The following is a 56737-nucleotide window of genomic DNA, read 5'->3' on the forward strand; positions in this document are numbered from 1 at the left end:
ATTGGGGGAGATTTTAAGGTAATGGAGCAGTTTTTTAAAGATCCATCAATTTATACTCTTGTAAGAGGACCTCTTGTATGGCTTGCCTTTTTTGTATTTTTTTTAGGGATGTTCTACCGTATCTGGATTACTTTAAAACTTGCAAAGAAGGAAAGGGTGATATTTCCCTATCTTAGCTTGAAATATACTCTCAGGTCTCTCATACACTGGCTAACACCCTATGGAAGTATAAGTATGAGAAAGCATCCATGGTTTACTCTGATTACATTCATTTTTCATGTATGCGTAATTCTAACTCCTATTTTCATATCAGGACATATTGAACTTTGGTATGATTCATGGAAAATTAGCTGGTGGAGTCTGCCCCAGGATTTAGCTGATGCAATGACATTAATTGTAGTATTTTGTTTAATTTTGCTTGTGATTAGAAGAATTGTTCAAGCTGATGTAAGATTTTTAACTGAAAAAGGTGATTATTTAGCAATTGCCTTAGTGGCAGCACCCTTTATAACTGGATTTTTAGCTCATTATGAGCTTTTGCTTGATTATAAATTAATGCTTACTATTCACATGATTACAGGTGAGATTATGCTAATTTCGATTCCTTTTACAAGACTAAGTCACATGTTTTTCTTTTGGTTAATAAGGGCACATACTGGAAGTGAATTTGGTGCAGTAAGACATTCAAAGGATTATTAGGATGACAGAATTTAAAAGAAAACCTGTTACAGACATAGGAATTGACAAAACCTTAGAAAGTATCGATGAAGATAGAATAAAAAAAGCTATTGATAGAGTTTTAAAAGGAGAAGCCTCTGCAAGGCTTAAAACCTTTGTTACAACTTGTGCAAGATGCGGAATGTGTTCTGCTTCTTGTCATCATTATCTATCCCATAACAATGACCCAACCTATGCACCTGCTGCAAAGGTTAAGCAAACAATATGGGATATGCTCAAAAAAGATGGAAAAGTAAGCAAAGATGACATTAAAAAGTATGCAAGAATTGTCTTTTCAGAGTGTAATTTGTGCAGAAGATGCGTTCAGTTCTGTCCCTTTGGGATTGATATTGCTTATTTAATTGGACTTGTAAGAAGGATATGTTGTTTGATTGGTGCTGTGCCGCAGTATATTCAGGATCAGGTTTTAAGTCACATGCAGACTACCAATATGTTATGGTTCAGACAGGATGAATGGCTTGATACAGTTCAGTGGCTTGAAGATGAACTTAGAGCAGAGATAAAAAATGCAAGAATTCCTCTTGGTAAAAAAAATGCTGAAATACTTTATCTTGCCCATGGACTTGAAGCTAAGTATATGACAGGACTTCTTACAAACATGGCAAAAATAATGATTGTTGCAGGTGTTAACTGGACAATGCCTGATTGCGATGGCTGGGATTATACAAATAAGTCATTTTATGCTCAGGATACAGAGACAATGGGTATGGTAGTAAGAAGGCATTATGAAGTGGCTTTCAAACTGAATGTAAAAAGGATTGTGATGGGTGAATGTGGGCATGCTTTCAGAACAGGAGTTTACGAGGGAGCGAGATTGCTTGGTTGGAAAGAAGAACCAATACCATATATTCATGGTGTTCAGTTTTTCTATGAATTGATAAAAGAGCGAAAAATTAAAATTTCAAAGAAAATTGAAGAGCCTGTTACAGTTCAAGACCCTTGTAACATTGTAAGATATAGAGGTATGGGAGATATGATTAGATATATCATTAATGCAACCTGTGAAAATTTTATTGATATAAACCCTAATTATGAGTACAACTACTGTTGTTCAGCAGGTGGCGGAATGATAGATGCAGGGCCACCTTGGAAAATGGCAAGAATTGAAGGTGGCAAAGTTAAAGCTGAACAGATAAAAGATACAGGAGCCAAAATAGTCATTGCACCTTGTCATACCTGTCATAAAGGAATTGAGGATTTGAATGATTATTACAAGCTTGGTGTGCATGTTAAATTTTTAACTGATATTATTGCAGATGCAATAGAAATTCCAGAAGAAATGCGAGCATGAAAAAATCTGGTTTAATATTAATTTTATTAATTTTGGCATTTTTGGTGATTGTTATTTACAGTTCAGATAAGTCCTTAAGTGACTTTTCTAATCAGAAAACAGATGTTGTAACCATTGCCCATAAAGAAGTATTTGGCAGGCTTCAGTATGGTGCGGTTTTATTTGAACATCAAAAACATGTTGAATCTATTGCAAAGGCTTTAAAAAAATCTGAGGAGCAGACCTGTCAAGAATGTCACAATAAGAATAAATTTGATGAGTTTTCCTTTGATTTTCCAAAGAATGTTAACAGGAAAAATCCTGAGGAATTAAAAAATGCCTATCATGAAAACTGTTTAAGATGCCATCAAGCCTTTAGCTTTGAAAATAAAAAAACAGGTCCTGTGATACTTTCCTGTAGAGAATGTCATAAAAGAGAGTATGAAAATAAAGAAATAAAATATCCAGTTTTTGAGTTTGACTTTGCCCTTCATGATAAACATGTTAAAAAACACCAAAATGACTGTAGTCTTTGCCATCATACCTATGACATTGAAGAGAAAAATAAAGAGATTGCTTTAGTCTATGAGAGTGGTACAGAGCAGTCCTGCTATTACTGCCATGACTTTAGTAAAAAAAGAGGTCCTGAGCTTTCAAAAATTGTAAAAGTAGCAAAAGAAAAAGAATTAAATATAAAAAAAGCCTTTCATAGTCTCTGTTTGAACTGCCATTTACAAAATAAATTAGAAGCAAAAGAATCAGGACCAGTTCAATGTTCAAAGTGTCATACCGGAAAATATAAAACATTGGAGGAACTTAAAAGTATTCCAAGACCTGAAAGAGATCAACCCAAAAAAGCTTTTATCAGTATTGAAGGGGCAAAAATGAAGGGAGTTCCCTTTAATCATGAGTTCCACGAAAAAAATAATAAAACCTGCAGGGTCTGTCACCATGAAACTTTAAAAAGTTGCAAGGAATGTCATGACTTAAAGGGTAAGCAGGAAGGTGGATTTGTAAATATAGTTACTGCCTATCATGGACAGACTTCTCAAATGAGTTGTCAGGGATGTCACAGAAGTTTGATTAACAGAAAAGAGTGTATGGGTTGTCATTATTTTATTGCTCCAGTTAAAACAGATGTAGGCAATAAAGAAATATGTAATCTTTGCCATAGCGGTAAAAGGGAGGTTGAAAAAGTTTCTCCTTTCAATGTTTCACCAAAAACATTGAAGGAAGAAGTTACAATAAAACACTTAGAAAAGGAGTTTGAACCAGTTAAGATGCCCCATTACAAAATGATTAAAAAACTTACAGATATATCAAATCAAAGTATGCTTGCCACATTTTTTCATAGAGATGTTAAAACAATATGTAAAGGGTGTCATCATAAAAGTAAGGAAGAAGCTGAATCAAAGAAGGAAAATCCTCCAATTTGTATAAGCTGTCATGGTGCATCCTTTGATTCACAGGCATTGGGAAGACCGAGACTGCAGTCTGCCTATCACACAATGTGTATAAAATGTCATGAAAATATGGAGATTGATAAACCAAAAAAATGCACTGACTGCCATGAAAGAAAAGCAGAAGGTTTAGGAAATGTATATAATTGAGCAACTTTTTTCACATCATGGGGCTGAATATGCTATTGCTGTACTTTCAATATTTGCCTTTATTATTATTTGGGGAATGCTTAGAGAAAAGAAAAAGTATTAAAATTTTGAGGTAAAAATGGATAGAAGAGAGTTTCTTAAGAAAACATTAACAATAGCTGGAATGACTTTAATTGGTGTATATGGGGATTCTTCGGCTTCGCCTCAGAATGACAAAATAAAAGAGCAGAATGACAGAATAAGGGAGCAGAATGACAGAATAATTCAGGATTCTACAAAGTCAACAGGAAATATTGCAAATAGAAGAAATTGGGGAAAATATGAAAAAGTGAAGGAATTCCCAAAGGAACCCTATGCTGTACTTGTTGACCTTACAAAATGTATAGGATGCAGAAGGTGTGAATGGGCATGTAATGAATGGAATAAGAATCCTAATAGACCCCTTAAAGAATTTGAAGAATCAAAGGATAGGAGTCCTTCAGTTTTTGATAGAATTCGGAGAACCCATGCTGGAGAGTTTACTGTTGTAAACAGATTTTACAATGGAGGAACACCCGTTTATGTTAAAAAACAATGTATGCATTGTGCTGAGCCAGCCTGCCTTAATGCTTGCTTTGTAGATGCCTTTAAGAAAACCTCTCATGGAGCAGTACTTTATAATCCTTCTTTGTGTGTCGGTTGTCGTTACTGTATGATTGCCTGCCCCTTTGATATACCAGCCTATGAATACTATGATCCAATTACTCCACAAATAACAAAATGCACAATGTGTTTTGACAGAATCACTGAAGATAAGATTCCTGCTTGTGTGGAAGTATGTACTGCTGATGTGATGAGGTTTGGTCCAAGAAGTGAAATGTTAAAGCTTGCCTATGAAAAAATAAATAATAATCCTCAAAAATATATAAATCATGTTTATGGAGAACATGAAGTAGGTGGAACAAACTGGCTATATATTTCGGGAGTTCCCTTTGAAAAACTTGGTTTCCCAAAACTTGATAAAACTCCGATTCCAAATTACAGTAAAAATTTTCTTTTTACTGTGAAAGTCCTTGAAATTGTTGCTGCTGCGCCATTGGTTTGGGCTGCCTATTATATGATTTCAAAAAATAAAGAGAAAAAAGGAGGGGATTCTTCGGGCTAAAGCCCTCAGAATGACACTTTTATCTGTCACCCTGAGGCAAAGCCGAAGGGTCTCATTCTATAAGGAAAAAAGATGACAGAAAACAAAAACAGAATGACAAAATAGGAAATAAAATAGCTAAGAAGGGAGAAGATGGGAAGTAATAGCTGGTTTAAAGAAAAAATACTTCTTGGAATGACTTTTAAGGATTATATTTCAAGACACGCTACACTGCCATTTTTCATTGCCCTTTTAATTCTTGCTTTTTCTTTTTATTCAATGATTTACAGACTTCTTTATGGACTTGGTCCTGCTACAAACTTGTCTGATACATATCCTTGGGGATTGTGGATTAGCTTTGACATACTTGCAGGAATTGCCCTTGCAGCACCAGGACTTACAGTGGGAACAGTTGTGTATCTTTTTGGAGCAAAGGATTATAAAAAATTTGCCCGTCCAGCAATTCTATCAAGTCTGCTTGGTTATATCTTTGCTGTTTTTGCATTAATGTTTGATCTTGGTAGATATTATCGTATTGGTTATGTAATTTTTTGGTCATGGGGATTAAATTCCATACTTTTTCTTATTGCATGGCATTTCTTCTTGTATATTATAATTTGTCTGATTGAATGGTCTCCTGCATTCTTTGAATGGCTTGGGAAAGACAAGCTCAGGGATTTCTTTTCAAAACTTGGAATCTGGGCAACTGTATTTGGAGTAATAATAGCAGGTGGTCATCAGGCTGCATTAGGAGGACTCTTTTTAGTAGCACCTACAAAAATTCATCCACTTTGGTATTCTTCTATGCTTCCTTTGTTCTTTCTCATTTCTGCCTTATTTGCTGGAATTTCTATGGTTATCATTGAAAGTACAATATCTCATAGAGTTTTCAAGGAACATCTGAAAGATTTTGAGCCTAAAGAATTTGACAGAAAAACAATAGGGCTTGCAAAGGCTCTGATAGTTATCCTTTTTGTATATTTAATACTTAAACTTTTTGACCTTGCCCATTATGATAACTGGCATTACTTAAAAAGTAACTATGGATACTGGTATCTCTTAGAAATTGTTGGATTTGTATTAGCTCCAACTTTGATTTTAATAAATGCAGTAAAGACAAATAACGCAAAATTAGTGAGAATTACTGCTTTTGTTGTTGCCTTTGGAGTAATACTTAACAGATTCAATGTTAGCCTTATTGCTTATAATTGGTATATACCTCTTACAGAAAAATATTATCCCACATGGATGGAAGTCTCACTTTCCTTGGGAGTTGTAACTTTGATAATTTTATTTTACAGATTTATTGTAAGAAGAATGGCTATTTTAGAGTGATTTTGATTGTTCTGAATTTTTTCTTCTGTCAATGGCATACTTTGAATATTGATTTTTTTTCGCAACTGATTTCATCTCCGATGCAGCTTCAGCCATTTCGCTAAAATGGTTAAACTTTCTGTATTTATTAGATGTTATGCCTACAGAAAGAGTCATAATTGGAAAAATCTGTTTTTCTCCCTGCCTGTTAACTGATTCTATGTATCCTTTTTTAAGATCTTCAATATCATAAAAATTTCTTACAAGATTGTTGAATATTTCGATTATTCTGATTGTTGTAGATTCAATTAACTCAGGTTTCATTATATAGACAAAGTCATCTCCACCAATGTGTCCTATAAAATTTCCATGGGGTTGTTCAGTCCTTACAATGTTCATTATTATTCGACCTAACATTTTTATTATCTCATCACCCCTTGAAAAACCATATTTATCATTGAAGGGTTTAAAATTATCTAAATCTGCATAGGCAAGAGCAAAAATTTCTCCCCTGTCAAGTCTGCTTTGAATTTCTTTCTGAATGACAAGATTCCCTGGTAGCCTTGTCAAAGGATTAGTAGCGATCATACGTTCAACTCTTTCAAAGGAGAGTTCAACTCTCATTTTTAGTTCTTTAACCAAACTTCCAATCCTTATATAATCATCAATTAAATTATTTTTCCAATTATCACATGTAAAGTCATCGGCTACAATAAAGATTATTATCATTGATATAAAAATTGGATCATATTTGAGATTATTGATTAAGAATATCTCCGAAACCTGAGCATTTATGGTATCAATAAGAATTAAATTTGGAATTTCTTGGCAAATAATTTCAAGAGCTTTCTTAAAATCACTGTAGTAAGAAATTTCGTAATTATTATATTCCAAAGTATTGCTTATTAACTGCTTAATTTTTTCATTTTTACTAATTGCAATTATTTTTTTACTCATCAGATGCAAAAATTTCTTGAGATGAAGTGATAGGATCTTCAGCTTCTCTGAAAATATCTTTGATATCTTCGTATTTAAAGTCTAAAACATTCCAAACAGAAACATTAACTGGATTTACAAATATATCCCCAGAATAACCAATTCCTCTTGAAAGAGAAAGTATATTTGAAAAATGAACAATAGCAGTTTCTAATTCAAAATTTTTGCTTAACTGGGGTCTATGGTGATTCATTATTGGTTCAGTAAGTTTCAGAGGAAAATTCCATTTTTTAGCAACAAATCCACCAACTTCAGCATGGGTTATCCCAAAATATTCCTTTTCAAGTTCGTGAAGGAATCCTTCTTTAGCCATTACTGATTGAATAATTTTTTCATAATCTTCTTTAAAGGCAATAAGAAGAATTACCTTCCCAATATCATGAAGTAGTGCTGCTACTGAAATTTCCTCTGGAGAAGAAAGATTTTTTCTTGTGGCTATAATTCTTGCATAAATTGCAGATGACAAAGAATGTTCCCAAAGTCCTACCATATTTTTTTTCATTACTTCAAAAACAGATACTCCAATAAGCAAACCCTTTACAGCATTCAAACCTAAGATTACCATTGCATGGCTTACAGAAGATATTCTTCCAGGGAAACCATAAACAGGTGAATTAACCATTTTTAGTATTCTTGCAGTTAGAGTAGGGTCTGAAGCAACAAAGTCTGATATCTTTTGGAGGGATACTTTAGGGTCTTCAATAATACCAAGTATTTTCCTTAAAATTGAAGGTATAGTTGGAAGATTTTCAATCTTTTCAATCTTTTCAAGAACAACTTGTGCATTCACTGATACATTTCCTCAAAATGTTCCTTCAAAGCTTGTTTTATTAAAAGAGTCTGGGGATCATTAATTTTTTTAAATCTTTCTTCAAGTCCCTTTAATACTTCTTCCTTTGGAGGTAACTCTCTTTTTCCTTCTATATACAAAACATCAATATTCATTCTTGCAAGTTTATCTATGAGAGAATGGGTAAGTTCAATACCTGCAGGAACAATAATCATTCCTGCATCATTTATAATTTCCTGTGCAAGCTTCATCCCCGGCTTTGCTTTGTCTAAGGAAATTTTTATCATTTTTTAAATTATATACTAAATATCAAGTTTTATGTGTAATTCCTTTAACTGTTTTAAATCAACTTCAGAGGGAGCTTCACTTAATGGACAGTATGCTTTTTGAGTTTTAGGAAAGGCAATTACATCTCTTAGAGAGTCGGCTCCTGTCATTAACATAACAAGTCTGTCAAGTCCTAAAGCAATTCCACCATGAGGAGGTGCTCCGTATTTCAAAGCTTCAACAAAAAATCCAAAACGTTTTTTTATTTCATCTTCTGTAATTCCTAAAATTTTAAATATTTTTTCTTGAATGTCTGCCTGATGAATTCTAATGCTTCCACCACCTAATTCATAGCCATTTAAGACAATATCATAAGCTTTTGCTTTTACAGTTTTTAAAGGACTTTCATAATTTTTAAAAGCTTCCTGAGAAATATTAAGAAGAGTGTTTAAATCTTTCTCCTGAGGAGATGTAAAAGGATGATGCATACTAACAAATCTTTTCTCCTCTTCATCCCATTCAAAGAGAGGAAAATCAACTATCCAAACAAATTCAAAACCTTCTCGTTTTACTTCTGCTATGTTAGCTATCTCAAGGCGCAATCTTCCCATAACTTCATTTACAACAGAGGCTTTATCTGCAATAAAAAGAATCATGTCTCCATCTTCAACATTCACTTTATTAGCAATTTCTCTTACAATTTGTTCAGGGAAAAACTTTAATATGGGAGATTCAAAACCTCCTTTAACCTTTATCCATGCCAACCCTTTAGCTCCAAAACTTTGAGCTTTTTGAATTAGTTTGTCAATTTCGCTTCTTGAAAAAGAAGCAAATCCTTTCCCTGCAATTGCTTTCACTACTCCGCCCTTGTCTATTGTGTCAAGAAATACTTTAAATTGGGAGTTTTTTACTATATCTGTAACATCTTCTATTTCAAGCCCAAATCTAAGGTCAGGCTTATCACTGCCATATTTATTCATGGCTTCATCATATGTAAGTCTTTTGAAAGGAATTTTTAGTTCTACCCCAAGGATATTAATAAAACAGTCATATAACATTTCTTCAATAACTTTTATAATGTCTTCGGCTTCTACAAAAGACATTTCCAAATCAATTTGAGTAAACTCTGGCTGTCGGTCTGCTCTTAGGTCTTCATCTCTAAAACAACGTACTATCTGAAAATATCTATCAAAACCTGATATCATTAGTATTTGTTTAAATAGTTGTGGTGATTGAGGCAGTGCATAAAATAGACCAGGATTAAGTCTGCTTGGTACAAGAAAGTCTCTTGCGCCCTCTGGAGTTGATTTTGTTAACATGGGAGTTTCAATTTCTAAGAATCCCTTTTTACTGAGAAAATTTCTAATAGAAAGAGTTACTTGATGCCTGATTATAAAATTTTTTTGCATTTTTGGTCTGCGCAGATCAAGATAACGATGTTTTAACCTTAAAATCTCACTAATTTCTTCTGATTCATCTATCTGAAAAGGAAGAGTTTTACATAGGCTTAATATATTTAACTCTTCTGCCCAAAGTTCTACTGTCCCCGTTGAAAGTTCTGGATTTTCTGTACCTTCTGGTCTTCGCCTTAGTGTGCCTTTAACAGCTATTACATATTCAGTTCTTATTTCGTGGGCTTTTTTATGAGTTTCAGCAGAAATTTCAGGGCTGAATACAACTTGAATTATTCCGCTTCGGTCTCGGAGGTCAATGAATATAAGTCCACCGTGGTCTCTTCTTCTGTAAACCCATCCACAAAGCTTAAGTTTTTTTCCTATTTCCTCTTCATTTACTTCTGCACAGTATTTATCTCTAAACATTTCTCCTCCAATTAAATTAAGGTTAACAAATTTTTATTATATCACATTAAATATTGAATCAGCGAAGACTGGGGTATTTTTCAATAAAATTCTAAAATTGTTATAATATGGCTATGCTTCAATCGATCAAGTGGGAAAATAATGTTATATATATTCTTGACCAGAGGCTTTTACCAGAAAAAATTGAATATATCAAATGCACTCAATATGAAGAAGTTGCTAAAGCAATTGAAAATCTTTCAATAAGAGGTGCTCCTGCAATTGGAATTGCAACAGCTATGGGAATTGCAATCGCAACATTAAAATTAAAAACAAAAACAACAAAAAATTTTTTAGAAAATTTAAAGCCTGTTTTTTTGAGATTCATAAACACTCGACCAACTGCAGTAAATATAAAATGGGCTGTTGAAAGAATTGAAAAATTGATAAACAATAATTTTCACAAATCCGTATCAGAGCTAAAAGAATTAATAATTAATGAAGCACTGAGGATTTATCAAGAGGACATAGAAATAAATAAAAGTATAGGGGAAAATGCCTTACCACTTTTTAAGGATGGATGTACTGTTATGACTTACTGTAATGCAGGTTCATTAGCAACAGGAGGATTTGGCACAGCAACTGCACCAATGTATCTTGCAAAGGAAAGGGGGATTAAATTTAAAGTAATTGCCTGTGAAACTCGTCCTGTTTTGCAAGGGGCACGAATTACATCCTTTGAACTCATGCATGCAGGTATAGATGTTACTCTTATCTCAGACAATACAGCAGGAGCATTACTTAAAAGAGGATTCATTGATTTTGTTATTGTAGGGACGGACAGAACAGTAAGAAATGGAGATGTAGCAAATAAGATTGGCACATATTCTCTTGCAGTACTATGTAAAGAAAATTCCACTCCCTTTTATGTAGCAGCTCCACTGTCAAGTATTGATTTAAAAATTCCTTCTGGAGAACAAATTCCTATTGAAGAAAGAAATCCTGATGAAGTAACTAACATAAAAGGTGTTAGAATTGCACCAGTTGGTGTAAAAGTTATAAATATGGCTTTTGATGTTACACCTGCAAAATATGTAACAGCAATTATTACTGAAAAAGGTGCTTTTTTACCAAAGCATATTAAATACATTAATGACGAAAGGAAACTAAAGAAATTTAGAGTAAAATTATGAATTTTCATGAGATATTTAGACAGTATGAGGATGAATTAAGGGAAGTTGAAAAAGAGCTTTCTAATATTTTTCAATCAGAAGCTACTCTAATTCCAACAATAGGTGCATATATTATAAATTCTGGAGGAAAAAGACTTCGTCCTTTATTTTTACTTTTATGTTCAGATCTTGTAGGTTATAAGGGATATAAAAGAATAATCCTCGCATCAGTTATTGAAGCTTTACATACAGCAAGCCTTCTTCATGATGATGTGGTTGATGAAGCTGAAGTAAGAAGAGGAAAAAAATCTGCAAACAAAATATGGGGTAATCAAGTTACAGTGCTTCTTGGAGACTATCTCTATGCTAAAGCATTACATATAAGTGTGGCACAAGAAAGCCTGCCAATTATGGAAGCTTTATCATTAGCAACATCTCAGATGGCAGAGGGAGAAATACTGCAACTTATGAAGGCAGGAGATCCAACAATAACCTTTGAGGAGTATATAAAAATAATAACAGGTAAAACTGCTGGACTCATTACTGCTGCTTGTCGAATTGCAGGGCTTCTTGCATCCCTTTCTGAGGATAAAATTAAGGCATTAACCGATTTTGGACATTACATAGGAATTGCTTTTCAAATGGTAGATGACATTCTTGATTATGTAGCCGATGAACAAGCTTTAGGTAAAAAACTTGGAAAAGATTTAATGGAAGGCAAAATAACTCTTCCTTTAATAGAACTATTAAAAAAGGCTAAGGAAAAAGAAGAAATTATTGATATAATAAAATCAGAAAAATTCTCTGCTGAAAATCTTTCTCTAATTTTAAAGTATTTACAAAAATATAATTGCATAGAATCTTCCATGTTAATTGTAAAAGATTACATTGAGAAAGCTAAAAAGGTATTAGAAGTGTTCCCAGATTCTGTATATAGAAGAACTCTTATGACAATAGCAGATTATATTTTACAGAGGAACAAGTAATGGCTTTGATACTTGTAACAAACGATGATGGTTTTTTTTCTAAGGGTATTCAAACTTTGGCTGAAATTTTACAAGAACTTGGTGAGGTTTATATTGTAGCTCCCGATAGAGATCGTTCTGCTGTGAGCCACGCCCTTACAATGCATAGACCTTTAAGAGTTGACTTAATAAAAGAAAAATGTTTTAGTGTTAATGGAACTCCTACAGATTGCGTTGTTGTAGGCGTTAAAAAGCTTTTACCTCGTGAACCTGATTTATTAGTGTCTGGTATAAATAAGGGTGCAAATCTTGGTGAAGATGTGACCTATTCAGGTACAGTTTCTGCAGCTATTGAAGGAACTATTCTTGGAGTCCCATCTTTTGCTATATCTCTTGTTGGTGAAAGACCCTTTAGGTATGAAACAGCAAGTTATTTTGCATTGAGAATTGCAAAGTTTATTCTTGAAAAAAAACTTCCAACTGATACTCTTTTGAATGTTAATGTTCCTAATAAAGCATTGCAAGAAATTAACGGAATAAAAGTGACTAAGCAGGGGAAAAGGTCATACGAAAATTCTATTCATGAAATTTACTCTCCCTGGGGAGAAAAACAGTATTGGATTGGTGGAGGTATTGTTTCCTGGCAGAAGATGGATGGTACAGATATTCAGGCAATAATGGAAAATTATGTTTCCGTTACACCTCTTCATATTGATTTAACTAATTATCAGGCTTTAGATTATTTAAGAGATTTTTGCCGATACTTTGAGTAATTAATTTTAAGGTTTTTTCCGTAGCTCCTGATTTTTTAACAAATATTTCATAGGCATTGTTACCCATTAAAGATAGTATTTCTGGATTTGATATTAATTCTTTAATTTTAATGGAAAGAAAATCGCTGTTTATCATTAAGCATGCCTTATTTTTTAAAAAATCTTCGATAAAGGGAAAATTATGCATATAGAGACCACAAATTATAGGCTTCTTCCAATAGGCTGGTTCTAATGGATTTTGTCCTCCATGGGGAATAAAACTTCCCCCTATTATGGCAATATCACATATTCTGTAAAGAGAACCAAGTATTCCCATTTGGTCAATAAGAATAATTAAAATTTGAGTATTTTTGTCTAAGTCTTGAAAATGGCTTAATTTTGAAAAAAATACTTTTTCTTTTAGGAGGGCAATTTTATTTTTTATTAATTTTTCTACTTCAGTAAATCTCTCAGGATGTCGTGGTGCAATAATTAAAGTTCCATAATTTACTGCCTTCAAAAAAGCATCAATTATTAATTCTTCTTCAGGAGCATGGGTGCTTCCTGCCAGAATAACTGGTCTGGGAATAAGGCTTTCCCAAGTAAATTTTATCTCCTCTAATTCAATATCAAATTTCATATTTCCTGTTACATAAATTTTTTCTGGAATTACGCCAAGATTGATGTATTTTTCTTTATATAAATCTTCCTGAACACAAACAAGCTCAAATTTTTCAAGTACGGGTTTTATAAAAAATTTGATTTTACTGTAACCAGTGAAAGATTTTTCACTAAGTCTTCCATTTACAAGAATAACAGGAATTTTTTTTGATGTTATACTTATTAAATTTGGCCAGATTTCAGTTTCAGTAAGAATAAGACATGAAGGATTAAAAAACTTAAGGGTTTTTTTTATTGCAAAGGATATGTCAAAGGGCATATAGATAACTTTAACAGAAAATTCTTTAAATCTGTCATTAGCAACTTTCTGACCCGTATCAGTTATAGTGCTTAATAGAATGTCATATTCCTGCGAAAGCTTTTTTACAAAAGTTGATATGGCGATAACTTCACCGACAGAAACAGCATGAATCCATATTAGAGGTTTTTTGTTCTTCTTTGTTTCTACAAAAAATCCAAATTTTTCTCTAATCCATCTTTTTCTTGTGTTAACAGTCCGTTTAAAATACTCCTTTGGTAATAACAATAAGACAGCTATAAAATAAAGAATCTCATATATCAATAAAAAAGCTCTTTGCATATTTTAACTACTTCCTCCGATGGTTTTTTGTTATCAAAATGTTTCTTTATTTCACCAAGAAAATCTATTATTTTTTCTCGGTATTTGTCATCATAAATCATTTTATTTATTTCTTCGATAATTTTTTGTTGATTTAATTTTTGTATGAACTCAGGCACCCGAATATCTCCCTGATTCAAAAAATCTGCGATAACATTTGGCAAAGCAATGTGCTTTACTCCCTTAATTATAGATTTTCCAATCAAATAAGAAACAGGATTTACTTTGTAAACAACAATCATTGGAATTTGTAAAAGGGTTGCCTGAAGCGTTGATGTGCCAGAGGTAATTAAGGCTACATCACTCATTGCAAGAGCAGTAAAGGAACTTTCCTTCAAAATTGTTACATTTCCATAGAAGTAGATTTTTCTGAGAGTATCTTGATCAAATTCAATATTTGGTGCCTTAGGTATTAAAAAGTGTGTGTCTTCTTTAGGAAATTTTTCTATAAGATTTAACATTAAAGGCATTTTTCTCTTTATTTCAGAGGGTCTACTTCCTGGCATCAAGGTTATTACTGTTTTTTTGTCTATTTTAAATCTTTCTTTTAGAACTCTCTTTAAGTCTCTGCCTTTATAATCGCCTAATTCTGCTTCCATAACTTCAACCATTGGATGACCTACGAATTTGGCAGGAATTTGAGCTTCTTTATATATTTTTTCTTCAAAAGGTAAAACTGTTGCCATGAAGTCAACTACTCTCTTTATTGTATTTATTCTTTCTTTTCTCCATGCCCATATTTGAGGGCTGACATAATAAAGGACTTTTTTCCCTAATTGTTTGGCTCTTTTTGCCAAAGAAAGATTAAAATCTGGAAAGTCAATTAGAATTAAACCACTTACTTCTCTTAAAACGGAGGTTGCCTTTTTCATGTTATTTCGTATTTTTTTTATCTGACCAATTATTTCCAATGCACCAAAGGAATGAGTAATTTCTCCTATAAGTTTCACTCCCTCGGAAGCCATATATTTTCCACCAATTCCAATAAGCTCAAAATCATTCTTTAGGTGTTTTGCAATTAGTGAGCCGTAAAGCTCTCCAGAGGTTTCTCCAGCTACTATTAGAAGTTTTCGAGACATCTTATTATAATCTGAGATATTTCAAAAACTTCCTCGTCAGGAATTTCTGGATAAATTGGTAATGAAAGAATTTCCTTTGAAACTTTTTCTGCTACAGGAAAATCACCTTCTTTATATCCTAATTTTGCAATTGCTTTCTGTAAATGCATCGGAATAGGATAGTATACAACCGATGGAAATCCTTGTTTAGCAAGAAATTCTTTTATTTTATCTCTATTTTCTGAACGAATACTGTAGAGATGATAGACATGATAGGTATTTTCTACTTCTTTTGGTGTAATCACTTTGTCACTTAAAATTTTTGTATATATATTTGCCTTTTTTCTTCTTAATGAATTGTATTCATCTATATGTTTTAGTTTGATTCTTAGAACACCTGCCTGAATTTCATCGAGCCTTGAGTTTAAACCGACTGTTTCATGGATATATCTGCCAGGTGAGCCGTGATTTCTTAAAATTCTTATTTTTTCAGCAATTTCTGAATTATTAGTTACAACCATTCCACCATCTCCAAAACATCCAAGATTTTTACTCGGATAAAAGCTGAAACAAGCTATATCTCCAAAGGTTCCTATTTTTTTATCTCCTATTTTTGCTCCAAAGGCTTGGGCAGCATCCTCTATTATCTTTAAGCCGTATTTTTGAGCAATTTCATTGATTTTAATCATATCTGCAGGACAACCAAATATGTGAACAGGAATAATTGCCTTTGTTAGAGGAGTGATTTTTTCTTCAATTTTTTCTGGAGCTATGTTATAAGTATTTTCATCAATATCTACAAATACAGGTTTTGCACCAACATATAGAATTGCCTCTACTGTAGCAAAAAATGTAAAGGGAGTTGTTATAACTTCATCACCCTGAGTTATATCAAGAGCCTTTAAAGCAAGATGAAGGGCATCAGTTCCTGAAGCAACACCTATTGCTTCTGATACACCAAGATAAGATTTTATATCGTCTTCAAATTTTTTTACATTTTCTCCTAATATATAATGGGAACTTTCAAGAATATCATTTATACATCTAAGCACTTCATCTTTAATATTTGAATACTGAGCTTTAAGATCAATGAATGGTTTCATCAGCTACTGCCTCCGTTGATTTTATTTATTAATTTTATAACTTCTAATATTTCTTCAGGTGTTGGTGCTTTTTGAGAAAACTCTCTCTTGCTTACGCTGTTTAAAAAATCTCTTATCTCTTCGTAAAGAGGTTGATTTTCTATATTTTCTATAGGTATTTCATTTTTAGTACCGTTTTTGTCAATTTTTATAATATTTTTATTGATTAAATCAGCATAAATTATAAATTCCTCATCAATAATTGTTATATTTCTTTGGAAAATGGGTGATGTTCTGCTCGCAGTAATTTGAGCAGTAAAAGGGCTGTTATTTATCAATATTTCAAGCCATACAGTAGCAAAATCTATTTTTTCAGTAATAAAACTTTTTTTGAAAACTTTAAGATTATTAAAATCTCCTCTACCAATTTTTCTTTGAAACATCATGATTAAATCTAAATCATGTATCATTAAATCAAAGGTTACATCTGTATCAGTTGCTCTTCCTAAGTAAGGAGAAGTTCTTTCTGCTTTTATAAAAAGTGGTGTTTTGATTTGTTCAAAAAGGCTGATTACAACAGGATTGTATCTTTCAATTAAACCAACTTGAAAGATAATTTTATTTTTCAGGGCTTCCTCTATAAGAACAGTGGCATGTTGAGAATTTTCTGTTATTGGCTTTTCAATAAAAATATCCTTACCTTCCTTAATTAAATCCATCGCAATTTCAAAATGGGATTTTGTTGGGGTTACTATGAAAAAAACAGAGGCTTCTTTCAATAGGTCTTTGAAATTATCTGAAAATTTTACTCCATATTCCCTTGCAATTTTCTTCGCTTTGTTAATATCCTTATCAACAATAGCAACTATTTCAACATCTTCCATCTGAGCAAGCATTTTTATATGTCGCTGTCCAAAATATCCAGCTCCTATGACTATAACTTTATGTTTCATTAATGATTTTTTCAATCTCCCTTTTTGCTTCTTCGAAACCTTTTTGTCTCAAAATTGACACAATTTTCTTTGATGCAATCTTTCTAAAAATTTTCTGTCTTCTCTTATTGTCAGCTATTTTTTGCTTTATTTCTCTGCGAATTTTTTTAAGATACTTTAAGTATTTAGCAAATTCTTTGCCATAATTTTGGGCTATTTCATCTTTGAGGAGCTTGCTTAGTGCAGGGAAATCTGTTGATATTGCTATTGTTAAATCATCCATTTCGTATATTGCTGGAACAGTATAGGATATATTATTCATATTTTCTTGAAAATCTCCTTTTTCAACGATATTTACAAGATAATAGGCATCCCTTGCTATCTGTCTATTTATTTTACTGCTTGAAGTAGCAGCAACAACTAAAAAGGCATCTTCAAGATCACCCTTTTTATATTCTCTATTTATATAATTTATTTTGCCCCTATTAATCAGTTCTTTTATTTTGTCCGTTGTTTCAGGACTAATTAGAGTTATCTTTGCACCATATTTAAGTAAAGTCTTAATTTTTCGTTCACCAACAGAACCTCCACCGACAATAACACATTTTTTATCTTTTATATTGACAAGAATGGGAAAATACTTAGCCATTTATTGAATTTTAAGTCCTTCTGCTTTTTTTACAAAATTGCTATCTGGGAATTTATCTTTGAGTATTTTTAAATACTCCTTTGCATTTTCAGGCATATTAAGTTTTTTATATGAATCAGCCAGTAAATATAGAGTTTCATCAAGATTCTTAAAGTCTGGGAAGTTTTTTACTATCCCTTCAAATCTTCCTACAGCAGCTTTGTATGAACCTTTCTTATAATAAAATTTTCCTATTAAAAGTTCTCCCTCTGCAATTATATTTCTACATTTCTGAATTCTTAATGGGAGAATTTCTCCATAGGGGTGCCTTGGATACATTTTTTCAAGTTTTAAAAACTCTTCTAATGCCTTTTGAGCAGTTCCTGCTCCTCTTTCAGGACTTTCAATTTGTCTAAAATAAGCCATGCCAATACTATACTGAGCATAAGGTGCATAGGTTGATTCAGGATAAAGTTCAAGGAATCTTCTGTATTCAGCTATTGCAAGCTCTGGCTCATCTTCTTTTAAGTAAGAATCTGCTATTTTTAATTGTGCCAAAGGAGCATATTCCTTAGCAGATTCTCTATTTTTTATTTCAAGTAGTAGTTTTCTTGCTTCTTCATATTCTTTTTTACTTACTAATTCATCGGCTTTTTTTAGATATAAAACAGGATCAAATTCTTCTTTTTTTACCTGTGTTTTCCCTCCACAACCTATTATGGATAAGGAGAGAAAGATAAAAAATATTAGAAGGATTAGTCTTTTTAATTTTGTTGTCATTGCAAAAACTCCTTAATTTTTTGCATTTATTTAAACTTTTAATCTTTAATTAAGTCAAGAAGTTCTTTTGATTTCAAAATTAGTTAAACCTTCTGGTTCTTCCCAAATTATTTCAATGTTGTCAACTCTTGCATAAGGAGGACCTTCTTTACAACGCTCAATTGCAATGGAGATTTTGTCCTCCTCTCCTTCAAAAACCGCTTCTACTCTTCCATCTCTTAAATTTCTTACCCAACCTTTTAATTTTAGGGAATCTGCAACCTCTTTTGTAAAGGCCCTATAAAAAACTCCTTGAACTCTTCCACTTATAAAAAGATGAGCTCTTTTCATGTATAATCACTCCTAAATATTAAATTTTTTTAATATCCCCTTAAAATTCTCAATCTTCTCTGGGCATCTGCTTCCCATCCTTGTTTGCCATCTGTTAATTTTAAACCTGTTGATAAATTATTTATGGCTCTATTTCTATCCCCTAATTCCTGATAATCTACCCCAAGATAGTAATAAAGAGTAGCATTATCGTTAATAAGGCTTTTGGCTTTTTCAAGAATGTATGCACTATCTCTCCATTGATGTGTTCTGTTTAAAGCAATCCCTTTTATGAGCATGGGTTTAAAATATGAATTATCTAAACTTATTGCTCTATCGGCATCTTTGATTGACTCAGTATATTTTTTTAAATTAAGATTTACCAATGCTCTGTATGTGTATGCTTGATTGCTTCCATAAATTTGTATTGCTTTGTCAAGCAAATTCAACGCTTCACTGAAATTGCGAGAATTTATATATTTTTTTGCTTTTTCTACATATTCATATGATTCCTTTGTTGAAATTAATATGGCTTTTATTTTTTGAAATCTATCACTATCCTGTCTTAATCTGTTTGAATTTGGATATTGCTCAGCTATCATTCTCTGAACATTTTTTATTCTTGTGTCAGGTAAAGGATGAGTACTAAGCCATTCTACAGTACCACCTCTTTCTAAAGCTTTAAATTTCTGAAACATGCTTAAAAGTCCATTTGGATCATATCCAGCCTGATAGCTAAATTTTACTCCAAGAGAATCTGCTTCGTTTTCCTGATCTCTGCTAAATTTTAATTGTAGCAATCCTGCAGATACCTGGGCAAGACTTGTAACGATGCCTGAGTATTCGCTGTCTTGTAGTGCTATTCTTAAAATGTTTACAAGTACACTCATACCATAGGTCTTTTCAAGAAATTTAGCATGATGCCTTGCATTTATATGACCAAGTTCATGGGCTAAAACTCCTACAAGCTCACTTTCTTTATCCATTTTTAAAAGAATTTCTCTTGTTATAAAAATAGGTCCTCCTGGTAGGGCAAAGGCATTAACTTGAGAGGAATTAACAACATAAAACTGATAGTCAACTTTTCTTGGAGTTACATTTGCAATTCTATAACCGACTTCTTTTATATAATTCTGGACATCTCTTTCAGGATATAATCCTTCATTTTCATTTATTGCTACTGGTATAACTTTGTGTCCAATTTGAATTTCTTGTTCTGTTGAAAGAAGAGTATAAGTTTTTTTACCTGAGAGAGGATCAATTTCTGTTACACAGGCGAATGAAAACAAAGATAATAAAATTAACAAATAAAATTTAAAGAATCTCTTCTTCATTTTCATCTGTTCTAAATCTTCCTGCAAATAAAACTTTCATTATATCGTTGTCTACTTTCAATACTACTTTTGAGCTACTTTTTGGATTTCCTTTGATCCATTTATCAATCATATATGTAGTTTAACAAAATTATTCTTTTATGTTAAGAGATTTTATTTTGATAAATTTTAAATTTATGAAGTTGACTTGAATAATTTTTCAAATTTTTAGTATCTTAAATATAGCCGGAGTGGCGGAATTGGTAGACGCAAGGGACTTAAAATCCCTCGGAGGGTGACCTCCGTACGAGTTCGAGTCTCGTCTCCGGCATTATTTTTTATTTGGAGGGCAAAATGATAAAAAAGGCTGTCCTTCCAGTAGCAGGTCTTGGGACAAGGTTTCTTCCTGCAACAAAGGCTTCTCCAAAAGAGATGCTTCCTATACTTGATAAACCTATAATTCAGTATGCTGTAGAAGAGGCTGTAAAAGTCGGTATTGAGGAGTTTTTGTTTATCACAGGGAAACATAAAAGAGCAATTGAAGACCATTTTGACAAAGCCTATGAATTAGAAGAAAGACTTAAAATATCTGGTAAGTATGATTTATTAAAGAAAATTAATTTTTTTGAAAATCTTAATTTTGCCTATATCAGACAAAAAGAGCCAAAGGGACTTGGTGATGCTATACACTGTGCTAAACCCTTTATTAAAGATGAACCATTTATTGTTATATTAAGCGATGATGTTATAGATCCTGATTATTCAGTTCTTTCGGATATGATAAATATTTATAATCGAACAAAATCTCCTGTCATTGCCTTAGAAGAAGTATCATGGGAAGAAGTATCAAGATATGGAATAGTTTCAGCAAAAAAAATTGATGAGCATTATTTAATTGAAGATATGATAGAAAAGCCTGAAAAAACTAAGGCACCATCGAATCTTGCAATTATCGGAAGATATATTTTAACTCCTGATATTTTTAAACATCTTGAGACGTTGGAGCCTGGTAAAGGAGGAGAAATTCAGCTAACAGATGCTTTGAAATCAATGGCAAAGGAAGTATCCATATATGGTTATAAAATCAAATGTAAAAGATATGATGCAGGAGAAAAATTTGGTTATTTAAAAACGATTATAGATTTTGCCCTCAGGGACCCTGAAATATCTTCTGAATTTAGAAAATTTTTAAAAGAACAATTATCCTGCATTTAATTTCTTAAATATTGCTCAAATAATAAACAAAATTTATGTTAAAAGTGTTAAAATTATAAAGAAATCTAAAAATTTTTCGTAGGAGGATTAAATGGATGAAATAAAAAAAGAGGAAGAAAAAAATAAAATAAATGAAAAAGATATTGAAATACCTCAAGAGTTACCGATATTAGCAGTAAGAGACATAGTTATTTTCCCATACATGATAATTCCTTTATTTGTAGGTAGAGATATCTCTGTTAAAGCTGTTGAACATGCATTAAATACTAATCGTTTAATTCTTTTACTTACACAGAAAGATTTTAATATAGAAGTTCCAGAACCTTCTGACCTCTACAATATTGGTACTATTTGCATGATAATGAGAATGCTTAGACTTCCTGATGGAAGGCTTAAAATTCTTGTACAGGGCATTTCGAAAGCAAAGGCAATTGATTTTTATCAATCAGAAGGTTTTTATATGGCTAAAATTGAAAAGATAGAGGATGAAGTTATAAAGGAAATAACTATAGAACATGAAGCCCTTATAAGAACTGTTAAAGAACAACTTGAAAAGGTTATCTCCCTTGGAAAGAATATTCCTCCAGACGCAATGGTTATTATTGAAAACATTGATGAACCTGGGAGATTGGCAGATTTAATAGCATCTAATCTTGGGCTTAAAAGTGATCAGGCTCAAGAGATTCTCGAAATTAACAATCCTATAGAAAGATTGAAAAAAATTAACGAGATTCTTAATCGCGAAATACAATTGCTTACAATTCAGCAAAAAATTCAGAAAGATGCAAAAAATGAAATAGATAAGACTCAAAGAGAATATTTTCTAAGAGAACAGCTAAAGGCTATTCAGCGAGAGCTTGGTGATATAGATGAAAAGGCAGAAGAAATAAATGAATTTAGAAAAAAAATAGAAGAAGCCAAAATGCCTGAAAAGGTAAAAGAGGAAGCTGAAAAGCAACTTAAGAGACTTGAAAGAATGCATCCTGAGTCTGCAGAATCTGCAGTTATAAGGACATATCTTGAATGGCTTACAGAACTACCATGGTCACGTTCAACAGAAGACAGGCTTGATATAAAAGCAGCCAAAGATGTTCTTGATAAAGACCACTATGATCTTGAAAAAGTTAAAGAGAGAATTCTTGAATATCTGAGTGTTAGAAAGCTTAAAGAAAAAATGAAAGGACCAATCCTTTGCTTTATTGGACCACCTGGAGTTGGTAAAACTTCTTTAGGACGTTCCATTGCAAAAGCATTAGGAAGGGAGTTTGTTAGAATTTCCCTTGGTGGTGTTAGAGATGAGGCTGAAATAAGAGGACATAGGAGAACCTATGTTGGTGCTCTTCCTGGAAGAATTATTCAGGGAATTAGACAGGCAGGGACAAACAATCCTGTATTCATGCTCGATGAAATAGATAAACTTGGTATGGATTTTAGAGGAGACCCTTCCTCTGCTCTTCTTGAAGTCCTTGACCCTGAACAAAATAATAGTTTTGTTGACCATTATCTTGCTGTTCCTTTCGATTTAAGTAAGGTTATGTTTGTTTGCACAGGAAATATCGCTGATACAATTCCTTCAGCTTTGAAAGATAGAATGGAGATTATATATCTTTCAGGATATACAGAGGAAGAAAAACTTCAGATTGCAAAGAAATATTTAATACCAAAACAGCTTGAAGAACATGGACTTAACTCTTCAATTTTAAAAATCAGTGATAAAGCAATAAGATATATAATCACTCATCATACAAGAGAAGCAGGAGTTAGAAATCTCGAAAGAGAGATAGCAAATCTCTGCAGAAAAGTAGCTAAATATGTTGCAGAAGGGAAAAAGAAGAAATTTTATGTAACTGCACAAAAAGTATCAAAATTTCTTGGTGCACCTAAGTATCTTCCAGAAGAAGAACTTAAAAAAGAAGAAGTTGGAGTTGCAACAGGTCTTGCCTGGACAGAAGCAGGTGGAGACGTAATATATGTAGAAGCTACAATAATGAAAGGAAAAGGAAATCTGATTCTTACTGGACAGTTAGGAGATGTTATGAAAGAGTCTGCTCAGGCGGCATTAAGCTATGTAAAATCAAAGGCAAAAGAATTAAAAATTGATGAGAAATTATTTAGCACATCAGATTTACATATACATGTTCCAGCTGGAGCTATTCCAAAGGACGGTCCCTCAGCAGGAATAACTATGGCATCGGCAATTGCCTCGTGTTTTACAGGTAAGCCTTTAAGAAAAGATGTCGCAATGACTGGTGAAATAACGCTAAGAGGAAGGGTTCTTCCAATTGGAGGACTCAAAGAAAAAGTCCTTGCTGCAAAAAGAATGGGCATAAAAACAGTTATAATACCTAAGAGAAACAAAAAAGACCTTGATGAATTACCAAAGTATGTTAAAGAAGGGATGAAGTTTGCTCTTGTTGAGACAATGGATGAGGTTTTAAAACACATTTTTTCAAAGGCTAAAACAAAGTCTCAGCCTCAGAAAGTAGCAGCTAAAGCTAAATGAAAAAAGATGAAATTGCAATAATTAAAGATATAAGGAATAAATTTTTTTTCCCTGAAGGGATAGGAATTGGTGATGATTCAGCAGTACTTAGATTTAAAGAATCTGCATTGATTACAACAGATCTTATGATTGAAGATGTCCATTTCGACCTTAGTTTCACTTCTTTTTATCATCTTGGATTTAAAATTGTTTCTATCAATGTAAGTGATATTTATGCAATGGGGGGAGATTTCAGAGGTTTTTTATTTTCTCTTGGAGCTCCACAAACAATCTCCGATGAAGATTTCAATGAATTATTCAGTGGAATTAAGGATGCATTAAATCATTACGGAGGCTTTTTAATCGGTGGAGATTTAAGTAAAAGTGATAAAATTGTCCTTTCAGGGGTTGCTATTGGAGAGACTGAAAGGCCGATTTTAAGAAAAGGAGCAGAGCCCGAGGACCTGATTTATATAACATCCTATCTTGGACTTTCTCAAGCAGGTTTTTATCTTTTAAGAAATCTTTCTAAAGAGAGTAAAAAGATAGTAAAATCCATCAAAAATTTTGATTTATTAAATGATTTTTCCGAATCTTTTCTTTCTTTTTCTGAATCTTTTCTTCGTCATTCTGAACCTTTTATTGGTCATTCTGAGCGTAGCGAAGAATCTTATATAAAAATAACCCATAAGGAAGGAGACCCTTCGGCTACACCTCAGGGTGACAGAAAAAAATGTAATTGTGAGCGAAGCGAAGAATCTAATGCAAAAGTATTAAATCTTCCTGAAAGGAAAATTCGATTAAAAGAAATAAAAGAGATTTTACAAAGACATCTTATGCCTGCGGCAAGAAAGCCTGATAAATTTAGAAACAATGCAAAAGCAATGATGGATATAAGTGACGGGTTACTTATTGATTTACATAGACTTTGCGAAGAAAGTGGAGTTGGTGCAGAAATCTATATTGATGAAATACCAATTCATCCCGAGGTTGCCCAAGTAGCAGAGCTTTTCCACATTGACCCAATGAAAATTATACTTTCTGGTGGTGAAGACTACGAACTTCTTGTTGTATCTGATAAAGAGAATGTTACAGAGACTGGTTTAATCCCAATTGGAAAAATAATTAAAGATAAAGGAATTTATATAGTAGACTCAATGAAAGGAAAACTACAAGCAAAACCAGAAGGCTGGCAACATTTTTAAGATGAAATTCACTGTAATTACCCTTGGATGTCCAAAAAATACAGTTGATTCAAGACATTTAATAGAGGCTTTGATTAAAGAAGGCTTTTCCTATGTGGAAGAATTCAAAAAAGCTGATTTTGTCTTTATAAATACCTGTTGCTTTATAAATGATGCGAAGGAAGAATCGATTGATGAAATTCTGACAGCAGTAAAGTTTAAAGATTATAGAAAACTTATTGTTTTTGGTTGTCTTTCAGAGAGATACAGAGAAGAAATAAAAAAAGAAATACCAGAGATTGATGCTTTATTTGGAGTAAAGGAATCAGAACGTATTATTAAATTTATGTCACAGTTTAAGGATTTGAAAGACTTTCAAAGTGTTCCTTATACTGTAGAACCACCAAGTTACAGATATATTAAAATTGCCGATGGATGTAGCAGAAAATGCACCTTTTGTGTTATTCCTTCCATAAGAGGTAATTTTAGAAGTACTGAACCTGAAAAAATACTTAAGGAAGCTGAGAGTTTTGTTTCCTCAGGAGTAAAAGAACTAATTCTTGTTGCTCAGGACATAACGCAGTATGGTAAAGAACTGAAGGGATACAATCTAACAAGTCTTCTTAATGATTTATGTTCAATTAGTGGTGATTTCTGGATTAGGCTTCTTTATCTTTATCCCACTGATATTAATCAAAAATTAGTTCAAACAATAGCAGAGCATGATAAAATTGTTAAATATCTTGACATACCAATGCAACACAGTGAAGAAAGAATACTAAGGTTAATGGGAAGAAGAGGAACAAAAAAAGAGTATTTGAGAAAGATTCACGAATTAAGACAAGCTATTCCAGAAGTAATACTTAGAAGCACATTTATTGTAGGATTTCCCACTGAAAAGGAAGTAGAGTTTCAAAGCCTTGTTGATTTTATTGAGGAGGTTCAGTTTGACCGTTTGGGTGTTTTTAAATATTCCAAAGAAGAAGGAACTGTGGCTTACAATTTAAAGGAACAAATCCCTGAAAATGTTAAACAGCGTAGATATGATGAAATTATGTCAAGGCAGGCAGTTATCTCCCTTGAAAAAAATCGTGCATTTGTTGGGAAAGAATATGATGCTCTGATAGATTATGTTGATGTAGATCTTGCTCTTGCAAGACTTTATTGCCATGCACCAGAAATTGATGGTGTGGTAATATTAGATAATATATCAAATTTGAAAGCAGGAGATAAAGTAAAAGTTTTAATAAAAGAAGCTTATGAATATGACCTTAAAGGAGTTATTGTTTCGTGAGGAAATATCTTGTTCCGTTAATTCTTTTTCTGGCTACTGTCTTAACAACACTTTTTGCAGGAGCCCTTCAACAGGGAATTAATCTTTTTAACGAGCCTTTTAGAATATGGGAAGGTTATCCCTTTTCAGTAAGTATAATGACAATTTTACTTGGCCATGAGATGGGACATTTTTTTGCATCAAAGGTTCACAGAACAAAGGCAACTTTACCTTATTTTATTCCAGCACCTTCTATCATTGGTACCTTTGGCGCCTTTATAAAAATGAAATCACCAATATTTACAAGAAAGGCACTGATTGATATTGGAGCAACAGGTCCTCTGGTTGGTTTTTTTTTATCTATTATTGCTTGTATAATTGGGCTAAGGATGTCAAAAGTTGTTCCTTTGACAATGCAAGGAGATGATTTTTTCATGTTAGGTGATTCTATTTTGTTTTCCTTGCTTGTTAAATTTATCTTAGGAGAAGTTTCAGCCCCCTATGATGTTCTTTTAAGCCCTGTTGCTTTTGCAGGATGGATAGGACTTTTTGTAACCTCAATGAATCTAATTCCTGTTGGACAGCTTGACGGAGGTCATATTGCCTATGCTTTATTTGGAAGATATCACTTTTATATTTCAAGAGGATTTGTTTTTATAATTGTTTTATTAGGAATTTTTTACTGGCATGGTTGGCTTGTATGGGCTGCATTATTACTTTTTCTTGGATTAGATCATCCTCCAATACTTGTATGGGAATATAAACTTTCACTTAGTAGAAGAATAATTGGCATGGTTTCATTTCTAATATTTATAATTACTTTTGTTCCAGCGCCTTTTAAGTTTTAAAATGAAAAACTATATTCATTATCGCAAAACAAAAAGACCTCTTGATTTTGAAAATATGACTGTTGAGATAGGTTTTGGTTCTGGTGATTTCTTGGTAAAAATGGCAAAGGAAAATCCTGAAGAGATATTTTTTGGAATAGAAAAGTCATGGATTCCTGTAAATAAACTTCTAAAAAAATGTCGTATTGAAAATCTGAATAATGTTTTCTGCACTAAGCTCGATGCTTACTGGGCAATGTTTCTTCTATTTAGGAATAGAAGTGTAAAAAAAATATTTATGAACTATCCAGACCCTTGGTTTAAAAAATCCCATGTTGAAAGAAGGCTTACAAAAAGAGAAAATTTATATATTTATGCTAAAAAATTAATTACAAATGGTGAAATCAAAATTAGAACAGATGATTATTCATTTTTAGAGTTTACATTAGAAGAAGCCAATATTTTAAATTGTTTTACAATAAACGTTTCTAATCCAGTAATAAGCGAGCCTTTAACAAAGTATGAAAAAAAGTGGCTTTTAATGGATAAAAAAATATGGGATATTATCCTTAGAAAGGAGAAAGAACCTTCTCAAATGAAGATTAATGAAATAAAGGAGGTGACCGAGTTGTATCCTGTAAAAATTTCTGTAGATAGGGTAAATATAGAAGTATTACATCAAAGGGAATTTAAAATAGATGATAGTTTGTATTTAAAGTGTTTTTCTGTATGGACAAAAGAGCAAGATTATGCAATAGAAGTTTTAATAAGTGAAAATAATTTTTTGCAGTCCTTTATATTAACTATAAAGAAGAAGGATAATTATTTTATAATGGATGTATCACAATTTAGTGAAGTTTTAAAAACTGAAGGAATTCAGAAAGCTTTGAATTTTTTAGCTAAATACTTAAATAAGGAGATATTATGAAGAAGAAGATTTTGGTATGCGTTCAAAGGGATATCAAAAATACCATTAGCTGGGCTTTGAAGGATCTTTCAGTAGTTATTCCGCAGTATTTTGACCATACTTATCAGATTGAAAAACTCTTTGAGTCAGATACAAATTTTTGTGGAATAATAATTGATTCTCAAATCGATGGTGAAAGCACAATTCCTTTTTTAAAAACAATTAGAGATAAATCAAATATCAAAATTCTTCTAATTATCTCAGCTGAAACTCCAAAACAGGAAATAGTAAAGCTTATTCAGGATAAAATGGTTGATAATGTTATTTTAAGACCCTTCAATGCAAATCAAATAGTTGATGGAGTTGCAAAATTGTGTGGTATTCAGCGAGCTACAGAAAAACCCTGGTATATGTATACAAAACCTGAATAGATTTGATATAATTTTTTGTTATGGAAAAACAGGGATTTGAAGAAAGATTTGAGGAAGCAAATTTATTGCTGAGATATAAAGCCTTTGAAGAAGCCTGCAAAATTTACAGTGAGTTAATAAATGAAAATTCAAATTTAGCTGAACTTCATAACAATTACGGACTTGCTCTTTTTTATTTAAACAAATTTGAAGAAGCTATAAATGAATTTAAAAAATCCATTGAAATTAACAGTGCTTTCTCTCTTCCATATGCAAATATTGGACTTGTTTATTTAAATAAAGAAGAATATGATAAAGCTGTGGAATTTTTTTTAAAAGCCCTTGAACTTGATCCTGAAAATCCTGAAACCCATTATAATCTTGCAGTAACCTATTATAGAATGGATAGAAAACCTGATTCTTTAAGACATTATGAAGCTTTTACAAAATATTCAGGTGAGGATTATCAAAAATTAAAGGAAAGCGTTCAGAAGATAATTTTACAGATTAAAGAAACTCTTCAAACAGAAGAAGGTGTTCAAGAATAAATCTTTGAACTATCAATGATGCCTTTGATATTTCTTCTAAAGTTAAAAGCTTTTTTCTATCAGTAACTATATTGCTGATACTTCTTATTTCAACGCAGGGAATATTATAGATTTGCGATACCTTTGCAACTGAAGCACCTTCCATGTTTTCGCATAGAGCATTAAATTTTTTTTCAAGAAATCTGGCTCTTCCAATATTTCCTGTGCAGGCAGAAACAGTAAGAAATGTTCCCCTTGGTAGATTTTTTAAAAAATCGGGAACATAAAGGGGTATTTCTTCAGAACTAAGAAAAATAAAGGAATCTTGAGTATCATGACAGTTTCTGAGAAGACCTTCATCAGCAAAAATTTCTTTTTCTGCTACTGCGATTTTTCCTATGTCAAGCATAGAGGAAGGATAAGCACCTGCGATACCTGATACAATTGCTAACTTTATGGAGAAATTTTCAAAACAAATTACTGAAGCCAGTGTAGCTGAAGTTTTACCAATACCTGTAATAGATAAAATTAAATCAATACCATTTATTTTGCCCTTGACAAAGGGTAAGTTTTTTATTGAAAAAATTTGTTTATCTATCAAATTGTCAAAAATTAATTCACACTCTTTTTGGGTTGCAAAGAATAGGACTATCAATTTATGCTACTTCAAGTGCCTTCAATCTTTCTTCAAAATCTCTCATTCTTTGTGATAGAGCTTTTCTTTCTTCAAGTAAGTCTTTTAAAACTCCAGCAAGATAATCATTTTGTTTTAGGAGAAAATCAAAGTCATACATTTTTAATTTAACTTTTATATCCTCTAAATCACTGTGAACTTCTAACATTGAAAGTCTTAGGGCTTCTCTTAATTTTTCTAAGGAAGCAGTAAATCTCTGTTCCATACTCATCAATTCAGCCTTTGTAGCCATCTGTTGCTTTATTTCTGTAACATCTTGCTTGAGGACTGCCACATCCTTTTTTAGCATTCCAACATCCTGTTTGAGGACTACCACATCCTCTTTTAGCGTTCCAACATCCTGTTTGAGGACTACTACATCTTCTTTCAGCATTCCAACATCTTGTTTCAGCACTCTTACATCCTGTTTCAGAGTTTCTACATCTTGTTCAAGTTTAGTAATCTTTTGTTTCAATATTTCTACATCTTTAACCAATCCCTTAATTTCTTCTTTGACAACAGCTTTGACTTCTTCCCTTACGATTACCTTGACTTCCTCTCTTACAATTACCTTGACTTCCTCTCTTACAATTGTTCTTATCAATTCTGCTAATTTTTTCTCATCCATTTATAACCTCCAAAATGAAAAATCCGCCACTTATAATAGCAAATTAAAATTGTTAACATCAAGTTTTAATTTTTTTAGTTCCTCCTTTGAATATCCAGCGAAAATCTCTGAAAAAATTGAATTATTTGTAAGTATCGGATCTAAATCATCGGAAATAATCCCTGTTTTTACAAACTCCTGCCAATAATAGGTTCCTTTAATTGGCGAAAACTCAGTTAAATGAATCCGAACTCTTAATTTCTTTAAAAATTCAACTCCTGCTTTTACTTCTTCAAGAGATTGCCCTGGAAGTCCATACATTATATAAACTCCTATTTCATTAGGTAGAAATCCAGCTTCTTTAAGATATTTTACTGCTCTTTCAAGTTCTTCATTTGTAACCTTTCCTCCAGTTTCAATCTGTCTTTTTATATTAACTGTTTCAAGGCTTAATCTTATGGTTTTAAATCCAGCCTTTTTCATCAAATAAGCAAGTTCTCTATCAATAAACCGTGCATGAAGTCCATTAGGAGTATGAAATCTTGTTTTCATATTTTTTTCAATAATTTTTTTCAACAAAGGTTTTATGTGGCTTTCAGCTTTATAAAGTAGAGCATCATCATAAAAGGCAAAATCTCTTATACCTAAACCATACAATCCTTCAATCTCATCAATAATTTCATTGATATTACTTTGTTCAAAGGATTTAGATAATAAAGAAGAAGCACAGTAGGGGCACCTAAAAGGACATCCTGTGGATGTTAAAAGAGGTGCATATTTCATTTCACTATAAAAATTCATCTGCCACCAGTATTTTTGCTTCTTATTTATTTTTTCAGGCTTTAATCCAAGGGTTTCAATTACCTCAACTAATCTTTCATCTACTTGTCCTTCATAAACAAAATCAACATCTATATTTTTTTCTGCATGTTCCTTATACAGGGTTGCATAAATTCCTCCAAGAATAATTGGAGTATCTTTAAATTTCTCTCTAAGAATATTTATAGCCTCTTTTACACCGTACCACCAGTAGCTCATTATTGAAGTAACAAAGATTAGATCGACATTTTTTATGGATTTAATTTTTTCAATAAATTCAGAACTGCTTATTCCGTATTTTTTGTATTTTCTGGGTATTTTTTTTAAAATTTCAGGTTTTTCTATGACTTCTGCTTTATATTTACCTGTTCCGTATTTTTTTATTTTATATGAGTCACAACAGTCAATGAAAAATAGTTTCATATTAAACTGGGTTAAAAATTCAGCTACTTTTAACAATCCAAGTGGTCTTGCCCAGAAATTATAGGCAGCAAAATCATAGATCCAAGGATTTACAAGAAGGCATTTAATTGTCATGCAAGCTTTCTAAAGACAACAATAAATCCTGTGTGAGCAACCATTCTTAAGGCTGGTCTTAAACTTAATCCCTCCTTTTCCCATTTTCTCTCAAGAAGTTCGAATATGCCAATTTTGTAAAGTTTTGTAGAAAAATTTTTTTCAAATTCTTCCATCAAACTGTAAATTTGTAAAACAGTTGTAAGGTAACATCCTAAAATTCCACCAGGTTTTAATACTTCTACAACTTTATCAAGAAATAGCCAAGGTTCTGTAAGGTCAAGAATTGCTCTGTCAAAATCTGATTCTTCTATACCTTCAGCAATGTCTTTATTTAAAAGAATAAGCTCTCCTTTTGTTTCTTCTCTAAAGAATTTTTCAATATTTGTCTTTGCAGTCTCATAAAAATCCTTTCTTTTTTCATAGGAAACAACTTTCCCTGATTTTCCTACAGCTCTTAAAAGAAAAAGAGTTAAAGCCCCAGATCCTGTTCCAGCTTCAAAAATTTTTGCACCTGGAAAGATATCCAAAAGAGTAATAATTCTTGAAATATCTTTAGGATAAATAATTTGTGCACCTCTTTTCATCTTGAGTATGTATTCCTCAAGAGTGGGCTTGAAAACAGTCAAAATTTCTCCATGGGAAGATTGAACTTTTATCCCCTCAGATTTTCCAATTATATCATTAAAGGGAACATTACCTTTATGAAAATAAAAGGAAGTATCTTTTTTTAAAGTAACCAGATATTTTCTTTCCTTTGAATCTATTATAAGAGCCATTTCATCTTCTTTAAATACTGACAACTTTCCCTCCAATTAAAAAAGCGGGCGACGGGATTCGAACCCGCGACCTTCAGCTTGGGAAGCTGACACTCTCCCGCTGAGTTACGCCCGCAAGGTAATATAGTTTTTTATATCATTGTAGATTAATCAATGTCAATACAACAATATTTATCAAGAATAATCCCTTTTAAAAAGTATTGTTTCCTTAGAATTGACAAAAAAGAAAGACATCCTTTTTTAAACTATATGGTTTCCCATTAAAACCACTTATTAGGTATTGTCTGTTCCTTTGAAAGATACATCCATCCCTTTACTATTCTATAAATCCACCATGCAAGTCCTAATATTAAAATTATATAAGGTAATATAATCGTGATAATTGAAATTATTGCTAATAAAAATATTATTATACTGCCCCAAAAAGTTTTAATCTGCCATGTAAAATGGGAAATGATATAATCTTCTACTTTATCTTCCAATGCACTTTTTCTAAACAAGTAAGCCATTACTATACCTACAATAACAGTTATTCCTATTACAAGACTTGTAGCATATAGAATGTAGACCAAATAGGCTTTGTTTTTATAGGACCTAAGTTTGTTCTTTAGTGCCTCTGCAGTGTCATCCAGAAAAGCTTCTACCTTGTTTTCCTTTTCTCGATAAATTTTTTCTTCCATTATTTTTTTCTCCTTGTTATGATGTTTTAATTTCATAAATATTATACTTTATAAAAAAGCCAAAAATCTTTTGTTACATGTAGGAATCTCATTTTTGTTAATTTTATCAACTTAATTTTTTCAGTCTAATTGAATATTGGCAAAACAAAAATTTAGAGATAAAATTATAAATAAGAAATCAAAATTAGGAGGGCAAAAAATGAGAAAAAGTTTTACATGTTTTATGATTATCTGTCTAATATTTTTTTGTACAGATTTATACGGAGAAAGTGTTATTGATCTTCCTAAACCCCGATACAAAGGTAATATTACCTTAGAAGAAACTTTAAAGGAAAGAAGATCTGTAAGAGAATTTTCAAATCAACCATTGACTTTAGAAGAAATTTCTCAACTTTTATGGGCTACACAGGGAATAAAAGATGAATCAGGGAAAAGGACAGTGCCATCAGCAGGAGCTTTGTATCCCCTTGAAATATACTTATTGAGTGGTAATGTTAAAAATCTTCCTGCTGGAATTTATAAGTACAATCCCTTTAAACACCATATCATGAAAATTAAAGAAGGCGATAAAAGAGAAGAACTTTCTAATGTTGCATTAGGACAGCCATGGGTTAAAAATGCATCTGTTAATTTTATAATTGTTGCAGTTTATGAAAGAACAACAAGAAAATACGGGGACAGAGGCATTAGATATGTTCATATTGAAGTAGGACATGCTGCCCAAAATCTCTTGCTTCAAGCAACTGCTCTTAGACTTGGAGCTGTTCCTGTTGGTGCTTTCAATGATAATGAGGTAAAAAAAGTAATCGGTTTAAGGGACAATGAACAACCTCTTTATATTATTCCAGTTGGGAAGAGAAAATAGCATTTAAGCCGGGAATGGGATTTGAACCCACGACCAGTCGATTACGAATCGACTGCTCTGCCGCTGAGCTATCCCGGCATTGATATTATATTTTATCAAACTCTTCTTTAAAGTATCGATAAGTATCTTCATCAAAGAGGCAGAATTCAATTTCCTGTAAGTGAGTAGATTGATTTTTTATATATTCTAATGCTGTGTTAAAGATCACCCTTGCAACCATATCTTTAGGGCATCCATAAATCCCTGAACTTATTGCAGGGAAAGAGATGCTTTTTAATTTATATTCATCTGCAAGTTTTAGACTACTAAACACAGCATTTTTTAATTTTCTCTCTTCTTCACCTTCGCCCCATCTTGGTCCAACAGCATGGATTACATATTTTGCTTTTAATTTACCAGCTGTTGTAATTGCCGCAGAACCTGTTTGAACAAATCCAATTTTATCACTTTCCTGCTGGATAATCTCACCACCTTTTTTTACTATTGCTCCAGCAACGCCTCCACCGTGTTTTAGGTAATTGTTTGCAGCATTTACAATTGCCTCTGTGTCTCTTTCAGTTATATCACCTATCATTATTCTAATTGTTTTTCCATTAATTATTTTTTCCTCCATAATTAATCACCTCTTTAAAGGTCAATTTATCATATTTAAAATAATATTTAAGGCTTCATTTACTTCACTAAGGGTTGTAAACTTCCCTGTACTTATTCTTATTGATGAGATAGCATCTTCTTCCTTTAAACCCATTGATAGCAACACATGACTTGGCTTTCTTACCCCAGAATGACAGGCAGAGCCAGCTGAAAGGGCAACTTTATCTCCAATTTTTTCTACAAATTCATCAGCTATCACACCTTTTATTGAAATGTTAAAGGTATTTGGAAGTCTTGGTGAGTAAGCTCCATTCAATTTGACTAGAGGATTATCAAGAAGCCCCTTTAGTAAAGGTTCTGTTACATTTTGAAGATGTTGTTGTATCAAAGGCAACTCTTCAGAGATTATTTCACAGGCTTTCCCAAGTCCGACAATATAGGGAGTATTTTCTGTTCCTGGTCTTAATCCCTTTTCGTGGGATGCCCCAATTATCAAGGGTTTTATAATAAAACCTTCTTTAATATAAAGAGCTCCTATTCCTTTTGGTGCATAAAATTTATGACCAGCCATTGTTAACATTGTAACTTTGAGTTCTTTTACAGAAACAGGAACTTTACCAATGCTTTGAGCACAATCTGTGTGAAAGGGTATTTCCTTTTCAAGTAAAATATCACTAATTTCTTTTATTGGTTGAAGCATACCTGTTTCATTGTTAGAATGCATAATTGTAACAAGAATTGTATTTTTTTTGATTACCTTTTTTAAATCATCGGGATCAACTATACCTCTTGAGCTTACAGGTAAAAAGGTAACCTCATAACCCATTCTTTGAAGTTGTTTACAGGGATTTAACACAGATGGATGTTCTATTGATGATGTTATAATGTGTCCTTTATCAAAACAAAGCACTCTTCCAAATATGGCAAGATTATTGGATTCTGTTCCACCAGAAGTAAAAATTATCTCTTGAGGAGAGGCATCAATAAGTTTTGCAACTTTAATACGTGAAATTTCAATTAATTCTCTTGCTTTTTTGCCAAATAAATGATTACTTGAAGGATTTCCAAATTCTTCTAAAGTTTTTATAATCTCTTCCTTTACTCGTGGATCAACTGGAGTTGTTGCATTGTAGTCAAGATAAATCATTGGAGTAGAAGATAGAGTTGTTTAAACTATTCCCATTCAAATTCGACTTCTATCTGTTTTTTTCCTTCTTTCTCTTTGTATTCAACTTCTAATTCAAAATCTTCAGGTATTTCAATATTTACATCCACAACTGTAACTGTGCCCTTTTCTAAGGCATCAGCAAGTTTTCTTAGATAGTCTGCTGCTTCAGCTTTGTTTACTGTTTTTTCAAATTTTACTTTTTTTTCTTTTTCTTTCTCGCCCATATAATTCCTCCTTTTTGATTTTAAAAGATTAAAACTTTCAAAAAAGTTATTAAATTTTACTTTTTATCTAAGTATATCAGAATTTGATTGTCCTTTTCTATAAGTGCAACAATAGCAATTAAAAATTTATTTTTGAAAGGTAAAAATGTTATCATTTCTATCATGAAAATTCAATTTCTCGGTGCAACGAAAACTGTTACAGGCTCTTGTTTTTTACTTGAAATAAAAGGAACGAATATTCTAATTGATTGTGGTTTTTTTCAGGAAGACAGTTTAGAATATTTAAATTATGAACCCTTTGCCTTTAATCCAAAGAAAATAGATTTTGTCATACTTACCCATGCTCATCTTGATCATTCAGCTTTAATACCTAAACTTTTTAGAGAAGGTTTTAAAGGAAAAGTAATTACAACTCCATCAACTAAAGATTTACTTGAAATAATGCTTTTTGATGCTTTAAAGGTTCAAAAAAATGAGCATTATAAACAACCATTGTATGATGAGGAAAATATTTATAAAGCTTTGAAATTCACTGATGTCTTAAAATATAATCAAGTTTTAAATCTTAAAGGAATAAATTTAACTTTATATGACGCAGGTCACATTCTTGGTTCTGCCTCAGTTAAATTGGAAATTGATGGTAAAAATATTGTTTTTTCAGGTGATATAGGAAGAAAAAATTATCCTATTTTAAGGGATCCTGAACCACCATCACGTGCAGACTGGTTAGTTCTGGAATCAACCTATGGTAATAGAATGCATAAAACTCTTAATCAAAGTATTGATGAACTACTGCAGGCAATTAAAGAAACTTTTAAAAGGGGTGGAAATGTTATAATTCCTGCTTTTGCAGTAGGAAGAACTCAGGACTTACTATATATTCTAAATCGTTCTGTAAAACAGGGATTAATTGAACCTATAAATGTTTATCTTGATAGCCCCCTTGCAGAAGAGGCAACAAAGGTGTATCTTTCCCATCCTGAAGTTTTTGATGATGAAGCATTAAAAGAGATGAGAAATCCAAAGAGAACATCAATAAAACTTCATTTTGTAAAAACAGTAGATGAATCAAAGAGATTAAATAATATTAAATCACATTCTGTTATTATAGCTGGTTCTGGAATGTGTCAGGGAGGAAGAATTATATATCATCTTTACCATAATATTCACAGAGAAGAATGCGGAATTATATTTGTGGGATTTCAAGCAAAAGGAACCATTGGTAGAAAAATTATTGACGGTGAAAAAGAAATCCTCCTTTTAGGTAAAATGGTTCCAGTAAGGGCAAAAATATACACAATTGGAGGATTTTCTGCCCACGCTGATCAATCTGAATTAATGGATTGGCTTTCTGTAATAAAGGGTAATCCAGAGGTTTTTTTAGTGCACGGTGAAGAAAGCGTTATAGAAAGTTTTAAAAATTCTATTCTAGAAAGATTTAATTTTAAATGTCATATTCCAGATAGATTAGCAGTATATGAACTCACATAAATTCTATTTAAATAAGGACTTTTATATAAAACTCATTGAATTTCCAGCTCTTTATAATATTAAAACTGACGAACTTTACTGCCTCGATGACAGGGCATTAGATATTCTGAAAAATATAGACAACGTAGATATAGATATTTTAGATAATTCAGATAAAGAGTTTATTGATTTTTGCCTTAAAGAGGGAATATTAATTGAGAATCCTCAGGGAAGAATTAGAACTAAATTAAAGCAGTCTCCTATCCCCTCTCTAAGATATCTTGAATTGCAGATAACTAAACGTTGTAATCTAAAATGTAAACATTGTTTTTTAGGAGATACAGAAAATGTAGATTTACCCTTAGAAAAAATACGAAAAATTCTCAAGGAGTTTGAAGAAATGCAAGGGCTTAGGGTTTTAATAACAGGCGGAGAGGCTCTTTTGCATCCAAAATTTTCAGAGATTAACGAATTCTTAAAAGAAGTTGCCATAAGAAAAATCCTTTTTACCAATGGTAATTTATTAGATGATGGTATACTGAAAAATCTTAATGTAGAAGAGATTCAGATAAGTATTGATGGAATGAAATCGGGGCATGAAAAATTAAGAGGTGTTGGCACTTTCGAAAAGGCCCTTTCTTCATTAAGAAAAGCCATTGATTACGGTTTTCAAGTCTCCGTAGCGACTGTTATTCATAGGGGTAATATTGAGGAATTTTATGAACTGGAAGCTCTTATTAAAAGTTTAAAAGTGAGGGAATGGACAGTAGATGCTCTTACTATGGCGGGAAATCTTTTAATTAATCAAGAATTCTGGGTTTCACCAGAAGAATCATCAAAAATAATGAATAGATATGGTTTTTCATTAGAAGATCATCCAAGAATTGAAGGTTATGGTTGTGGAGCCCATCTTTTATCAATTAGTGCAAGAGGATTTGCTTCCTTTTGTTCTTTTTATGAAAATTCTCCCATTGGTAGCATTGACCAAGGATTGGAAAAACTGTGGACAAAGAAAAAACATGTTTTTCTTAGAGAACTTAAGTGTGTAGAACTCAGTTGTCCATTTATAAATGATTGTCGGGGAGGATGCAGATACAGGGCAAAAACTCTTTCAGATAATGAAAACTCTCCTGATTTATTTAAATGTTACCAGATGGGATTTTATCCCTTAAAATCTTCGAATTAATATGACATATTGCTACTGCTAAGGCATCTGCACAATCATAGGAAATAGAACTATTCAATTTTAAGAAATTTCTAACCATACTTTTAACCTGTATTTTATGGGCTCTACCGTAACCTGTTAATGCTTTTTTTATTTCAGTAGAGCTGTATTCGTAAACAGGAATTTCCCTTTGAGCTGCCACCAAAAAAGCAATTGCCCTTGTATAACTTAAAACAAAGGAAGAAGTAATTTTTTTACCAACAAAGGCTTTTTCAACTGCCATCTCTTTAGGTGAGTATTTTTCTATGATTTCCAGAAGTGATTGGTATATATATTTAAGTCTCTCAGGAATATTTTTTCTATGGGAAAGATTCAATGTTCCCGCATTAACTAATTTCATTTCAGAAAGTTCAATAATTCCAAATCCAAAATGTCTGCTACCAGGGTCTATCCCTATAACTGTCATTGCTTTACCTTCTTTTTTGTTACAGGTATTTCAAATAATATATCTTCAACTAATTCACATAAAATGTGTCCAAGTGTAATATGGGTCTCCTGAATTCGAGGTGTTTCCTCTGAAGATACTGCAAAGGCGTAGTCAACTTTTGATATTAGTTTTTCTCCTTTTATACTTGTAAATGCTATTGTTTTAAGTCCTCTTTTTTTGGCTGTCTCTATACCCTTTATTACATTACGGGAGGAACCTGATGTGCTTATACCGATTGCTATATCACCTTGTTGTCCGAAAGCTTTTATCTGTTTAGAAAATATTTCTGAGTAGTCATAATCATTTGCTATTGCGGTGATTACAGCCATATCTGTATTTAAAGCAATTGCTGGAAGCCCTGGTCTTTCCCTTTTAAATCTGTTTACAAATTCTGCAGCAATATGGGATGCATCTGTTGCGCTTCCACCATTTCCAAAAATTAAAATTTTCCCACCTTCATTAAGTGTTTTTGCAATAATTTCAGCAACTTCTCGAATTAAACTGATGTTTTCTTTAAAAAACTGTTCTTTTACTCTGATTGATTCTTCATAGGCTCTTTTAATTTTTTCTTCTATTTGCATCACATTTCCTCCTTAAAACACGGATAAAGTTTGTCATAGGTTTCAAGAATATGTTCTGGAATAACTCGCACATCTTCAAGGATTGTCATAAAGCCAACATCTCCTGCCCACCTAGGTACAATATGCCAGTGAAGATGTTCATCAATGCTTGCTGAGGCAACCACTCCTATATTAAGTCCTACATTAAAGCCATCGGGATGAAGTACTTTTCTCAAACATTTAAGACATTTAACAGTAAGAATCATAGATTCTGTAAGTTCTTCTGTATTTAAATCTTCAAGGGTATTCACATGCCTGTAAGGAACAACCATAAGATGTCCTGAACTGTAAGGATATTTATTCATAATTATGAAGGTAAGATTACCTCTGTAAAGAATTAAATTATCTCTGTCCTTTTCTTCCTTAGGCTTATCACAAAATATACATCCTTTTTCTTTTTCCCCTAATATGTACTGTATTCGCCATGGCGCCCATAATACTTTCATTTAAGCCTCCTCAATGCTTCCTGTGCATCTTCCCATGTAAGCCATTTGTCCTTTCTATTTCTTAATAAATAGGAAGGATGAAAAGTAGGAATAACTGTAATTTCCCTATAAAAGAAAACTTTCCCCCTAATTTTTGAGATCTGTATTTCCTTGAGCTTTCCTTTTGTTTCCATTAATGCATAGGTAGCTACCTTACCAAGAGTCATTATTACCTTAGGAGAGACTATTTCTATCTCCCTTTTCAAATAGTCAAAACAGATTTCGATTTCACTTTCAAAGGGCTCTCTATTAGCGGGTGGATGGCATTTTACAGTGTTTGTTATGTAAACATCTTGCCTATTAAATCCCATTTTTTCAATAAGATTTGTCAGAAGCTTCCCTGCTTCACCAACAAAGGGAATACTCTGTAAATCTTCATCAACTCCTGGAGCTTCTCCAATAAACATGAGCTTTGCATTGATATTACCCTGTCCACATACTGGATTTTTTCTTGAGTTACTAAGCGGACATTTTTTACATTCCTTGATTTCTTGGTTTAGTTTATCAATAGCCGAATTTTTTTTATGTCCAATGGATAAAGAAAAATCATCATTATAAATTAAACTTTCTGATAAGTTTTCATTATTTTTTTTACTCTGAATATTTACTATCGAATATAATAGGGATTCAGTTTTAACGGATTTAGAATGAGAATTTTTTAGAAGAGATTTTAAAAAATCATTAGGTAACTCTTTAAATCCAAGAGCTTTATAAAAATTTAGCAAATCAATTATATAGTCTATCTTTCTCCCCATCTTAACTTCTCTCTAAGAATTTTAAAATAATCCCTTCCTAAAGGTGCTATTATGTATGTCTTTTCTTCTGCAATTTTACATCTTATTTGGTCATGTTTTTTAAGTGGAAAACCTATTTGTCCATCTATTGTTAAAAAAACATCCTTTGCTTGGGATGATATAACTATATCTATTATGAAGTCATCAGGGAGAACAAGAGGTCTTACACTCAAAGTGTGTGGGCAGATTGGAGTGAATACTAATCCCCTTAAAGTTGGATAAAGTATAGGTCCACCTGCAGAGAGATTATAGGCTGTTGAGCCTGTAGGAGTGGAAATAATTATTCCATCTGCCTTTATTGTGGAGACATAAGTTTCATTTATTATTAAGTCAAAATTTGTAATTTTTGCTAAAATCCCTTTGCCAATTACTAAATCATTAAGTCCAAGATATTGAGATATAATTTGTTTATCTCTAAAAACAGTAGCATGGAGCATGCTTCTTTCTTCTATTTCATAATTACCTGAAAAAATTTGTTCTAAAATTGTGAATAAATCAGTTCTTGGAACCTCTGTTATGAAGCCTAAGCTACCCATATTGATGCCTATTATTGGAATTTTTTTCCCTCCTATAAGTCTGGAAATAGAAAGAATAGTTCCATCACCACCTAAGGCTAATATAGCATCAGAATTACGGATTGTTTCAATTTCTGAATGGGTAAAGGTTGAAATTTCTCCAACAGAATGAAAGAGCATGCATTCGCTACCTTTTTCTTTTATCCAGTCTTGAAGTTTTAATGCTGTTTGAATAGCTAAATTATCGTTTTCTTTGTATAAGATGGAAACATTTTTAAACATCTTTGACTTCCAAAGTAAAAACTCTTGTTTGGTCATTAACAATATCAATTTGAATTTTTAATGAGTTATCAGGTAATTCCGTCAGTTTTTCTGCCCATTCTATTACGCAGGTACCTGATTCAAAATACTCCCAAAAATCTATATCTTCTCTTTCAATGTTTTCCAATCTATAAAGGTCAATGTGATAGAAATTTTTATCTTCATAATTGGACACTATTACAAAACTTGAACTCATAATGTCCTTCTCTTGAATTCCAAAAGAGGAGGCAATGCCTTTTGTAAAGGCAGTTTTACCTGCTCCCATTTCTCCGTATAGTGCTAACACCTTTATCCCTTGAGATTTTATAAAACTTCCGATTATTTTTCCAAGTATTTTTGTTTCTTCTTCAGAATAGGTAAAAATTTTCATTTTCTTAAGCTTTTATACAAGAATAAAACAATTCCTATGCTAATAGCGGTATCGGCAATATTAAAAGCAGGCCAGTGGAAACTACCTACATGAAGATCAATAAAATCAATAACATAACCATAGATTAATCGATCTATAGCATTACCCAGAGCTCCTGATATGATTAAAGAATAAACAAACCAGTTCGGATAGTCTTTAAAACACAGAAATACAAGTACTGCTATAACAATTATTGATACAATTATGAAAAATTCGGAGCCTAAAAATTTGAACATTCCAAAGGCACTTCCTTTGTTTTCAACATAAACGAAATTTAAAAAGGGTAATATTTCAATAATTTTATCAGGATAAAGAAATTTTACAGCAAGAAACTTTGTTAGTTGGTCTACAAAAAAAACAATTAAAACAAACAGAAAGGCTTTCTTTTTATTAAGCCTTGATGACATGATAGCATCTTGGACAGACATCAGAAATTTCAAGTTTACCAACCATCGGAGAGTAATTCCAACAACGCTGGCATTTATATCCCTCTGCCTTTTCTACAGTAACAGTAAAATCTTTATCTTCCGAGTCTAAGAAATCCCTCACTTCAACTTGAGATACAATAAAAAGGGTAGGCAAAAAATCAAAATAGGTTGCTATAAAATCTTTAAGATTTTCTTTAACATTCAGAATTATTTTTGCTTCAAGGGAATTTCCGATGAACTTTTCCTGTCTTTTAATTTCAAGGGCTTTATTAACTTCATCTCTTATGCTTATTAATTTTTCCCATTTTTCTTCTAATTCATCATTTATAAATTTGTCTTCAACCTCTGGCATACGGGACAAGAATACACTTTCAGTTTCTCTGAAAGGAAGATGTTGCCATGCTTCTTCAGCAGTAAAAGACAGGATAGGTGCGATAAGTCTAATTAATGATTTGGCTATATTGTAAAGCACCCACTGGGCAGCTCTTCTTTCAAGAGAGTCAGCCTTAAATGTATATAATCTATCTTTAAGTATATCAAGATAAAAGGAACTCATATCAGTTACACAGAAATTATGCACTCCATGGAAAACTTGATGAAACTCAAAATTTTCATAGGCTCTTTTGACTTTTTTAATTAACTTCTGAAGCCTCATCATTGCCCATCGGTCTATTTCAAGGAGGTAGTCTTCATAATTTTTACCGTCATAATCATATATATTACCAAGTAAATATCTGAGTGTATTTCTTATTTTCCTGTAAGCCTCTGTAAGTTGTGAAAGAATTTCTTTTGAAAGTTTTATATCATCTCTGTAATCTTCTGCAGAGACCCATAGTCTTATGATATCAGCTCCGTGCTGTTTTATTATTTCTTGTGGAGCTATTACATTGCCAAGGGATTTAGACATTTTTCTTCCCTGACCATCTACTGTAAATCCATGAGTAAGAACAATTCTATATGGAGCCTTACCTTTACTACCAACTGAGGCAATTAAAGAACTTTGAAACCATCCTCTATGCTGGTCACTTCCTTCAAGATACATATCTGCAGGCCAGCTTAAATCTGAATTTCTCTCAAGAACAGCAGCATGGCTAACTCCAGAGTCAAACCAAACATCAAGAATATCTTTTTCTTTTTGGAAATCAGCGGATCCACATTCAGGACATTTGAAATTTGGTAACAAATCCTCAAGATTTATCTTAAACCAAACATCAGAGCCTTCTAATTCAACAAGTTTATATATTTTATTAAATAAATTTTCATCTTTAACTACATAACCACAATTTTTACAGATAAACAATGTTATAGGAACACCCCAACTTCTCTGTCTTGAAACACACCAATCAGGTCTTCCTTCAACCATTGAATATATTCTTTCCCTTCCCCAAGAAGGAATCCATTTAACTTTATCAATTTCTTCTAATGCTTTCTCACGAAGATTATTATGAGCCACTGAAATAAACCACTGCGTTGTTGCTCTAAAGATAATAGGTTTTTTACATCTCCAGCAATGGGGATAGGAATGAGTTATTTTCCCTTCCCATAATAGAGATCCCAAGTTTTTTAGATGTTCTATAATAGCCTTATTAGCGGTAAATACATTTTCTCCAGCAAAATAAGGAATTTCCTTTGTGAATCTACCTTTATCGTCAACTGGAGCGTATATATCAAGTCCATATTTTAAACCTATTTCATAATCTTCTTCTCCATGGCCAGGAGCAATATGAACAACACCAGTGCCTTCACCGGTTTCTACAAAATCTGCAATTACAATTTTTGAAATTCTATCAATAAAAGGATGTTTAGCTCTTATTCCTTCAAGTTCTTTACCTTTAACTTCGAATAAAGGAGTTTCTTCAAACTCAATTTTGTTTTTAAGATTGTTGATTGATTCTTTAGCTACTAAAATTATTCCTTTTTGACTTTTAAGTCCTACATAATCAACCTCTGGATTAACTGCTAAGGCTAAATTTGCAGGTAGTGTCCAGGGCGTTGTTGTCCATATTACTATATATAAAGGAAAATTCTCTACTGGAAATTTATCAAGATCAATTATTTCAAAGGCTACAAATATTGAAGGAGACTCTTTATCATAGTATTCAACCTCTGCATCTGCTAAGGCTGTTACACAGGAAGGGCACCAGTAAACGGGTTTTTTACCGCGATAGACATATCCATTTTTCACAAAAGTTAGAAATTCTCTAACTATTATGGCTTCATAATCATTGGACATTGTGATATAGGGATTATTCCAAAAACCAAAAACACCAAGACGAATAAATTCATCTTTTTGAATATTTATAAATTTTTCAGCGTATTGTCTGCATAGTTGTCGTTTTTTAAAAATATCTACATCGTCCTTTTCTTTACCAAGTGATTTGTCAACCTGAAGTTCAATAGGTAGTCCATGACAATCCCAACCAGGAACAAAGGGAGAATATTGTCCTATCATGGAATGGTATTTAACAATAATATCCTTTAAAATTTTATTTAAGGCATGTCCTATGTGGATGTGTCCATTTGCATAGGGTGGACCGTCATGTAATATAAATTTACCTGAGTTATTTTTTTTATTTATTTCCTGCAATTTTTCATAGATTCTGTTGTCATGCCAAAACTTAAGAATTGAAGGCTCTTTCTCAACAAGATTAGCCTTCATGGGAAATGTGGTTTGAGGTAAATTTAAAGTTTCCTTGTAATCTCTTGACATAGTAAAAAGAATACCATATTAAAACTTTAATTTTCAAATTGCTATAAACTCACCTTTCAGGTTCAAAAAAAGTTGCCACGTAGACGCTCATACCGTTTTCTGAGTCCTCATCCTGAGACAAAGCAGAAGGGATCTGTGAAAACTTGGCTAAATCAAATAATGAAATAAACAAAACGGAAACTGTATTTTTTGAAGAAAATAATATCTATGAATTATAATAATTAGATGTTTGAGAATTTTAAATCTCTCATTTATAATTTTTTAGCTGTCTGGTATACTCGAAAAAAAAATTTTGTCAAAGCAGAAAAGTACATTCTACAATTGTTAGAGAAAGCAAAGAGGCAGAGAAGTCCAAGGGCACAGGCTATTTTAATAGGTAATTTAGCTTACATTTCCAAAGAAAAAAAAGATTATGATAAAGCAATTAAATTGTGTGAAGATGCCCTTCAATATTATATTACAGAAAACGAAAAGTTCTATCTTTTACATATTGCTGGTGAATCTGCTTATTTAAAAGGAGATTATATGAAGGCAATCAACTATTTAAACAAAGCAGAAGAATTTGCAATCTCCTTAGGAGAGATTAAAAGATTAATAGAAATAAAGAATTTAATCGGTCTTAGCTATGCCTTAAGTGAAGACAAACACAGAGCAATCTCATATCTTGAAGATTCTTTAAAGATCGCTAAATCTCAAAGAAATACTTACTATGAAGGCTATATAAATCTTTATCTTGCCAATGTTTATGAAAAATTTAATGATGAAGCAAAAGCAAAAGAGTATTATGAGGAATCTACGAAAATTTTTAAAAAGCTCGGATTAAAGAAAAGTTTGAAAGAGTTACAGGTTTCTAAAATATAATTTTGTTCTATTTTTTTTAAAGAAAGAGAGTTTTTTGAAAATGAAGAAGAGAATAAAGTATGTTGCAAAGGAGATTATCAATAGATTGGGCTATTTTATCAAAATAGTGGATTGGAATAAAAAAGAATCCCTAAGAGCACAAATTAAGATGGAATTAAAGAGAATACTATCAAATACAATAGGCAAAAAAGCTGAATGGAAAGATATTGAAAGAATCGCTGGTAGAATTGACGAACAAATTGAATTATTGTATGCTGCATAAGAAAATCAGCATCTATTTCAGCTTTTTAAATTCTTTAGCGCAAGCTTATTGAGCGCATTTATATATGCCTTTGCAGAGGCAACGATTATATCTGTGTCAGAACCGTGTCCACGAACAGTATGCCCTGCCTCTTCAAGGATTATTGTTACCTCACCTAAAGCATCTGTTCCACCTGTGATTGCTTTTATTTCAAATTTATTCAACTCAGCCTTTGAGCCTGTAAGCTCTGTTATGGCTTTGTAAACTGCGTCAACAGGTCCATCTCCAGAAATTGAAATTTCCTTTTCCTCTCCATTTATTTTCATTCTAACTGTGGCAGTTGGCTTTTTCTTTGTTCCACTGCTTACTTCAAGGTCAATAAGTTGATAAACTTCAGTAATTCTTAATACTTCATCGGATACCAATGCTTCAATGTCTTCATTAAATATGTACTTTTTCTGGTCTGCAAGTCTTTTAAATCTTTCAAAAGCTCTATTTATTTCTTCTTCAGTAAGGCTAAAGCCGAGCTCTTCAAGTCTTGTTTTAAAAGCATGTCTACCAGAATGTTTTCCAAGCACAATTTTTGAACTTGGGATTCCAATATCCTGAGGTCTCATAATTTCATAGGTTGTTCTTTCTTTGAGAACTCCGTCCTGATGAATTCCTGCTTCATGGGCAAAGGCATTTGCTCCAACAATTGCTTTATTAGGCTGAACAACCATTCCTGTGATTTTGCTTACAAGTCTGCTTGTCCTGTAAAGCTCCTGAGTTACAATACCTGTGTCAGCTTTGAAAAAGTCACCTCTTACTTTAAGTGCCATAACAATCTCTTCCATTGCAGCATTTCCTGCCCTTTCACCAATTCCATTGATTGTACATTCCACCTGACCTGCGCCTTTAAGTATGGCTGTAAGTGAATTTGCAACAGCAAGCCCAAGGTCATTATGACAGTGTACACTTATTGTAGCTTTATCAATGTTTGGAACTTTGTTCATTAAATATTCAATAAGTTCTCCGTATTCCTGAGGTATTGTATATCCTACAGTGTCAGGGATATTGACAGTTGTTGCTCCTGCTTTTATTACCTCCTCAGTTACTTTACAAAGATAATCCCAGTCTGAACGAGTTGCGTCTTCTGCTGAAAATTCCACATCATCAGTGTATTGTCTTGCTTTTTTAACAGCCTTTACAGCTGCTTCAATCACTTGTTCTCTGTTCATACGGAGTTTATATTTTAAATGAATATCTGATGTGGCAATAAATGTATGGATTCTTTTTTGTTCTGCAGGTGCCAATGCTTCTGCAGCTCTCTCAATATCCTCATCACGGGCTCTGCAAAGCCCAGCAACAACAACACCCTTAACTTCCTTTGCAATCCTGTTTACTGCCTCAAAATCACCAGGTGAAGCAATTGGAAATCCTGCCTCTATGATGTCAACTCCGAGTTTTTTGAGTTGTCTTGCTACCTGTATTTTTTCATCAACATTCATTGATGCACCAGGAGACTGCTCACCATCTCTTAAAGTTGTATCAAATATTTTTATTCTTCTCATCCTGCACCTCAGGTTTTTGTTTTCTTTTTTTGATTAAAATAATTATATTTTTAATTATACCCCAAAAAACATAAGTGCTTGCAAGTATAAATATGGCAAAGGGTGGATGAATTACAATAAATAAAATTAAAAAAACGAAAAATAAAAGTATCCAAAAAGGCTTTTTTTCTTTAAAATCAACTTCTTTTAATCCATGAAATTTAAGATTGCTTACCATTAAAAAAGATAAAATAAGAGTTAAAGTAGGAAAAATTAAATTTTTCTGGGGAGTATAATTCAGAATTTCCTGACAAAAAATCACTGTAGATGCAAGCATCGTTGCAGCACCTGGGATTGGAAGTCCTTTGAAAGATTTTATTACTTCAACAAGTATATTAAACCTTGCCAATCTTAAAGCTCCACAGGCAGCAAATAAAAAAGCTATTGCAAAACCAACCCTACCAAAATCAAAAAGTGCCCATTTATATATAAGTATTGCAGGTGCTACTCCAAAGGTAACAAGATCTGATAAAGAATCAAGTTCTATGCCAAATCTGGTTGTAGTTCTTGTTAGTCTTGCTACCCATCCATCAAGTCCATCAAATATATTCGCAATAATTATTGCCCATGCAGAATGGATAAAATTCCCATTGATTGCTGCTACTATTCCATAAAAGCCAAAAAACATACCACAAAGGGTGAGGGCATTAGGAAGTATATAAACCCCTTTTTTAGGTTTTCTATTAGGGTCTCTTATCTTCTTAGTTTTTTTTGTCTTTATCATTGTAAAAATGCAATTACTGTTTTTCCAGCTTTAACTTTATCTCCCACTTTAACCTGAATTTTAAAGGAAGATGGAAGACAAATATCAACTCTTGAACTAAATTTAATCATGCCTAATCTATCACCTTTCTTTAAAGTCTGTCCCTCCTTTAACCAGCATACTGATCTTCTTGCAATAAAACCTGCTACCTGTCTTACTGTTATAACTCCATAGGGAGTCTCAAAAGTTATCTTTATGTTTTCATTTTCTCTGTATGCTTTCTCTTTAAATGCTGAAAAAAACTTTCCAGGTGTATGAATTATTTCCTTTACAACACCATCAAAGGGAACTCTGTTCACATGTACATCAAAGGGTGACATAAAAATACTTATTTCAATATAATTCTCACAACAAAGGCTACTGTTTTGGTTAATTGAAATTATTTTCCCATCAGCAGGAGAAACTACTGCGTGTGGGTCTGCTGGTGGAATTCTTTCTGGATCACGAAAAAAATAAAGAAAAAATAGACAAAGTCCAAAACAGACAATTGCCAAAGGTTCTAACCGTAATAAATAAAAAAAGGAACTTAAAAATAATCCACCAGCAATGTATGGGATTACTTCTTTTCTAATCATGCCTTTGATTTATCAACAAGTTTTGAAGTTTTAAGCCATGGCATCATTGCTCTCAGCTTTTCTCCAACTTTTTCAATAGGATGTTCCTCACCTTTTTTGGTAAGAGCATTAAAGGTGGGTTTTCCAACTTTACATTCAAGTATCCATTCCTTTGCAAACTGTCCACTCTGAATCTCATCAAGAATCTTTTTCATCTCTGCTTTTACAGACTGATTAATAATTCTTGGACCACGGGTCAGGTCTCCATACTGAGCAGTATTACTTATTGAATAACGCATTGTTGATATTCCACCTTCGTAGATTAAATCAGCAATAAGTTTTACTTCATGGAGACATTCAAAATAGGCAAGTTCTGGTGGATATCCTGCTTCAACCAGTGTTTCGTAGGCAGCTGTAATAAGAGCTGTCAGTCCACCACAAAGAACAACCTGTTCACCAAAAAGATCTGTTTCTGTTTCATCTTTAAAGGTTGTTTCTATAATTCCAGCTCTTCCACCACCAATTCCAACTGCATAGGCAAGGGCAACATCTTTTGTAATTCCTGATGGATCCTGATGCACTGCCATCAGGCATGGTACACCCATTCCCTTGAGATATTCACTTCTTACAAGATGTCCTGGTCCCTTTGGTGCAACCATAAAAACATTTATATCCTCTGAGGGAACAATCTGTCCAAAATGAATATTAAATCCATGGGCAAAGGCAAGGAAAGCACCCTTTTTGATATTTGGTTCTATTTCTGTTTTGTATAAGTCTGGTTGTAGTTCATCGGGAGTTAAAATCATAATAACATCTGCTATTTTTGAGGCTTCTGAAACAGTCATAACAGTAAGTCCAGCATTTTCAGCTTTTTGCCAGCTTTTACCCTTTCTGAGTCCTACAATAACATCAAATCCACTATCTTTTAAGTTATTTGCATGGGCATGTCCTTGGCTTCCGTATCCTATTATTGCGATTTTTTTACCTTTAAGAATGTCTGTGTTTACATCAACATCGTAATAAATCTTCATTCTACCCTCCTACAATTTATAAAAATTTAACAATTATAACACATGTATTTAATCGTTATCTAATATAACTCTCCCTAAGAGATTGTCAATATAGGCAAGTACTGCCTTAAGAGATTTTAGGTACTTTTGATTTATTTTGATTTTATGTTAATATTTTTTTAAGGATTTTATGTTAATATTTTTTTTTTAAGTCTTCTTAGGAGGTAAAAATTATGATTGTGCAATTTAGTATAGTTCCATTAGGAGTTGGGATAAGTGTTAGTAACTATGTAGCAAAGGTCATAAAGATTGTCGATGAAAGTGGACTTCCTTATAAGCTCCATGCAATGGGAACAATTGTAGAAGGAGAGTGGGAAGATGTAATGAATCTTATAAAAAAATGCAGAGACGCTTTGATGGATGAGGTAGAAAGAGTTGTAATAGACATAAAAATCGATGACAGAAAAGGTGCTAAAGGAAGAATTGAAGGAAAAGTAAAATCTGTTGAAGAAAAAGTTGGAAAAATTGTAAAAAAATGAATCCTGAAAAAATATATGTTGCAATAGATTTTAAATCCTCCTTTACATCAGTAATTTCTTATGCGATTTGGCTTGCAAAAACATTTAATTGTAAAAATATTTGTCTTTTCCATATTATGGAATATACCCTTACTCCACCTGCCTATTTAATGCCTTACATTAATCAAGAAAAAAAGAAAATTGAAAAAAAATTAAACGCATTAGCAGAAGAACTTAATAAATATGAAATAAATACTGAAAATAAAGTTGTTTTTGGAAGACTTATTGAAAGTATCAAGGAAGTTATAAAGGATGAAAAAGCTTGTGCAGTAATAGGTTTTAAAACCCATATTACAAGGCCTTCCACTTCTGAAAGAATTATTAAAGGACATACAATCCCTGTTTTGATCGTCAAAGTAAAAGATTTTAAAGAAATTAATCCCGAAGCTATAAATATAAAAAAGGTTTTATGTCCTGTTGATTTTTCTCCCTATTCTTTGAGAGCTTTAACAACTGCCAAAGAAATATCAGATAAACTGCATGCTGAATTAAAAGTTATACATGTGATACCTGAACAAAAGGTAAAAGGAATAATTGAAGAACCCTCAGAGGTTGAAAAATATTTATTGTATCTAAAAGAAGAAGCCATTGAAAAAATTAAAAAAACAGATGAAAGTCTCCAATATGAAGTTGTCTCAGGTATTCCATCAGAGGTAATCATTGAAAAATCTAAGGATACAGATTTGATTGTAATAGGCTCAAAGGGAAGGTCTTACACTGAAGCACTAATAATTGGAAGTGTTGCTGAAAGTGTTATAAAAAATTCAACAAAACCTATTTTGCTTATTCCTTAAGGATAATTTTATAATACAACATGCATGGCAAAGTTGTTTCAATAAACATTAGTGAAAACAAAGGAACAACAAAAAAAGCTATAGAAGAAGCCTATGTTATCGAAAACTACGGGATTAAAGGAGATGCCCATGGAGGTTCCCATTGGCACAGACAGATAAGTCTTCTTGCTATTGAAAGCATTGAAAAAATGAAAGAAAAAGGAATGCTCCTTAATTATGGAGATTTTGCAGAAAATATCACCACTGAAGGCATTGATTTGTTAAGTCTTCCTTTAGGAGCCAAATTACAGATTGGAGAGTGCATTTTAGAGATTACTCAGCATGGTAAAAAATGCCACAGTAAATGTGAAATCTTTAAAATTGTAGGTGACTGTATAATGCCTCGTGAAGGCGTTTTTGCGAAAGTTTTAAAGGGTGGCAAAATTAAGGTTGGAGATAGCATAACCATACTATGAAATACAAAGTTGCCATAATAACAGTTTCGGACAAAGGTTCAAAGGGAGAAAGGGAGGACTTAAGTGGAAAAGTAATTAAAGAAATGGTTTCCTCATGGGCGGAGATTGTATCATACAAAATTGTTCCAGATGAAAAGGAAGAAATAAAACAGGCAATTTTGGAAATAATATCAAAAGCTGATTTAATTCTTACAAATGGCGGAACAGGCCTTCATCCAAGAGATGTTACTCCAGATGTTACTCGTGAAGTTATTGAAAGGGAAATCCCAGGTATTGCAGAGGCAATGCGATCAGAGGGATATAAAAAAACAAAAACAGCTATACTTTCAAGAGCTATTGCAGGAATTAAAGGAAAAACTTTAATAATAAATCTTCCCGGAAGCCCAAAGGCAGTAAAGGAGTCTTTAGAAGTAGTAATAGATGCACTTCCCCATGCCTTAGATAAAATTAAGGGAGACCCCACTGAGTGTGGTAGATGAATGATATAAGTGTTTCTACTGCTTTTATAGGTGGCTTTTTAAGTTTTTTTTCTCCCTGTGTTCTTCCTCTTCTTCCTGTTTACATTTCTCTTATTACAGGACTTTCTACAACTGAAATATTTCAAGGTGGTTCTAAAATTCGTATTTTAGTTTATACATTAATATTCATTTCAGGCTTTTCAACTGTTTATCTTGCAATGGGTGTTGGAAGTTCTTTAATTGGCAGTATTTTTTTTGATTATCAGGATGTTTGGAGAATTATAGGAGGCATTTTTTTAATTATATTTGGTTTTCTTTTAATAGGATTAATTAAAAGCGGTTTTTTTATGCGAGAGCTTAGACTAAATATAAAGTTTCAGAAGTTTAGTTCTCCTGTAGGAGCTTTTTTTATTGGTGTCGGATTTGCTGCTGGATGGTCGCCTTGTATAGGACCAATATTGGGAAGTATTCTAATTTATTCAAGCATAAGTAGCAGTATTTTAGATGGAATGAAAATGCTTGGAGCTTACTCTTTAGGACTTGCCATCCCTTTTTTAATTTCATCCTTCGCAATTGATTCAGCAATGCGATATCTCAAAAAATATATGAAAATATTTCGATTTATCAATTATTTTTTGGGTGGAGTATTGATAATTCTGGGCATTCTAATGATTTTCGGACTAACCTTTTAATTAAAATATGCATTCAGACCATAAAATTAAAATTTCAATTAATTTCAATAATTTAAAGGAGCTAAAAAGTATAGGTGTCCGTTTTTTAAATACAGAGCGATGGTCAGGAAATGTTTTACTGATGGTAATTGATGCAGCTTTTACATCTGTGGGAGTAAATTATTTTCAGGTTGTTTTGCCTAAGGTTAGAGAGTTTGAAAAAGAATTTGTTAGAAATGGTAAAGTTACAGGACTTTCATCTTTTTGTCATTTTGACTATAAAAAAGCATTCTACATATGGAAAAATGAACGCTCCTGGCAGGTAGCAAAAGAGATTGCTCAATATCTGTCAACACTATCAAAGGATGATAAAAATTCACTTAGAATATGGGCAAAAAATGCATCTATTGATAAATGGGAAAATGATCCGATTGGAAAAATCAAAGGTGTAGGTTTAATTACATATCAATATCTGAGAATGATGGGAGGAGTGGATACAGTTATGCCAGACAAGATTGTAAAAAAAGTTATCAATAGAATTCTCATAGAGACTGGCGAGATGCCTGTAAATGATAATTTGAACTTTATTAAAACTGTTGAAAATATTGCCAAAATTAATGGTTTTCGTCCGATAGAAATATGCTTGATGACATGGTTTTTAGAAAATCCTGAAAGAATCTCAGAAATGCCTTAATTTTTAATTCTTTTTGCAACTATATATGCCTGTCCAAGAGATATACAGGCATCATTGCTTGGAAAATTAAGATGAATCAGGGGTTTTAATCCGATTTTTTTCAATACTTTAATGCTTTCCTTAATTAGGTAAGCATTCTGAAAGACTCCACCACTTAAGCCAACATGGTCAAATCCATATTTTTCTTTGAAATAAAGGCTTAGTTGCATTATTATTTTTATAATTGTGTTGTGAAATTTCCATGATACGGTGGCAACAGTTTTACCATTTAAAAAATCATCAATGATTTGCTTTATCATAGGAGTATAATCAACTGTTATTTGTTTTCTGTCATTCTGATCGGAGCGAAGAATCTCCTCCTTACTATAGTTCTCTATAAAATTAAAGTCATAACAAGCTTTTTCGGAAAACTCCGTTCCGCTATCTATTAAGCTTTCAAGAGCAATTGCTGCCTCTGCCTCAAAAGTATTGTAATGACAAACTCCGATAAGAGAGGAGACTCCATCAAAAAGTCTTCCAAGCCCCGATGAAAGAGGGCTAAACTGTTTCAACTTTTTCAGTCTAAGTATCTGTCTAATTTTTTCTTCAGATAGAACCTTTGTAAGAGGCAATTTTTTTATCAATTCTAAATCCTCACCAAAGGCATCGTCAATCAAAGAAAGTGTTATTCTTGAACATTCCTTAATGGCATTTTCTCCACCTGGTAAACTTATGGGTTTAAAATGGGCAAGTCTTTGAAAGTTCTGTATTGTGCAATATAAAAACTCACTTCCCCAGATGGTTCCATCTGTGCCGTATCCTGTTCCGTCAAAGGCTATTCCAAAGAGTTCTTCAAGCCCGTATTCAGCCATAATAGATGCAACATGACAGTAATGATGTTGTAGGGCAAAACTCTGCAGTCTCCTCTTTTGAGCATGCTCCTTTGCCCATTGAGTTGAATAATACAAAGGATGAAGGTCGTGTCCTAAAGCAATTGGTTCAATTCTGTAAACTGATTTTAGATTTTTTAAAACCTCTTCGTAAAACTGAAGGGTCTCCAAATTTTCCATATCTCCAATGTGTTGACTCATTATTGCATAGTTTGATTTTATTAAAGTGAAGGTATTTTTAAGGTCAGCACCAGCACCTAAAACCTCGGGTAATTCTTCTTTAAGGGAAATTGACTTTGGAACAAATCCTCTTGCTCTTCTAATAAAATAGATTTTTCCATTTAGTTCCCTTACAACTGAATCATCTATCCGCATGAATATTTCTCTGTTATGAAGCAAAAAGGCATCGGCAACATTGTAAAGTTTTTCCAGTACCTCTTCATTTTTGGTAATTATAGGTTCCTCTGAAATATTTCCGCTTGTCATCACAAGTGCTTCAAAATGAGCAGATGTTCGTTTTATGTCATTCTGGGGGAGCTTAAGCGACTGAAGAATCTCTACCTTTCCTATGTCATTCTGAGCATCAGCGAAGAATCTCCTCATTATTTTAAGGGATTCTTCAGAGCATTGAGACCCTCGGAATGACAAAAAGGTGTCCTCTGGATAATAAAATAACAAATAATGTAATGGCGTATAGGGAAGCATAAAGCCAAGATAAGAATTATTTGGTGCAAGCAAATCTGGAAGAAGACAATCTGTTCTTTTTCTAAGTAAAACAATAGGTCTCATCGGAGAAGTTAGGATTTTTTTTTCCTCTTCTGAAACAAAGCAAAATTTTTCTATTGATTCAATATCCGGTGACATCAGTGCAAAAGGTTTGTTACTTCTTTTCTTTCTTTTCCTTAAATTTTCAATACTTTCTGGATTTTTTGCATCACAGCATAGATGAAAGCCACCAAGCCCTCTAATTGCAAGAATTTTTCCTTCTTTGATAAATCTGATTGCCTCTTTAATTGGATTTTCAATTTCCTTTGCTCCTTCTTTAGTTTTCACAAGGAGACTTACCTGAGGACCACATACTGGGCATGCATTTGGTTGGGCATGAAATCTTCTGTTTGAAGGGTCTTTGTATTCTCTCATGCATTCTGGACACATCTTGAATACCGCCATTGTTGTGTTTGGTCTATCATAGGGAACTTTAGTCGTAATTGTATAACGGGGACCGCAATTTGTACAGTTTATGAAGGGATAGAGATATCTTCGGTCTGATGGATCAAAAAGTTCCATTAGACAATGAGCACAGATGGATACATCCTCAGAAACATGGGTAAATCCTGCATCATCAATACTTTCAATGATTTCAAAATCTTTGTAGTTATTTAAAGGAAGTTCTTTTGTCTCTATTGAGTATATTTTTGCAAGAGGAGGAGGCTCATTCTTGAGTTTTTCAATGAATTCTGATACTTTTTCTCCTTCTATTTCAATTGTTACACCCTTTGATGTATTTGTGACAAATCCAGTGAGATTAAGTTTTTTTGCAAGATTGTATACAAAGGGTCTGAAACCAACTCCCTGTACAACACCTTTAACTTGTATGTGAAGGCGTTTCATTAATTTAGAATAACACTAACTGTCTTACTGATGAAAAGCTCTTTCTGTGAATTGGCGAAGGACCGAATTTTTTTAATGCTGATAAATGCTCCTTTGTAGCATATCCTTTATGTTTATTAAAGCCATAATTAGAATATACTTTATGGTAATCACACATTATTCTGTCTCTTGTAACTTTAGCTATAATACTTGCTGCTGCAATTGAAGCACTTTTTTGATCTCCTTTGATTATAT

General features: G+C 32.5%; 63 protein-coding genes and 3 tRNA genes (2 of these 66 only partly in view). 29 read left to right on the plus strand and 37 right to left on the minus strand.

The window, feature by feature from the left end:
- The 6 genes from tmcD to nrfD all read left to right on the plus strand — a co-directional run.
- On the plus strand, window positions 1-22 hold the end of the coding sequence (gene tmcD / locus QI155_RS02155; RefSeq protein ID WP_068861462.1) for an electron transfer complex subunit TmcD. Its footprint begins 1223 nt before the window's first position; 22 of the gene's 1245 nt are visible here — the last part of the coding sequence; the start codon falls outside the window, past its left edge; its stop codon occupies window positions 20-22.
- Window positions 22-699, plus strand: a complete 678-nt coding sequence (gene tmcC / locus QI155_RS02160) for a TmcC family electron transfer complex membrane anchor subunit (protein ID WP_068861461.1) — start codon at window positions 22-24, stop codon at window positions 697-699. The genes tmcD and tmcC overlap by 1 nt, the downstream gene beginning before the upstream one ends.
- Before the next feature lies 1 nt (window position 700).
- Entirely contained in the window at window positions 701-2029 is a 1329-nt protein-coding gene (locus QI155_RS02165; RefSeq protein WP_281320999.1) for a (Fe-S)-binding protein, read from the plus strand.
- Complete coding sequence (gene hmcA, locus QI155_RS02170; protein ID WP_281321000.1) at window positions 2026-3618, plus strand: sulfate respiration complex hexadecaheme cytochrome HmcA; 1593 nt, start codon at window positions 2026-2028, stop codon at window positions 3616-3618. Before QI155_RS02165 ends, hmcA begins: the two co-directional genes overlap by 4 nt.
- A 118-nt stretch (window positions 3619-3736) precedes the next feature.
- Window positions 3737-4762, plus strand: a complete 1026-nt coding sequence (locus tag QI155_RS02175; protein WP_281321001.1) for a 4Fe-4S dicluster domain-containing protein — start codon at window positions 3737-3739, stop codon at window positions 4760-4762.
- Window positions 4763-4894: 132 nt separating this feature from the next.
- On the plus strand, window positions 4895-6076 hold the full coding sequence (gene nrfD / locus QI155_RS02180) for an NrfD/PsrC family molybdoenzyme membrane anchor subunit (RefSeq protein WP_068861237.1): 1182 nt from the start codon (window positions 4895-4897) through the stop codon (window positions 6074-6076).
- Here the strand turns inward: nrfD and QI155_RS02185 are convergent.
- The 4 genes from QI155_RS02185 to aspS are packed head-to-tail and all read right to left on the minus strand — an operon-like array spanning window position 6068 to window position 9928.
- Window positions 6068-7012 (minus strand): diguanylate cyclase, encoded by a 945-nt coding sequence (locus tag QI155_RS02185; protein ID WP_281321002.1) that lies wholly within the window; start codon window positions 7010-7012, stop codon window positions 6068-6070. The genes nrfD and QI155_RS02185 overlap by 9 nt on opposite strands.
- Window positions 7005-7841, minus strand: a complete 837-nt coding sequence (locus QI155_RS02190; protein ID WP_068861235.1) for an HDOD domain-containing protein — start codon at window positions 7839-7841, stop codon at window positions 7005-7007. Before QI155_RS02190 ends, QI155_RS02185 begins: the two co-directional genes overlap by 8 nt.
- On the minus strand, window positions 7838-8128 hold the full coding sequence (locus QI155_RS02195) for a hypothetical protein (protein WP_068861234.1): 291 nt from the start codon (window positions 8126-8128) through the stop codon (window positions 7838-7840). The genes QI155_RS02190 and QI155_RS02195 overlap by 4 nt, the downstream gene beginning before the upstream one ends.
- Before the next feature lie 15 nt (window positions 8129-8143).
- Window positions 8144-9928: an aspartate--tRNA ligase gene (gene aspS / locus QI155_RS02200; protein WP_068861233.1), complete on the minus strand. Its 1785-nt coding sequence runs from the start codon at window positions 9926-9928 to the stop codon at window positions 8144-8146.
- 107 nt (window positions 9929-10035) lie between these two features.
- Here aspS and mtnA point away from each other — a divergent pair, with 107 nt between their 5' ends.
- The 3 genes from mtnA to surE are packed head-to-tail and all read left to right on the plus strand — an operon-like array spanning window position 10036 to window position 12817.
- Complete coding sequence (gene mtnA / locus QI155_RS02205) at window positions 10036-11100, plus strand: S-methyl-5-thioribose-1-phosphate isomerase (RefSeq protein ID WP_068861232.1); 1065 nt, start codon at window positions 10036-10038, stop codon at window positions 11098-11100.
- Complete coding sequence (locus tag QI155_RS02210) at window positions 11097-12065, plus strand: polyprenyl synthetase family protein (RefSeq protein WP_068861231.1); 969 nt, start codon at window positions 11097-11099, stop codon at window positions 12063-12065. The genes mtnA and QI155_RS02210 overlap by 4 nt, the downstream gene beginning before the upstream one ends.
- Window positions 12065-12817, plus strand: a complete 753-nt coding sequence (gene surE / locus QI155_RS02215; protein WP_068861230.1) for a 5'/3'-nucleotidase SurE — start codon at window positions 12065-12067, stop codon at window positions 12815-12817. Before QI155_RS02210 ends, surE begins: the two co-directional genes overlap by 1 nt.
- On the opposite strand, the gene QI155_RS02220 is transcribed toward surE, so the two are convergent.
- From QI155_RS02220 to QI155_RS02260, 9 genes are read right to left on the minus strand one after another with little or no spacing between them, the layout of a single operon-like run.
- Window positions 12765-14057: a 3-deoxy-D-manno-octulosonic acid transferase gene (locus QI155_RS02220; RefSeq protein WP_068861229.1), complete on the minus strand. Its 1293-nt coding sequence runs from the start codon at window positions 14055-14057 to the stop codon at window positions 12765-12767. The two genes, surE and QI155_RS02220, sit on opposite strands and share 53 nt — an antisense overlap.
- A complete protein-coding gene (lpxB, locus tag QI155_RS02225) occupies window positions 14036-15175 on the minus strand; it encodes a lipid-A-disaccharide synthase (RefSeq protein WP_068861228.1) in 1140 nt (379 codons plus the stop codon). Before lpxB ends, QI155_RS02220 begins: the two co-directional genes overlap by 22 nt.
- Complete coding sequence (locus QI155_RS02230; RefSeq protein WP_068861227.1) at window positions 15157-16257, minus strand: DegT/DnrJ/EryC1/StrS family aminotransferase; 1101 nt, start codon at window positions 16255-16257, stop codon at window positions 15157-15159. Before QI155_RS02230 ends, lpxB begins: the two co-directional genes overlap by 19 nt.
- Complete coding sequence (locus QI155_RS02235; protein ID WP_068861226.1) at window positions 16257-17189, minus strand: Gfo/Idh/MocA family oxidoreductase; 933 nt, start codon at window positions 17187-17189, stop codon at window positions 16257-16259. Before QI155_RS02235 ends, QI155_RS02230 begins: the two co-directional genes overlap by 1 nt.
- The gene (locus QI155_RS02240; RefSeq protein WP_068861225.1) at window positions 17179-17817 is read right to left on the minus strand and encodes a bifunctional precorrin-2 dehydrogenase/sirohydrochlorin ferrochelatase; all 639 of its coding nucleotides are present in this window, start codon (window positions 17815-17817) and stop codon (window positions 17179-17181) included. The genes QI155_RS02235 and QI155_RS02240 overlap by 11 nt, the downstream gene beginning before the upstream one ends.
- Complete coding sequence (locus QI155_RS02245; RefSeq protein ID WP_068861224.1) at window positions 17818-18576, minus strand: outer membrane protein assembly factor BamD; 759 nt, start codon at window positions 18574-18576, stop codon at window positions 17818-17820.
- Between the two features lie 54 nt (window positions 18577-18630).
- Window positions 18631-18906: an acylphosphatase gene (locus QI155_RS02250; protein ID WP_068861223.1), complete on the minus strand. Its 276-nt coding sequence runs from the start codon at window positions 18904-18906 to the stop codon at window positions 18631-18633.
- A 29-nt stretch (window positions 18907-18935) separates the two neighbouring features.
- Complete coding sequence (locus QI155_RS02255; protein ID WP_281321003.1) at window positions 18936-20225, minus strand: M48 family metalloprotease; 1290 nt, start codon at window positions 20223-20225, stop codon at window positions 18936-18938.
- Window positions 20200-20331 carry a hypothetical protein gene (locus QI155_RS02260; protein WP_256364139.1) on the minus strand — a complete coding sequence of 44 codons (132 nt, stop codon included), beginning with the start codon at window positions 20329-20331 and terminating at the stop codon, window positions 20200-20202. Before QI155_RS02260 ends, QI155_RS02255 begins: the two co-directional genes overlap by 26 nt.
- A gap of 112 nt (window positions 20332-20443) precedes the next feature.
- On the opposite strand from QI155_RS02260, the gene QI155_RS02265 reads away from it, so the two are divergent.
- The 9 genes from QI155_RS02265 (at window position 20444) to QI155_RS02305 (ending at window position 29044) form a co-directional block, all read left to right on the plus strand.
- Window positions 20444-20529, plus strand: a tRNA-Leu gene (locus QI155_RS02265).
- A gap of 23 nt (window positions 20530-20552) precedes the next feature.
- Window positions 20553-21413 carry a UTP--glucose-1-phosphate uridylyltransferase GalU gene (galU, locus tag QI155_RS02270; protein ID WP_068860423.1) on the plus strand — a complete coding sequence of 287 codons (861 nt, stop codon included), beginning with the start codon at window positions 20553-20555 and terminating at the stop codon, window positions 21411-21413.
- 91 nt (window positions 21414-21504) lie between these two features.
- Window positions 21505-23916 (plus strand): endopeptidase La, encoded by a 2412-nt coding sequence (gene lon, locus QI155_RS02275; RefSeq protein WP_068860425.1) that lies wholly within the window; start codon window positions 21505-21507, stop codon window positions 23914-23916.
- Window positions 23913-25100, plus strand: a complete 1188-nt coding sequence (locus QI155_RS02280; protein ID WP_281321004.1) for a thiamine-phosphate kinase — start codon at window positions 23913-23915, stop codon at window positions 25098-25100. Before lon ends, QI155_RS02280 begins: the two co-directional genes overlap by 4 nt.
- Before the next feature lies 1 nt (window position 25101).
- Window positions 25102-26373 (plus strand): 30S ribosomal protein S12 methylthiotransferase RimO, encoded by a 1272-nt coding sequence (gene rimO / locus QI155_RS02285; RefSeq protein ID WP_281321005.1) that lies wholly within the window; start codon window positions 25102-25104, stop codon window positions 26371-26373.
- Window positions 26370-27200 carry a site-2 protease family protein gene (locus tag QI155_RS02290; protein WP_281321006.1) on the plus strand — a complete coding sequence of 277 codons (831 nt, stop codon included), beginning with the start codon at window positions 26370-26372 and terminating at the stop codon, window positions 27198-27200. Before rimO ends, QI155_RS02290 begins: the two co-directional genes overlap by 4 nt.
- 1 nt (window position 27201) lies before the next feature.
- Complete coding sequence (trmB, locus tag QI155_RS02295) at window positions 27202-28107, plus strand: tRNA (guanosine(46)-N7)-methyltransferase TrmB (protein WP_068860434.1); 906 nt, start codon at window positions 27202-27204, stop codon at window positions 28105-28107.
- Window positions 28104-28517, plus strand: coding sequence for a response regulator (locus tag QI155_RS02300; protein ID WP_068860436.1), 414 nt, complete (start codon window positions 28104-28106; stop codon window positions 28515-28517). The genes trmB and QI155_RS02300 overlap by 4 nt, the downstream gene beginning before the upstream one ends.
- Window positions 28518-28537: 20 nt before the next feature.
- A complete protein-coding gene (locus tag QI155_RS02305) occupies window positions 28538-29044 on the plus strand; it encodes a tetratricopeptide repeat protein (RefSeq protein WP_068860438.1) in 507 nt (168 codons plus the stop codon).
- On the opposite strand, the gene QI155_RS02310 is transcribed toward QI155_RS02305, so the two are convergent.
- From QI155_RS02310 to QI155_RS02335, 6 genes are all read right to left on the minus strand, one after another.
- Entirely contained in the window at window positions 29004-29678 is a 675-nt protein-coding gene (locus tag QI155_RS02310) for a hypothetical protein (protein ID WP_068860440.1), read from the minus strand. The two genes, QI155_RS02305 and QI155_RS02310, sit on opposite strands and share 41 nt — an antisense overlap.
- A gap of 1 nt (window position 29679) precedes the next feature.
- Entirely contained in the window at window positions 29680-30324 is a 645-nt protein-coding gene (locus QI155_RS02315; RefSeq protein ID WP_281321007.1) for a hypothetical protein, read from the minus strand.
- A 30-nt stretch (window positions 30325-30354) separates the two neighbouring features.
- Window positions 30355-31659 carry a B12-binding domain-containing radical SAM protein gene (locus QI155_RS02320; RefSeq protein ID WP_068860444.1) on the minus strand — a complete coding sequence of 435 codons (1305 nt, stop codon included), beginning with the start codon at window positions 31657-31659 and terminating at the stop codon, window positions 30355-30357.
- The gene (locus tag QI155_RS02325; protein WP_083200087.1) at window positions 31656-32441 is read right to left on the minus strand and encodes a tRNA (adenine-N1)-methyltransferase; all 786 of its coding nucleotides are present in this window, start codon (window positions 32439-32441) and stop codon (window positions 31656-31658) included. Before QI155_RS02325 ends, QI155_RS02320 begins: the two co-directional genes overlap by 4 nt.
- Window positions 32442-32460: 19 nt before the next feature.
- Window positions 32461-32532, minus strand: a tRNA-Gly gene (locus tag QI155_RS02330).
- A gap of 145 nt (window positions 32533-32677) precedes the next feature.
- A complete protein-coding gene (locus QI155_RS02335; RefSeq protein WP_083200088.1) occupies window positions 32678-33097 on the minus strand; it encodes a hypothetical protein in 420 nt (139 codons plus the stop codon).
- A 199-nt stretch (window positions 33098-33296) separates the two neighbouring features.
- Here QI155_RS02335 and QI155_RS02340 point away from each other — a divergent pair, with 199 nt between their 5' ends.
- On the plus strand, window positions 33297-33962 hold the full coding sequence (locus tag QI155_RS02340) for a SagB/ThcOx family dehydrogenase (RefSeq protein ID WP_281321008.1): 666 nt from the start codon (window positions 33297-33299) through the stop codon (window positions 33960-33962).
- A gap of 6 nt (window positions 33963-33968) precedes the next feature.
- Here the strand turns inward: QI155_RS02340 and QI155_RS02345 are convergent.
- The 4 genes from QI155_RS02345 to QI155_RS02360 form a co-directional block, all read right to left on the minus strand.
- Window positions 33969-34040: transfer RNA gene (locus tag QI155_RS02345), tRNA-Thr, on the minus strand.
- Between the two features lie 7 nt (window positions 34041-34047).
- On the minus strand, window positions 34048-34575 hold the full coding sequence (locus tag QI155_RS02350) for a macro domain-containing protein (protein ID WP_068860448.1): 528 nt from the start codon (window positions 34573-34575) through the stop codon (window positions 34048-34050).
- A 21-nt stretch (window positions 34576-34596) separates the two neighbouring features.
- Entirely contained in the window at window positions 34597-35703 is a 1107-nt protein-coding gene (locus QI155_RS02355) for a cysteine desulfurase family protein (protein WP_281321009.1), read from the minus strand.
- 26 nt (window positions 35704-35729) lie between these two features.
- Window positions 35730-35948 (minus strand): amphi-Trp domain-containing protein, encoded by a 219-nt coding sequence (locus QI155_RS02360; protein WP_281321010.1) that lies wholly within the window; start codon window positions 35946-35948, stop codon window positions 35730-35732.
- 162 nt (window positions 35949-36110) lie between these two features.
- Here QI155_RS02360 and QI155_RS02365 point away from each other — a divergent pair, with 162 nt between their 5' ends.
- Both QI155_RS02365 and QI155_RS02370 read left to right on the plus strand, forming a co-directional pair.
- On the plus strand, window positions 36111-37439 hold the full coding sequence (locus QI155_RS02365; protein ID WP_068860502.1) for an MBL fold metallo-hydrolase: 1329 nt from the start codon (window positions 36111-36113) through the stop codon (window positions 37437-37439).
- On the plus strand, window positions 37426-38604 hold the full coding sequence (locus tag QI155_RS02370) for a radical SAM protein (protein ID WP_068860452.1): 1179 nt from the start codon (window positions 37426-37428) through the stop codon (window positions 38602-38604). Before QI155_RS02365 ends, QI155_RS02370 begins: the two co-directional genes overlap by 14 nt.
- Here the strand turns inward: QI155_RS02370 and ruvC are convergent.
- Genes ruvC through ileS form a run of 8 tightly spaced genes read right to left on the minus strand, consistent with a single transcriptional unit; the run spans window position 38558 to window position 45352 of the window.
- Entirely contained in the window at window positions 38558-39049 is a 492-nt protein-coding gene (ruvC, locus tag QI155_RS02375; protein ID WP_083200091.1) for a crossover junction endodeoxyribonuclease RuvC, read from the minus strand. The genes QI155_RS02370 and ruvC overlap by 47 nt on opposite strands.
- Window positions 39046-39651, minus strand: coding sequence for a D-sedoheptulose 7-phosphate isomerase (locus tag QI155_RS02380; protein ID WP_068860455.1), 606 nt, complete (start codon window positions 39649-39651; stop codon window positions 39046-39048). The genes ruvC and QI155_RS02380 overlap by 4 nt, the downstream gene beginning before the upstream one ends.
- Entirely contained in the window at window positions 39651-40136 is a 486-nt protein-coding gene (locus QI155_RS02385) for an HIT domain-containing protein (RefSeq protein WP_068860456.1), read from the minus strand. Before QI155_RS02385 ends, QI155_RS02380 begins: the two co-directional genes overlap by 1 nt.
- Complete coding sequence (locus QI155_RS02390) at window positions 40133-40930, minus strand: uracil-DNA glycosylase (protein WP_068860457.1); 798 nt, start codon at window positions 40928-40930, stop codon at window positions 40133-40135. Before QI155_RS02390 ends, QI155_RS02385 begins: the two co-directional genes overlap by 4 nt.
- A complete protein-coding gene (locus tag QI155_RS02395) occupies window positions 40915-41766 on the minus strand; it encodes an NAD(+)/NADH kinase (protein WP_068860458.1) in 852 nt (283 codons plus the stop codon). The genes QI155_RS02390 and QI155_RS02395 overlap by 16 nt, the downstream gene beginning before the upstream one ends.
- Window positions 41759-42175 (minus strand): tRNA (adenosine(37)-N6)-threonylcarbamoyltransferase complex ATPase subunit type 1 TsaE, encoded by a 417-nt coding sequence (gene tsaE, locus QI155_RS02400; RefSeq protein ID WP_068860459.1) that lies wholly within the window; start codon window positions 42173-42175, stop codon window positions 41759-41761. Before tsaE ends, QI155_RS02395 begins: the two co-directional genes overlap by 8 nt.
- Window positions 42172-42642 (minus strand): signal peptidase II, encoded by a 471-nt coding sequence (gene lspA / locus QI155_RS02405; RefSeq protein ID WP_281321011.1) that lies wholly within the window; start codon window positions 42640-42642, stop codon window positions 42172-42174. Before lspA ends, tsaE begins: the two co-directional genes overlap by 4 nt.
- A complete protein-coding gene (ileS, locus tag QI155_RS02410) occupies window positions 42605-45352 on the minus strand; it encodes an isoleucine--tRNA ligase (RefSeq protein ID WP_281321012.1) in 2748 nt (915 codons plus the stop codon). Before ileS ends, lspA begins: the two co-directional genes overlap by 38 nt.
- Before the next feature lie 225 nt (window positions 45353-45577).
- Between ileS and QI155_RS02415 the strand changes: the two genes are divergently transcribed.
- Both QI155_RS02415 and QI155_RS02420 read left to right on the plus strand, forming a co-directional pair.
- Window positions 45578-46213 (plus strand): hypothetical protein, encoded by a 636-nt coding sequence (locus QI155_RS02415; RefSeq protein ID WP_281321013.1) that lies wholly within the window; start codon window positions 45578-45580, stop codon window positions 46211-46213.
- Window positions 46214-46247: 34 nt separating this feature from the next.
- The gene (locus QI155_RS02420; RefSeq protein ID WP_281321014.1) at window positions 46248-46475 is read left to right on the plus strand and encodes a type I restriction enzyme endonuclease domain-containing protein; all 228 of its coding nucleotides are present in this window, start codon (window positions 46248-46250) and stop codon (window positions 46473-46475) included.
- A gap of 17 nt (window positions 46476-46492) precedes the next feature.
- Here the strand turns inward: QI155_RS02420 and QI155_RS02425 are convergent, their stop codons facing one another.
- The 4 genes from QI155_RS02425 to ilvC are packed head-to-tail and all read right to left on the minus strand — an operon-like array spanning window position 46493 to window position 50394.
- On the minus strand, window positions 46493-48007 hold the full coding sequence (locus tag QI155_RS02425; RefSeq protein WP_068860469.1) for a 2-isopropylmalate synthase: 1515 nt from the start codon (window positions 48005-48007) through the stop codon (window positions 46493-46495).
- Window positions 47985-48770 (minus strand): CDP-diacylglycerol--serine O-phosphatidyltransferase, encoded by a 786-nt coding sequence (gene pssA, locus QI155_RS02430; protein WP_281321015.1) that lies wholly within the window; start codon window positions 48768-48770, stop codon window positions 47985-47987. The genes QI155_RS02425 and pssA overlap by 23 nt, the downstream gene beginning before the upstream one ends.
- A complete protein-coding gene (locus QI155_RS02435) occupies window positions 48767-49384 on the minus strand; it encodes a phosphatidylserine decarboxylase family protein (RefSeq protein WP_068860474.1) in 618 nt (205 codons plus the stop codon). Before QI155_RS02435 ends, pssA begins: the two co-directional genes overlap by 4 nt.
- Window positions 49381-50394 (minus strand): ketol-acid reductoisomerase, encoded by a 1014-nt coding sequence (gene ilvC, locus QI155_RS02440; protein ID WP_068860476.1) that lies wholly within the window; start codon window positions 50392-50394, stop codon window positions 49381-49383. Before ilvC ends, QI155_RS02435 begins: the two co-directional genes overlap by 4 nt.
- A gap of 212 nt (window positions 50395-50606) precedes the next feature.
- Between ilvC and QI155_RS02445 the strand changes: the two genes are divergently transcribed.
- The 6 genes from QI155_RS02445 to QI155_RS02470 all read left to right on the plus strand — a co-directional run bounded on the left by QI155_RS02445 (window position 50607) and on the right by QI155_RS02470 (window position 54023).
- Complete coding sequence (locus tag QI155_RS02445) at window positions 50607-50912, plus strand: MTH1187 family thiamine-binding protein (RefSeq protein WP_068860478.1); 306 nt, start codon at window positions 50607-50609, stop codon at window positions 50910-50912.
- Window positions 50909-51745: a universal stress protein gene (locus QI155_RS02450; RefSeq protein WP_068860480.1), complete on the plus strand. Its 837-nt coding sequence runs from the start codon at window positions 50909-50911 to the stop codon at window positions 51743-51745. Before QI155_RS02445 ends, QI155_RS02450 begins: the two co-directional genes overlap by 4 nt.
- Window positions 51746-51765: 20 nt before the next feature.
- On the plus strand, window positions 51766-52200 hold the full coding sequence (locus QI155_RS02455) for an MOSC domain-containing protein (RefSeq protein WP_068860482.1): 435 nt from the start codon (window positions 51766-51768) through the stop codon (window positions 52198-52200).
- Entirely contained in the window at window positions 52197-52679 is a 483-nt protein-coding gene (locus QI155_RS02460; protein ID WP_068860489.1) for a MogA/MoaB family molybdenum cofactor biosynthesis protein, read from the plus strand. The genes QI155_RS02455 and QI155_RS02460 overlap by 4 nt, the downstream gene beginning before the upstream one ends.
- The gene (locus QI155_RS02465; protein ID WP_068860491.1) at window positions 52676-53350 is read left to right on the plus strand and encodes a cytochrome c biogenesis protein CcdA; all 675 of its coding nucleotides are present in this window, start codon (window positions 52676-52678) and stop codon (window positions 53348-53350) included. The genes QI155_RS02460 and QI155_RS02465 overlap by 4 nt, the downstream gene beginning before the upstream one ends.
- 121 nt (window positions 53351-53471) lie before the next feature.
- Window positions 53472-54023, plus strand: a complete 552-nt coding sequence (locus QI155_RS02470) for a hypothetical protein (RefSeq protein WP_281321016.1) — start codon at window positions 53472-53474, stop codon at window positions 54021-54023.
- Here the strand turns inward: QI155_RS02470 and QI155_RS02475 are convergent.
- Entirely contained in the window at window positions 54020-56503 is a 2484-nt protein-coding gene (locus tag QI155_RS02475; protein ID WP_281321017.1) for a carbamoyltransferase HypF, read from the minus strand. The genes QI155_RS02470 and QI155_RS02475 overlap by 4 nt on opposite strands.
- Window positions 56504-56507: 4 nt before the next feature.
- A protein-coding gene (locus QI155_RS02480; protein ID WP_254045481.1) for a ribonuclease HII crosses the window boundary here: on the minus strand, window positions 56508-56737 show its final stretch. 403 nt of this gene lie beyond the right edge of the window; 230 of the gene's 633 nt are visible here — the last part of the coding sequence; its start codon lies off the right edge, out of view; it ends in the stop codon at window positions 56508-56510.

The organism is Thermodesulfovibrio sp. 1176 (assembly GCF_029946585.1).
Taxonomy (GTDB): Bacteria; Nitrospirota; Thermodesulfovibrionia; order Thermodesulfovibrionales; family Thermodesulfovibrionaceae; genus Thermodesulfovibrio.

Coding starts and splice junctions, on each gene's coding strand:
- tmcC (WP_068861461.1), top strand. CDS start 22: ATGGAGCAGTTTTTTAAAGATCCATCAATTTATACTCTTGTAAGAGGA.
- QI155_RS02165 (WP_281320999.1), top strand. CDS start 701: ATGACAGAATTTAAAAGAAAACCTGTTACAGACATAGGAATTGACAAA.
- hmcA (WP_281321000.1), top strand. CDS start 2,026: ATGAAAAAATCTGGTTTAATATTAATTTTATTAATTTTGGCATTTTTG.
- QI155_RS02175 (WP_281321001.1), top strand. CDS start 3,737: ATGGATAGAAGAGAGTTTCTTAAGAAAACATTAACAATAGCTGGAATG.
- nrfD (WP_068861237.1), top strand. CDS start 4,895: ATGGGAAGTAATAGCTGGTTTAAAGAAAAAATACTTCTTGGAATGACT.
- QI155_RS02185 (WP_281321002.1), bottom strand. CDS start 7,012: ATGAGTAAAAAAATAATTGCAATTAGTAAAAATGAAAAAATTAAGCAG.
- QI155_RS02195 (WP_068861234.1), bottom strand. CDS start 8,128: ATGATAAAAATTTCCTTAGACAAAGCAAAGCCGGGGATGAAGCTTGCA.
- aspS (WP_068861233.1), bottom strand. CDS start 9,928: ATGTTTAGAGATAAATACTGTGCAGAAGTAAATGAAGAGGAAATAGGA.
- mtnA (WP_068861232.1), top strand. CDS start 10,036: ATGGCTATGCTTCAATCGATCAAGTGGGAAAATAATGTTATATATATT.
- QI155_RS02210 (WP_068861231.1), top strand. CDS start 11,097: ATGAATTTTCATGAGATATTTAGACAGTATGAGGATGAATTAAGGGAA.
- surE (WP_068861230.1), top strand. CDS start 12,065: ATGGCTTTGATACTTGTAACAAACGATGATGGTTTTTTTTCTAAGGGT.
- QI155_RS02220 (WP_068861229.1), bottom strand. CDS start 14,057: ATGCAAAGAGCTTTTTTATTGATATATGAGATTCTTTATTTTATAGCT.
- lpxB (WP_068861228.1), bottom strand. CDS start 15,175: ATGTCTCGAAAACTTCTAATAGTAGCTGGAGAAACCTCTGGAGAGCTT.
- QI155_RS02230 (WP_068861227.1), bottom strand. CDS start 16,257: ATGAAACCATTCATTGATCTTAAAGCTCAGTATTCAAATATTAAAGAT.
- QI155_RS02235 (WP_068861226.1), bottom strand. CDS start 17,189: ATGAAACATAAAGTTATAGTCATAGGAGCTGGATATTTTGGACAGCGA.
- QI155_RS02240 (WP_068861225.1), bottom strand. CDS start 17,817: ATGGCTAAGTATTTTCCCATTCTTGTCAATATAAAAGATAAAAAATGT.
- QI155_RS02245 (WP_068861224.1), bottom strand. CDS start 18,576: ATGACAACAAAATTAAAAAGACTAATCCTTCTAATATTTTTTATCTTT.
- QI155_RS02250 (WP_068861223.1), bottom strand. CDS start 18,906: ATGAAAAGAGCTCATCTTTTTATAAGTGGAAGAGTTCAAGGAGTTTTT.
- QI155_RS02255 (WP_281321003.1), bottom strand. CDS start 20,225: ATGAAAATGAAGAAGAGATTCTTTAAATTTTATTTGTTAATTTTATTA.
- QI155_RS02260 (WP_256364139.1), bottom strand. CDS start 20,331: ATGATTGATAAATGGATCAAAGGAAATCCAAAAAGTAGCTCAAAAGTA.
- galU (WP_068860423.1), top strand. CDS start 20,553: ATGATAAAAAAGGCTGTCCTTCCAGTAGCAGGTCTTGGGACAAGGTTT.
- lon (WP_068860425.1), top strand. CDS start 21,505: ATGGATGAAATAAAAAAAGAGGAAGAAAAAAATAAAATAAATGAAAAA.
- QI155_RS02280 (WP_281321004.1), top strand. CDS start 23,913: ATGAAAAAAGATGAAATTGCAATAATTAAAGATATAAGGAATAAATTT.
- rimO (WP_281321005.1), top strand. CDS start 25,102: ATGAAATTCACTGTAATTACCCTTGGATGTCCAAAAAATACAGTTGAT.
- trmB (WP_068860434.1), top strand. CDS start 27,202: ATGAAAAACTATATTCATTATCGCAAAACAAAAAGACCTCTTGATTTT.
- QI155_RS02300 (WP_068860436.1), top strand. CDS start 28,104: ATGAAGAAGAAGATTTTGGTATGCGTTCAAAGGGATATCAAAAATACC.
- QI155_RS02305 (WP_068860438.1), top strand. CDS start 28,538: ATGGAAAAACAGGGATTTGAAGAAAGATTTGAGGAAGCAAATTTATTG.
- QI155_RS02315 (WP_281321007.1), bottom strand. CDS start 30,324: ATGGATGAGAAAAAATTAGCAGAATTGATAAGAACAATTGTAAGAGAG.
- QI155_RS02320 (WP_068860444.1), bottom strand. CDS start 31,659: ATGACAATTAAATGCCTTCTTGTAAATCCTTGGATCTATGATTTTGCT.
- QI155_RS02335 (WP_083200088.1), bottom strand. CDS start 33,097: ATGGAAGAAAAAATTTATCGAGAAAAGGAAAACAAGGTAGAAGCTTTT.
- QI155_RS02340 (WP_281321008.1), top strand. CDS start 33,297: ATGAGAAAAAGTTTTACATGTTTTATGATTATCTGTCTAATATTTTTT.
- QI155_RS02350 (WP_068860448.1), bottom strand. CDS start 34,575: ATGGAGGAAAAAATAATTAATGGAAAAACAATTAGAATAATGATAGGT.
- QI155_RS02355 (WP_281321009.1), bottom strand. CDS start 35,703: ATGATTTATCTTGACTACAATGCAACAACTCCAGTTGATCCACGAGTA.
- QI155_RS02360 (WP_281321010.1), bottom strand. CDS start 35,948: ATGGGCGAGAAAGAAAAAGAAAAAAAAGTAAAATTTGAAAAAACAGTA.
- QI155_RS02365 (WP_068860502.1), top strand. CDS start 36,111: ATGAAAATTCAATTTCTCGGTGCAACGAAAACTGTTACAGGCTCTTGT.
- QI155_RS02370 (WP_068860452.1), top strand. CDS start 37,426: ATGAACTCACATAAATTCTATTTAAATAAGGACTTTTATATAAAACTC.
- ruvC (WP_083200091.1), bottom strand. CDS start 39,049: ATGACAGTTATAGGGATAGACCCTGGTAGCAGACATTTTGGATTTGGA.
- QI155_RS02380 (WP_068860455.1), bottom strand. CDS start 39,651: ATGCAAATAGAAGAAAAAATTAAAAGAGCCTATGAAGAATCAATCAGA.
- QI155_RS02385 (WP_068860456.1), bottom strand. CDS start 40,136: ATGAAAGTATTATGGGCGCCATGGCGAATACAGTACATATTAGGGGAA.
- QI155_RS02390 (WP_068860457.1), bottom strand. CDS start 40,930: ATGGGGAGAAAGATAGACTATATAATTGATTTGCTAAATTTTTATAAA.
- QI155_RS02395 (WP_068860458.1), bottom strand. CDS start 41,766: ATGTTTAAAAATGTTTCCATCTTATACAAAGAAAACGATAATTTAGCT.
- tsaE (WP_068860459.1), bottom strand. CDS start 42,175: ATGAAAATTTTTACCTATTCTGAAGAAGAAACAAAAATACTTGGAAAA.
- lspA (WP_281321011.1), bottom strand. CDS start 42,642: ATGTCTGTCCAAGATGCTATCATGTCATCAAGGCTTAATAAAAAGAAA.
- ileS (WP_281321012.1), bottom strand. CDS start 45,352: ATGTCAAGAGATTACAAGGAAACTTTAAATTTACCTCAAACCACATTT.
- QI155_RS02415 (WP_281321013.1), top strand. CDS start 45,578: ATGTTTGAGAATTTTAAATCTCTCATTTATAATTTTTTAGCTGTCTGG.
- QI155_RS02425 (WP_068860469.1), bottom strand. CDS start 48,007: ATGAGAAGAATAAAAATATTTGATACAACTTTAAGAGATGGTGAGCAG.
- pssA (WP_281321015.1), bottom strand. CDS start 48,770: ATGATAAAGACAAAAAAAACTAAGAAGATAAGAGACCCTAATAGAAAA.
- QI155_RS02435 (WP_068860474.1), bottom strand. CDS start 49,384: ATGATTAGAAAAGAAGTAATCCCATACATTGCTGGTGGATTATTTTTA.
- ilvC (WP_068860476.1), bottom strand. CDS start 50,394: ATGAAGATTTATTACGATGTTGATGTAAACACAGACATTCTTAAAGGT.
- QI155_RS02445 (WP_068860478.1), top strand. CDS start 50,607: ATGATTGTGCAATTTAGTATAGTTCCATTAGGAGTTGGGATAAGTGTT.
- QI155_RS02450 (WP_068860480.1), top strand. CDS start 50,909: ATGAATCCTGAAAAAATATATGTTGCAATAGATTTTAAATCCTCCTTT.
- QI155_RS02455 (WP_068860482.1), top strand. CDS start 51,766: ATGCATGGCAAAGTTGTTTCAATAAACATTAGTGAAAACAAAGGAACA.
- QI155_RS02460 (WP_068860489.1), top strand. CDS start 52,197: ATGAAATACAAAGTTGCCATAATAACAGTTTCGGACAAAGGTTCAAAG.
- QI155_RS02465 (WP_068860491.1), top strand. CDS start 52,676: ATGAATGATATAAGTGTTTCTACTGCTTTTATAGGTGGCTTTTTAAGT.
- QI155_RS02470 (WP_281321016.1), top strand. CDS start 53,472: ATGGTAATTGATGCAGCTTTTACATCTGTGGGAGTAAATTATTTTCAG.
- QI155_RS02475 (WP_281321017.1), bottom strand. CDS start 56,503: ATGAAACGCCTTCACATACAAGTTAAAGGTGTTGTACAGGGAGTTGGT.